The following is a 57,671-nucleotide window of genomic DNA, read 5'->3' as shown; positions in this document are numbered from 1 at the left end:
ACCTTCCACTGCAAACTTAGAGATTGCATAAGGGCCCCAAAATTCACGGCCTTTACGGCCTACGCTTGATGAGGTGAAAACGATAGAAGCATTGTCTGATTTACGCAGTACAGGGAATAGTGCTTTAGTGATCATAGCTTGCGCTGTCACATTCACTTTCATGATGTTTTCAAACGTAGAAGAGCAAAAGTGCTCAAGTGGTCCAAGCGATCCTAAAATACCCGCATTATTGAGTAAGCCATCTAATTTACCAAATTGGCTTTCAATTGTGGCTGCTAAATCACGGTAGTTTTGTTTTGTCGCGCCTTTTAAGTCCATTGGCACAATAGCAGGCTGAGGGTAACCAGCATTAACAATCTCATCGTAAACGCATTCGAGTTTATTTGTTGTTTTACCAAGTAAAATAACTGTTGCGCCATACTTTGCGTAGGTAATTGCTGCTACACGGCCAATACCATCGCCGGCACCTGTAATTAAAATTACTTTATTTTGAAGTGCATTTGGAGTTGCTTGATAAGTTTGCATATAAATACCAATATATAAAATTTTTTTGATTTTAACATAGCAAATCGTCAAGTAATCGAATTTATTGAAAATTTAGGTGGCGGAATTATAAACTTTACGTTAAGTTTAACTGGTCTAATGTCTCATTAATAAACTGATTACATTGTTTTAACTTTACTACACTGATTAAACACACTTACTTTGAACGAACACACTATAAAAATAAAGATATGTGCGGAGCTAAAAATATGAAAAAAATGCTACTCTCACTCTCGGTTACAGCTGCTTTGGCAGGTTGTGGCGGCGGAGAAACATTAGAAGATGTTAAAAACGACACTGCAACCGTAATTCCAAATGCCACGGTGACTTTTGACCCTGCTAATGGGGTTCTATCTGTTCCTAACGATTTATTAATGAGCGGCACACAAGATGGCACAATTAATATTCCTGGGGAATTAGATGACGATAATGTTTCAGTACCTCGTACTGCTTATGCAGACCCACAGCTAGCCCTAGGCGCGCTGGATGGCTGGTCATCACAGGTACCTTACAAAATTGATTTAACTTTTCCTACTGGCGTATCGCTTGATGAAACCTCTGCAGCATCGCCCGGTACAGTAAGAATTTTTGAAGTGGTGATGGGCGCAAGCTTAACCGATCCAGACTGTGCAACGGTTGCAGCTGGTACAGCGTGTAAACTGGTTGGCGAATTAACCTATGGCGTAGACTTTATTACTCAAGCCTCTGGCGACGCTGTGGCTATTGTACCCTTAAAGCCATTCACACCGGGTAGTTCATACATAAATGTATTAACCACAGGTTTGAAAGATTCTCAAGGGCGCTCTATTCAACCGTCTTCTACTTATGCTTTAGTCAGTGAAGAAGCCCCATTAATTACAGATGCACAGCTAGGTCTTCAAACCGCAGTAAATAGCTATGAAAATGTAGTGGTGAGCTCGGGTGACATCACTAAAGATGACATTATATTTTCTGCAGCAATGACCATTCAGTCAGCAGGCCCAGTGTTAGGTACAATTAAAAACCTACTTGCGGCTAGCTTACAAAATGACGCATTACCAACTCCAATGGTAAGTGTACCTGAACAAGCTATGGTTAATGTACAGCAAGTATTTGCCAGTGCGGGTGTGAGCGTATCTGATGCGTTTTCTGGTGTTCAATATTTAAAAGGTAGCGTAATGTTACCTATGTACTTAGGCACACCCACCGGTACTGAAATAAGCGATTTAAACGATACATATTGGCAAGGTATGTGTGACAACGCGGTGGCTATTTTAGGTTACAAAGCGGCAGCGGGCGAAGCATTCCCTGCAGACCCAATTAGCGAAAACGACGCACTTTGTGCGGCTTTGAGCAACGGGCAATTACGTGATTTAGGTTTAGACTCTACGCGCCATTTAACTAAGTACAACTCAATACCAAAAGTACAAAGTATGGCGAATGTGCCAGTGCAAATAACTAAACCAATTTTGCCGGTTATTAATTTTATTCGTGATTCACAGGGCCTTGACCCTATTGAAATGCCTGAAACAGGTTGGCCTGTTGTGATCATGCAACACGGTATAACAACAGATAAAGAAAGCATGTTGGCATTGACAGCGCAACTTTCAATTCAAGGTTTTGCTACCGCTGCGATTGACCATCCTCGCCATGGTGAGCGCGGTGTAGACGTGGATGCTGATGGCACAGATGACTTTAATGCCACAACGGGTTCAGTACTTAGTTACATGAACTTAAATTCATTATTAGTTGCTCGTGATAGCTTACGTCAATCATCTGCCGATTTATTAGGCTTACGCTTAGGTTTAAACTTTATTAATGATGAAACAATTAATGCGCAAGATGTAACCTATGTAGGACATTCTTTAGGCTCTATTGTTGCACCTGCATTTATAGCGCAAGCTAATAGCCCACTTGCAGACACAGTTGACCCGTTATTTAAGGTAAACACTGTAGCACTTGCAAGTGGCGGCGGCGGTATAGCAAGCTTTTTACTTGAGTCGGCTGCGTTTGGGCCATTTATTCAAGGCTCTGTGTTATCGCAAGCAGGTACAGCAGAATCTCAAGAGTTTAACGAATTTTTACAAGCGGATGCTATTTCAAACTGTGGTACATTATTACCTGATATGGAAGCGTTTTTAACGTGTGGCTACCAAGCGTATGTAACCTCACTTACTACGGCTGGGGAAACTACAAAACTTGCTAACATTCAAGCGGTAATGACTGAATTTACTTTTGCTGCGCAAACCGCACTTGATAGTGGTGACCCAACAAATTACGCAGCAGCGGTAAATGCATTAGGTACACCTGTGTACACTAATGTTGTTGTAGGCGATGGCGCAGATAACAAACCTGATCAGGTTATTCCGCCAGCGGCAACAAATAACCCAATTTCAGGAACGATTCCATTAGCAAACTTTATGGGGCTAGAAACAGTAAGCACTTCACAAGCACTCAGTGAAACGCCGGGTAGCTACTTGGTGAAATTTACAAAAGGTCACCATGGTTCAATTTTAACACCAGCGCAAGATGAAGCCCAAGCGGCAACTGCTGAAGGCAGTGCAGCCGCAAATGCTGAAATGCAGCTGCAAGTAGCGACTTATTTAGCCGCACGCGGGCGTATGTTATTAGTCAGTAACCCTGAGGTGGTGACCGATTAATCAGCAAATACCTTATTAACCTTTAAAAGCCACTGTTTAGTGGCTTTTTTTTGTTATAAAGCATGATAAATTAGCTTAAATTTATAAATGGAGAGACCAGTTGGAATTTTTATACGAATACGGTTTGTTTTTTGCAAAAACGGTTACCTTTGTTATTGCCATTGCAATTATTTTAACGCTTATTGTTGGCTCAGCAGTGAAGCCTAAAACTAAAAAAGGGGCAATAGAAATAGACGATTTATCTGAGCAGTTAGATGACTTAAAACACAGTTTTTTAGAAAATACGTTAACTAAAAAAGAGCTAAAAGCGCATCATAAAGCGCAAAAAGCCGAATCTAAAAAAGCGGCAAGTGATGAGCCGAAGCCACGCCTATATGTTATTGATTTTATAGGTAGTATGGACGCTCATGAAGTTGAAAGCCTACGCGAAGAAGTGACCGCAATTATTGCTATTGCTGACCCCAAAAAAGATAAAGTATTAGTTCGCTTAGAGAGCGGGGGCGGTGTGGTGCACGGCTATGGTTTAGCTGCATCGCAATTACAGCGCTTTAAAACAGCAGGTATTAACCTTACGGTCTCTATTGATAAAGTTGCAGCGAGTGGCGGTTACATGATGGCCTGTGTAGCCGATGAAATATTAGCCGCTCCTTTTGCGATTGTTGGCTCTATTGGTGTAATTGCACAGATACCTAACTTTAATAAAATTTTAAAGAAAAACGATGTAGAGTTTGAGCAAATTACAGCAGGCGAATTTAAACGCACGTTAACTTTGTTCGGCGAAAACACAGATAAAGCCCGTGAAAAATTTCGTGATGAGATAGAGCAAACGCACGGTCTATTTAAAGAGTTTGTAAGTAGCCAACGCCCATCACTCAATATTGATAACGTGGCAACAGGTGAGCATTGGTTTGCAACACAAGCAATTGAAAAAGGCTTAGTGGATGTAATTAAAACTAGTGATGATGCATTATTAGAGCAACAATCTGAGCGTCAAATATACAAAGTAAAATACAAAATCAAGAAAGGATTAAGTGATAAGTTAGCGATAGGGCTGAGTAGTTCTATAAATAGAGCAGGCGTTAATTTAATGTCTCGGTTTAAAGCAATGAATCCATAAACCGTTATTAAACGGTAATAAAAAACCCTTGCTATGCAAGGGTTTTTTTTAGCTAAAATACTACTCCGTAGATTTGTGATAATCTTCTAGGTCTTTAGCTGCGTTCGGGTCGTTAAATATTGTTTCATCTAGTTGACCTTCTGATTTAGCAACCACACACGTTACCATACAGTCACCCGTTATGTTAACGGCTGTACGCGTCATATCGAGGAGTCTGTCAACACCAATAATAATTGCTATCCCTTCTACTGGTAAACCCACTTGGTTAAGTACCATTGCAAGCATAATCAAACCTACACCAGGTACACCTGCGGTGCCCACCGAGGCAAGCGTTGCGGTTAAAATAACCATTAAATAGTCAGAAATCGTTAAATCAACAGCAAACACTTGTGCAATAAATACTGTTGCTACGCCTTGCATAATAGCTGTGCCATCCATGTTAATGGTTGCGCCAAGCGGGATTGTAAAAGATGCTACTGAGTTATTAGCACCGAGTTTTTTGGTTGCAGTTTCAAGTGTTATAGGCATCGTCGCGCTTGAACTTGAAGTACTAAAGCCAAATAAACACGCATGCTTCATTTTAGCTAAGAAAGTAAGTGGGTTGAGGCCGGTTAGTACTTTTAGAATGACGCTGTAATTAATGAATGCGTGAATTAATAACGCAGCCACTACCACAAGGAAGTACTTAGCTAAGCTGAGTATTAAGCCCATTTCGATAGTCGTGAAAAGTTTAGCCATTAAAAAGAATACGCCGTAAGGCGCAATGTTCATCAGTAACGTGACAAGTTTTAAAATAACCGTGTTTAAATCTTCAAATACGGCGGCTACACGTTTACCAGCTTTACCGCTTAGGGCCATTGAAACACCAAATAATAGCGCAAACACAATAACTTGTAGCATGTTGCCTTTTGCCATTGCTTCAAATGGGTTAGTCGGGAACATATCGATAATAACGCGCGCCAGTGTAGGGGCTTCTTTGGCATTAAAGCTTGCATCTGATGGCAGTGCAATACCTTGGCCAGGGTTAAATAACAACGCCAGCGAAATAGCGACAGTAATAGCCACCGCGGTTGTTACTAAATATAAGCCAATAGATTTACCACCTAAACGCCCTAATTTTTTAGGATCGCTCAGGCTACACGTACCGCACACGAGTGATACGAATACGAGCGGCACAACCAGCATTTTTAAACTGGCAATAAAAATTTGTCCGCCAACATGGAAAAGGCCATCTACAAAAAAAGCTTTAATTGGCAAAGAGAATAACCCAAGAGGAATTAGATAATCGTCTTCACCAGCTAATATAGCCTGAAATAAAAAGCCTACTGCAATACCCAGTGCCATACCTATCATGATACGGGTAGTTAAACTCATTGAACGTATTTTAGACATATTCCCTAATCTATTTTTTCAAATTTGCCATAGACTACCAGCAAGGAAATATTTACTACAGAAAAAAATAACCTTTGCAGAATTTTTTACACAAAAAAGTGATAAAAAACTGTGATATTAGACTAAGTTATAGGTTAATATTAGGTAAACGACTATTAGTAAATAATAACAACGCTAGGGAGAGGTCAATGCCTTTAACGCGACTACTCAGCATTACACTATTTAGCATTTTGCTTTGCGCTTGTGGTGGTGGTGGAACAATCGAAAAAGACGGCACCATCGGAGATGATGACGATTCTACAACAGAAACATCCACTTATACGGTAACTTTAAAGGGTTACACCCAATCTAGTGACACTGAGTCAAACACTGTCACAGCCACTGCTCCTTTAGAACTTAGAGCAACTTTAGAGGATGCAGATGGCGATGCAGTTTCAGGTGAGCGTATTACTTTTACCCTTGCAGACTCTATAGGTGAACTAAACCCTATCACAGGCACAGCCTTGACCCAGTCAAACGGTATAGCGTCAATAAAACTTACCGCTGGTGAAAATGCAGGAGCTGGTGAAGTCACCGCAACCTATACGCTAGATGGTGTAAGTTATACTGACACGTTTGCATTTGAATCGGATGGTGCTCAATCAACAGATCCACAATTGAGCGTCTCACTTGTTGATTCATCTGGAGATGTAACGCGAAGTGTTGATTATTTAAACCCTGCTACTGCACAAGTTGAGCTATTAATTGATAATGAACCAGCTGCTTACGAATTAATTGAGTTTGTGCTTACTGGTTTAGGTAGTATAAACCCTACTAATGGAACAGCTTTAACGAACGAACAGGGCATTGCAACAATTAGCTTACTTGCGGGGACTGAAGCGGGGGCTGGCTCAATTGTCGCAACTTACACCGATAATGAAAATACAGTTTTTAGCTCGGACGGTTACACGTTTACGACCGAAGGCGATGCACCCATTCAAGGTGAGTCACTAGACTTTTCTATCGGTTTGAGCCTTACCTCTTCAACGACTTTATCAGAAATTAGTACAATCAGCGCAGCTGACAGTGCGGTAGTTAAAGCAACTATATTAGACGGCGATGGCGTTGAAGTTGAAGGGGCGGTTGTAAACTTCTCATCAACATTAGGAAACTTAATTCCAAGTATTGGTACTGCACTCACAAATGGCAGCGGCGTTGCATCAATTAATTTAACGTCGGGAACTGTTGAAGGGGCAGGTGTTATAACAGCGCAGTACGAAGGCGTTGAACAAACTCTGGGTTTTTATACAAAAGGGGATGCTGTAAATCCAGACCAAAGTACTGCCGATATTAGCTTTTCTATTTTACAAAATTGTCCTGCAGACTTTAAATCACAAAGAGATGCAAGCCAATGTGACACTGTGACGAGTATTTCTGGTGATTCAACCGCGATTCTTTACGTACAAGTAACAAATGAAAATTCGACAACACCACTTTCACAAACTTTGGTAACAGCAAGCACAACAATTGGCTCAATTACACCTTCAACGGGCACAGCCATTACTGATGCAAACGGTATTGCACTTTTAGATATAGTGCCAGGACAAGATGTAGGTGCTGGTGAAATTACCGTATCTGTTCTTGATAGTGCTTTAACTAAAGCATTTCAAATTGCTGCTGTAGATGTTGAAATTGCCATTAGCAGTTCGCTTGCAGAGGACGAGCTATTAGCTGCAGGTGCAACAGCACTTATTTCAATTGAAATTTCAAAAGATGGTGAGCTATACACGACACCACTTACTGTTGAGTTTTCATCTGGTTGTGTTGGCTCTGGCCAAGCCCTTATAGACGAGACAGTAACCAGCATTGGCGGCTTTGCGCGCTCTACATACCGTCCGCTTACGTGTGTAGGTGGCGATATAATTACAGCGACTGTAATTACAGGCGGTGATACGGTTTCGGCCAGTACGACTATTAATGTATCGCCTGCTAATATTGGCTTTTTACAATTTGTAGAAGTTACTGAACCAGTTATCGCATTAAAAGGAACCGGTGGCGCTGACAGAACTGAAATTTCTGAAGTAACATTTAAACTTGTTGATTCAAATGGTAACGATTTAGCGTCTAGAACTGTGAACTTTGAGTTGTCTACAGCAGTAGGTGGTATAACATTAGGTACTGCTAGTGCAATTACTAATGCTAGCGGTGAAGTAACGACTTCTGTTCAATCTGGTTCAATTGCTACACCTGTACGCGTTATTGCATCTAGCGAAGAAGAGGTTGATGGCGATACGGTTATCGTAACAGCACCTTCAGACATACTTGTAGTAAGTACAGGTATTGCCGACCAAAATAGCTTTTCGCTTTCGCGTTCTATTTTTAACCCTCACGCATTAAATGTTGATGGTAATACAGTGTCGGTTAACGCGCGTCTTGCTGATCATTTTAACAACCCTGTACCAGATGGAACAGCTGTTACCTTTATAACAGAAGGGGGCGTTATAGAGCCAAGCTGTACAACCACGAATGGTGTGTGTAGCGTCACGTGGACCAGTAGCAACCCACGCCCGTTTACTGATTCGATGTATGAAAATACCATTGCTCAAAAGTGTGATGGCGGCTTACCTTGCCCATTAGGTATTTTAAATAATGACTTAACAGTTGATTTACCGCTAGGTGGACGTGCTACTGTGCATGCTTATGCTATTGGTGAAGAAACGTTCTCTGATTTAAATGGAAACGGCTACTTTGACAGTGAAGATTTCTTTGATGATTTATTCGATATTCCAGAAGCCTTTATCGATAATAATGAAGATGGCACTTATGGTGGCAAAGACTGTAACGATGGTACAGACCCATGTTCACGTGATAATTCAACGGGCGATGAGTTTGAAGAGTTTGTTGATTTTGATGGAAATGGGACCTGGACTACAGAAAATGGTTTGTATAACGGTTTGCTGTGTCGCGAAGAAGACGAACTTGCCGGTATTTGTAGCCGTCAAATGGTTAACGTTTTTCAAAACCAAGAAATCGTAATGTCAGGAGATACTGCATTCTTTAGACTAGTTACATACGCTGATGATTGTTCTGCTATTGCAGGGGCAACCGCTTCAGAGGTGCGTGTAAACAGTGACCCTGCAAGCCCACTTGTACGCCGTGTACAAAACGACCCTACTAGCGCGTTAATGTGTCAGGTTGATGCAATTGATTTAACCCAAACTGCATCTGGCACAGCGAGTTTAGGACTTACGGTATTTATAGCAGACATATACAATAACCCAATGCCAGCTGAAACTACTATTTCTATTGATACAGACAATGGTATTTTAACAGGCACCGATAACTATACTTACCCAAATACCACGAGTATTGTTCCTGTTGGTTTATCTTTTGGTATTACGCGAGAAGATTTAGATGGGGGTAACGAGCAGTTTAGCGGTATTTTAACTGTTACTGCCGAAGCGCCTTCTGGTTTAGAAAGTACACTTTCTGTAACCGTAACCGACGATTTATAAACGCGGTAATGTAAAAAATGCCAACCTTAAGGTTGGCTTTTTTATTTGTGTTCTATATATTCCACAGCAATTATTTGAAAAACACTGGTTTGTATAATTTAACTACAAAAATTGTTTGTTTATTCAGTAAATACTGAAAAGTTTGTATTAAAAGCTTGTAACAATAGGTGTTTGTAGATATACCTATAAATATTCGCGCCGTTTATGTCGGCAAAACACATTTAAATATTTGGTTAGAAATAGGCAACTATGGGCAAATCGCTAGTAATTGTAGAGTCACCTGCTAAGGCTAAAACAATTAATAAATACTTAGGTAAAGACTTCATCGTAAAGTCCAGTATTGGACATGTGCGTGATTTACCTACATCAGGTTCGAGTAAAGCTAAAGTACCGGCGACTAAAACGCCAGCTGAAGTTCGTAAAATGGAGCCTGAAGAAAAAGCAGCGTATAAACAGCAACGAGATTACAGAAACTTAGTTGCACGTATGGGGATTGATCCTGAAAAAGGGTGGGAGCCACATTACGAAATTTTGCCAGGTAAAGAAAAAGTAGTTCAAGAGTTAAAAAAGCTGGCCGAAAATGCAGACCAAGTCTATCTCGCAACGGATTTGGATAGAGAAGGGGAAGCAATTGCTTGGCACCTTCAAGAAATTATTGGTGGTGAGCCTGAAAAATACAAACGTGTTGTATTTAACGAAATTACAAAAAATGCGATTCAGCAAGCGTTTGAAACTCCTGGTGAGCTAAATACCGACATGGTATATGCCCAACAAACACGTCGTTTTTTAGACCGTGTAGTGGGTTTTATGGTATCGCCGTTATTATGGGCAAAAGTAGCACGTGGTCTTTCAGCAGGGCGTGTACAATCTGTTGCGGTTCGTTTATTAGTAGAGCGCGAGCGTGAAATTAAAGCGTTTATTCCAGAAGAATTTTGGGATATACACGCCGATGTTAAAAACAGCGAGTCACAATTACGCTTAGAAGTCACTAAACAAGCAGACAAGCCATTTAAGCCAGTTAATGAGGCTCAGGCTACAGCCGCAGTCAAAACGCTTGAGAGCGCAGAATATAAAGTAATAAATGTTGAAGAAAAACCAAGTAAAAGCCGCCCAAGCGCACCTTTTATCACTTCGACCATGCAACAAGCTGCTAGCACCCGTTTAGGGTATGGCGTTAAAAAGACCATGATGCTTGCACAGCGTTTATACGAAGGTGGTTACATCACGTATATGCGTACTGACTCAACTAATCTGTCTAAAGATGCGGTTGAAATGTGTCGTGATTATGTAACCCAAGAGTTTGGTGCCAAGTATTTACCAAAAGATCCAATCAGCTATAGCTCTAAAGGTAACGCGCAAGAAGCGCACGAAGCGATTCGTCCTTCAAGCGTGACTGTGCTTTCGGGCCATGTTGAAGGTGTCGATGCCGACGCTAAAAAGCTTTACGAGCTAATATGGCGTCAATTTGTAGCGTGCCAAATGGTACCTGCAGAATATGACCTTACAACGCTTACTGTGGCCGCTAGCGACTTCCAACTTAAAGCTAAAGGTCGAGTATTACGCTTTGATGGTTGGACTAAAGTACAACCAGCAGTGCGTAAAAAGAATGAAGAAGATCAGTCTCTTCCTGCTGTTAAAGAAGGCGAAGTACTGAGCTTAATTGAGCTTGATCCTAAACAGCACTTTACTAAACCGCCAGCACGCTTTAGTGAAGCAAGTTTAGTAAAAGAGCTAGAAAAACGTGGTATTGGTCGTCCATCTACGTACGCATCAATTATTTCGACAATTCAAGACCGTGGTTATGTAAGAGTAGAAAACCGTCGCTTTTTTGCCGAAAAAATGGGTGAAATAGTTACCGACCGTTTAGTAGAAAACTTCACTGATTTAATGAACTTTGACTTTACTGCAAAAATGGAAGGGCGTTTAGATGACATCGCCGAAGGCGAGCGTGTATGGACCCAGGTGCTTGATAAGTTTTATGCTGATTTTTCTACGCAATTAAATATAGCCAAAGATGAGCCAGATCAGGGCGGTATGCGCTTGAATCAAATGGTCGAAACCGACATTGATTGTCCTACATGTGCTAGAAAAATGGGTATTCGCACAGCATCTACAGGTGTATTTTTAGGGTGTACAGGTTATAACTTACCGCCTAAAGAGCGCTGTACAACCACAATGAACTTAGTTTCAGGAGATGAAGCGGTTGCTGCTGATGTTGAGGACATTGAAACAGAAACATTAATGCAAATGAAACGCTGCCCAATCTGTGAAACGGCTATGGACTCTTATCTAATAGACGAAACTCGTAAATTACATGTTTGTGGTAATAACCCCGCTTGTGAAGGGTATATTGTTGAACAAGGTACCTTTAAAATTAAAGGGTACGATGGGCCTATTATCGAATGTGATAAATGTGGCTCAGACATGGAGCTTAAATCGGGCCGTTTTGGTAAGTATTTTGGTTGTAACAACGAAGAGTGTAAAAATACGCGTAAGTTACTTAAAAACGGCGAAGCTGCGCCACCAAAAGAGGACCCTGTTCACATACCTGAACTTGAATGTGAAAAGTCAGAAGCTTATTTTGTTTTACGTGACGGGGCTGCGGGTATTTTCTTAGCGGCTAATACTTTTCCTAAATCACGCGAGACGCGCGCGCCTAAAGTGGCCGAGCTAAAGCGTTTTAGAGACCGTATTTCACCTAAGTTTTATTATTTAGCTGATGCACCAGAAAAAGATCCTGATGGTAATTTAGCGGTAGTACGTTATAGCCGTAAAAATAAAGCGCAATACGTGATGACTGAAGTCGACGGAAAAGCCACAGGCTGGACCGCACACTACGAAGCGGGTAAATGGGTAGAAGAAGCGAAGAAAAAAGCAGCACCTAAAAAGAAGGCTGCTACTAAAAAAGCGCCTGCAGAAAAGACAAAAGCTAAAAAAGAAGAAGAGTAACTAACCCGTTACTTGTTTTTTAGCCAGTAAAAAACCGGAACGCACAGCCTGTGTCGTTCCGGTTTTTTTATAAGTTCATATGCTTCGCAATGGCTTTGTTAGCCACATATATACTCATAATTTAAATTTTTACAGATGATACTTTTTTATAACCTTCAGACTGCAGTTCATCATTTACACATTGAAGTACGTAACCTAAAAGGTCTTCATTCGCTACATCGTCATCTTTAGCCCAGTTTACACACATATCTGTGTATTCTTTAATTGTTTGTGCAGAAGCAGCAGGTGCATCGTCTGCGATGGCAACTGTTGCAGAAACAGAAAAAAGTGGCGCAACTATTAACGCTAGCAATGCTTTATTCATTTGTTGATTCCTAAATAAATAGTTTGACGATTTAAATACATTTTAAAGTGGTATTTAAACAGTGCCCAATGCAGAACAATTCTGTTGGTATAGTGATTTTTAAACGAAATTAAAATAAAAGATAACGAAAAATTTTTATCGTCAAGATGAGTAGATTACGCTTAAATAATTGTATAAGTAATTGTGCTTAAATAAATTATAAGCTAAGGTCGCTTTTTTATAAAAAGATACGTTAATGTCAGAACATCAAGTAAAACCAACTAATACGCCTCGCAAAATACACAAAGTAGAGCAGGGCTTAGAGTCGCTTATATTTAAAGGTCGCTGGTTATTAGCCCCGTTTTTTGTAGGCTTACTATTTGCTGTTATATTGCTATTAATAAAGTTTTTTAAGCAACTTTATTTAATGGGTATTGCCACTTTTAGTGCAACAAACCAAGAGTTATTAGTGGGTATACTTACCCTCGTTGATACCGCTTTACTGGCTGGTTTATTACTTATTATTATTTTTAGTGGTTATGAGAACTTTGTTTCAAAGCTTAATATTGATGACCATGAAGATAGGCCATCGTGGATGGGAAAAGTTGGTTTTTCTGGCTTAAAAATGAAGTTAATTAGTGCAATTGTTGCCATATCTGCGGTTGAGCTTTTAAAGGTATTTATTAATTCAAATATTCACTCAAGTGATGAGCTATTTTGGAAGGTCATTATCCATGTTACCTTTGTGAGCTCTGGTGTATTATTTGCACTCACTGATTATTTAAATAGCAAAACACAATCACATTAAAAAAGTTAGTTTAATAATGCGCTAGCAGCTATTTAGTTTTATACCTACTAAAGCGTCCACAAGTGTTAGGCGCACAAAAAAGCCCGATAAATCGGGCTTTCAACTATCTGCTAGAGCTTTATTAATTTACAAAAGCGAAATAGCACGCAAAGCCGCTCATGTTTAACGTATTACCATCTAGTGTGGCATTACAATGAGATAATGAGTCATGCGCTTCAGTCACTGTTTTAGTCAGCTCAAATGCTTGATTGGTTTGTGCTAAATTAAACACACACAGCATAGTTTGCTCATTTAATGTTCTGTAAAAAGCGAGTACAGGCTCAGCAGTATCAACAAACTCAATGTCGCCCTCCAATAACACAGCGTGCTGTTTACGCCATGCCATAAACTCACGGTAGGCATTAAGTATAGAGTCTGCATCTTTATCTTGAACAGATACAGCACGTTGAGTGTGTGCGTTATCTACCGGTAACCAAGGTTTGGTATTACTAAAACCTGCATGTTCTGAGCCATTGCCATCCCATGGCATTGGCGTTCTGCAGCCATCACGGCCTTTAAAGTTTGGCCAAAACGTAATGCCGTAAGGGTCTTGTAGGTCTTCAAATGCAACAGAAGCTTCACCTAAGCCAAGCTCTTCACCTTGGTACATGCATACGCTACCACGCAACGACGCTAATAAAGCAGTCAACATTTTGCATTGTGCTGGGTTAATTTCACCATTTTGGCTCCAGCGGCTCGCTACTCGCTCTACATCGTGATTGCTAAACGCCCAACACGGCCAACCCTCAAGCATACGTTGCTCAAGTGTTTGTACGGTTTCTCTAATGTATTCGCTTGAGTAGTCATCAGTTAATAGCTCAAAACTGTAGCCCATGTGCAGCTTATCACCGCCTTGAGTATACTCTGCCATTGTTGCTAATGAATCTTCTGATGAGATTTCACCCAGTGACACAGTGCCTGGGTACTTATTAAGTAATGCACGTATGTCTTGCATAAACTCAATGTTTTCAGGCTGGGTGTTATTATAATAGTGGTACTGAAACGCATACGGGTTATCTTCACTAAAGCCACGGCCTTGGCGTTTATCTTTAGGCTTTGCTGGATTGTCACGTAATTGTGCATCGTGGTAGCAAAAGTTAATAGCGTCTAACCTAAAACCGTCCACACCTTTTTTAAGCCAAAACTCTACGTTTTCTAACACAGCTTTTCTTACATTAGGGTTATGAAAGTTTAAATCTGGCTGTTCGGTTAAAAAGTTATGTAAATAGTATTGACCACGACGAGGCTCCCATTGCCATGCACCGCCACCAAAAATAGAAAGCCAGTTATTAGGTGCTGTACCATCGTCTTTAGCATCCGCCCATACATACCAGTCTGCTTTATCATTGTTTTGGTTTTCGCGGCTGTCTAAAAACCACTGATGTTGGTCTGAAGTATGGCTTAACACTTGGTCAATAATAATTTTGATGTCGCGTTTGTGTGCTTGATCTATTAATTCGTCAAAGTCGTTTAAGTCACCAAAAATCGGGTCTATGTCGCGATAATCGCTAATATCATAGCCAAAATCTTTCATTGGGGATTTAAAAAAAGGAGAAATCCAAATAGCGTCAACGCCTAAGCTTTTAATGTAATCAATGCGATTAATTATCCCTTTAAGATCACCAATACCATCGTTATTGCTGTCTTGAAAGCTTCGCGGGTAAACCTGATAAATAACCGCACCTTTATACCACTGCTGTTGGGCCATGCTTTTCTCCGTCGTTCCACACAGTATTTATATTGTTATTAGTTCGATTGAAACAATCGCTAAACTTTCAAAAAGCATACGTGAAGGGGGCTACACTGTAAAAAGCCTGCATACGTATGCAGTTAATTTACTTAGTTAAAAGTACTTTTAAGAAGGTGTATTAAAGGTGCTGTGTTTTTATTACTAACTTTACCAATCATTCTTTTTAATTATAAATAAAACAGTGCGGGTCTATTTTGGTGCTTATTTTAAAAGGCTTGCACGGTATTGGTGAAGGCGGTGAATGGTCTTACCAATTTCACAAAACGGAAATTATGAAAATAACTTATGTAAATATTAAAAAATGCTTTATTTAACGCTATTCGCACCCTGTATTGTGAGTAATTTACAGTGCGAACAAATGTATTTTTATAAAATTCATTAACAATCATATTGCACCAAAATAATAACATTAGAATCAGTGGGTTAGAGGTTTTATTGTGAATTAAGTGTTAATTTTTAACGCGTTGCATAGTTTTGAATACGTATGCATAAAGTTGTTAATAAAATAATTCGAGCGTTAATATTGATGCTGACAACAAAATTAGCTCGCCTGTTTGACTATCACTCAAATAAAGAAGCGGGTATCACAATATGGGTAACGGGAAAACATCATGTCTATGTTCAAACCAAGTATATTAACGTTGGCAATGGCAACTGCCGGATTAGCAAGCTTTGTCTCTGTAGCAGCGCAAGAAGATACAGTTAAAAATGATGACGTTGAGGTTATCGAAGTAAAAGGATTCCGTGGCAGTGTTGTTGAATCTATCAACACCAAACGCTTTTCTACACAGGTTGTAGAATCTATTTCTGCAGAAGATATAGGTAAACTACCTGACTCATCAATTGCTGAGTCTATTGCACGCTTACCTGGTTTAACAGCGCAGCGCCTAGATGGTCGTGCAAGTAGAGTATCAATTCGTGGTTTTGGTGAAAACGAAAGTGGTACTACGTTTAACGGCCGCGAGCAAGTATCTATTGGCGATAACCGCGGCGTAGAGTTTGACCTTTACCCTTCAGAAATCATGAGTGGCGTTACAGTATATAAAACACCTAACGCAAGTATCGAAGCCGAAGGTATCGCCGGTGTTATTAACATGCAAACCGTGCGTCCTTTAAGTAAAGGCGAGCGTGTATTCCAAGTTAATGGCCAATACGAGCAAACCAGCTTTGATAAACTAAACCCAGACGGTAACGACGATGGTTACCGCGGTACTATTTCATACATTGATCAGTTTGCTGATGACACTATAGGTGTTGCATTTGCACTAAACACCATGAGCTCACCAAACCAAGAAAAACGTTGGAACTCGTGGGGTTACCCAGAGTTTACTGCTGATGATGGTAATACGTACTCAATTTTAGGTGGCGCAAAACCATTTGTGCGTTCATCAACACTTGAGCGTGATTCAGCCATGCTTGTACTAGAAGCGGCTCCAACAGACAAGCTAAACATGACGTTTGATGCATTGTATGTTGACTTTACAGATGAAAAAATCTTACGTGGTATTGAAGTTCCTTTTGCATGGGGCCAAGGTTCGATTGACCCTGCAAGTGTATCTGTAGATGCAGAAAGCGGCTTTATTACCAGTGCGGTAACTAATGGACAGCGCGTGGTTGTTCGCAACGACTACGAAGAGCGTGAAGCAGAGCTAACCGCGTTTGGTTTTAATACTAAATACGATATTGACGATTCATGGTCAGTAGAATTTGATGCAAGTTACTCGCAAGTTGATCGTAAAATATGGAGCCTTGAAAGTTACTCAGGTACAGGGCGCGGCGATTCTCGAGGTATTGCAGATAACCTAGGTTACACCTTTAATGGTGGTAATACTGGCGCTACGTTTACTCATGACTTAGATTACAGTGATTACAGCCTTATTCAATTAGGCGGTCCTTTATCGTGGGGTGCAAGCTCTGCTTTAAACGATAAATATGGTTTAACGGGTACTGAGTATGAAAACCAAGCGCAAGACGGTTTCATTAATGCACCAACGATTGAAGATGAACTATCTACGTTAAAGCTAGCGGCATCAAAAGTATTAGAAAACGAATACTTCAGTTCTATTGAGTTTGGTATGTCTTATAAAGAACGCGAAAAAACAAAAGATTCGCAAGGTTTCTTTATGACGTTATCTGACTTTTCGCTTGATAATCCTGGCATGCTAACTGTACCAGAGCAATATCGTATGGGGAGTGTTGACTTAGGCTTTATTGGCATGGGCGATATGATTGCCTACGATGTAAATGGTCTTGTTAATGACGGCTACTACGACTTACTGGATGAAAGCTTAACGAATACGAGTCATTTAACTAAATCGTGGACAGTTAAAGAAGAAATCACCTCTGCATTTGCACAGGCTAATATTAATGCCGAAGTACGCGGCTTAGCGTTAACGGGTAACATAGGTGTACGTTACGTTCATACCGACCAATCATCGCAAGGTAATGCATTTAGTACTGTAGATGGTATTGTTGTGGCATCACCTACTAATATAAGCCACGATTATTCTCACGTTTTACCGAGCTTGAACTTATCACTTGCAATTGATGAGCAACAAACAGTACGTTTTGGTGCAGCTAAAACAATCTCTCGTGCCCGTTTGGATGAAATGAATGCCTCTATCGACGCATCATACAATACAACACCTGATGAAAACGGTAACTTTTGGTCTGTATCGGGTGGTAATCCTAACTTAGAGCCAAAAGAGGCAACTGGTTACGATTTAACGTACGAAAACTACTTTAGTGATGAAGGTTACTTCTCTGCTGCGTTTTTCTATAAAGACTTAACGCAGTGGATTTTTGACGGCACTTACGAAATTGATATGTCTGGCGTTGCTGACCCATCAACAGGCGAAATTCCTGCAACATCTGAGGGCACAGGTAGCGGTAAAGTCAATGGCGGTGGGGGTGATTTATACGGTTACGAGCTATCACTTGCGCTTCCATTTAAAATATTCCACCCGTCACTTGAAGGTTTTGGTTTAATTGCAAGCCATACCGGTATTGAGTCTGATATTGAAGATCAAAACGGTAATGAGTATGAACTGCCGGGTCTGTCTGACAAAATTCAAAGCTTAACGGTTTACTATGAAATGAATGGTATTCAACTGCGTACCAGCATGCGTAAACGTAGTGCCTTTAAAGGTGATGTATACGGGTTAGGTTTTGATACTCAACAAGTGGACATTCTGGGTGAGACTATTTGGGATGTGCAAGCAGGTTATGACTTCTCTGAAGCTGGTGTTGAAAGCCTTGAAGGGTTATCAATTCAGTTCCAAGTTCAAAACTTAACAGAAGAGCCGTTTACATCGCTTTCTGGCGATAACGCGCTGCAAGTTCGTGACTACCAAGATTACGGGCGTACTTACTTGTTAGGCTTTAGCTACAAGCTATAATAAAGGTTGTGTGTAGGAGCCCTTGTAATTTGTTTTACAAGGGCTTTTTTATAGCTACTTTATCTAATATTAATCCGCAATATTACCTAATCATTTTGTGGGGCTAAACGTGGACACTACTATGAAACCAATAAAACACGTCGTAATCGCTGGTGGGGGTACGGCAGGGTGGATAACAGCTGCCTTGCTTAATAAAGTGTTAGGTAAAGTGATTAAAATAACGCTTATAGAATCAAGCACTATTGGCACGATAGGCGTGGGTGAAGCGACCATTCCGCCTATTATTCAACTTAACAACGCACTGGGTATAAACGAGCAAGATTTTATAAACACTACACATGCATCTATAAAATTAGGAATTGAGTTCGAAAATTGGAAAAACACCTCTCATAGCTACATGCATGCTTTTGGCTCATTTGGAAAAGACTTTCCCTTTTGCGATTTTTACAATTTTTGGATAAAAGGAAAAATTTCAGGCTCTGAAAACAGCCTATGGGATTTTTCATTAAATTACCAAGCAGCAAAAAAACATAAGTTTGCACCCTTAAATACCATTCCTAATACGCAATTACCCGGTTTGAGTTATGCCTATCACTTTGATGCCACTTTATATGCTGAGTTTTTAAAAAATCTCGCAGTGGCACGTGGTGTTGAGCATGTTGATGCCAAAATTGAGCAGGTTGAACAATGTCCGCTATCAGGGAATATAAAATCTTTAACCCTTGATAACTCACAGCAAATAAACGGTGACCTTTTTATAGATGCTACTGGCCAGCGCGCCTTACTCATAGAGCAAACACTAAACACAGGCTTTGTAGATTGGTCTCATTATTTACCGTGTGATAGCGCGGTGGCGGTGCAGTCAAAAGGTACAGACGAGCTAAAACCTTACACGCGTTCAATTGCACACAGCGCGGGCTGGCAGTGGCAAATACCTCTGCAAAGCAGAATCGGTAACGGCTTGGTGTACTGTAGCCGTTATTTATCTGACGATGCGGCAACGCAGTTATTATTAAATAATTTGCCAGCTGAACCGATTACAGCACCACGTGTTATAAAATTTAAAACAGGTCGGCGGTTAAAACAGTGGCACAAAAATGTGGTGTCGGTTGGTCTTGCCAGTGGTTTTTTAGAGCCGTTAGAGTCAACCAGTATTCATTTAATACAAAGCGCCGTGACCCGATTAATAAAGTTGTTTCCGCATAATGGGATTAGCGATGCGTTAGTTACTGAATTTAATAGGCAAAGCGTAATTGAAATAGAACACATTCGTGATTTTATAATTTTGCATTATAAGCTAACTGAGCGAGACGATTCTGCTTTTTGGCGACAATGCAAGCAAATGGACATACCTGACTCATTGGCCCACAAGCTCGAGTTATTTAAGGAAACTGGCAAAGTCGTGCGCGAGAACGACGAATTATTTGCCGAAGTTGCTTGGCAACAAGTATTTATAGGCCAAGGACTTATCCCTGAAGATTACAACAGTATTGTTGACTCACTCAGTAGTGAACAACTTAACGATTTATTTTCCACATTAAATACTTTGATCACTTCAACAGTAGAACAGCTACCTACTCATAAAGAATTTTTAGCAAAAATTAAAAAGGCCTGATGATGCAACTTTTAAATAAACTTTTACTTGTAAGTGCCTGTACTTTACCAACCATTAGCTACGCACTTGACGTTGAGCCCGCTAATTGGTGGGTTGGCATGAACAAAAATACCATAACCATCATGGTGCATGAGCAAAACATTGCAAACGAGCAAATTAAATTAGCTAAATACAACGGCGTTAAGTTAAATAAAATAACCCGTACAGATAATCCAAATTATGTATTTTTAAATATTACCATTACCGACGAAGCTAAAGCCGGAACGCTGGAATTTAATAGCAGTGAAACAAGCAATAACTTTGAGTTTCCACTTCTTGAACGAGATAAAAACAGCGCACAGCGTCAAGGGTTTACATCAGCTGATACGCTTTATTTGATTAACCCGGATCGCTTTGCTAATGGTGATAAACAAAACGATACCCTCCCTAGCATGTTAGAAGCAGCAAACCCGAGCATAAAAGGGGGGCGCCACGGTGGTGATATTCAGGGCGTTATAAACGCACTACCGTATTTAAACGATTTAGGTGTTACACAGCTTTGGTTAACCCCAGTGCTTGAAAACAACATGCCTAACTATTCTTATCATGGTTATGCAATTACAGACTTTTATAAAGTTGACCCGCGTATGGGCTCAAACCAGTTATACAAAACGTTATCAGTAAAAGCAAAAGAGCAGGGGATAGGCCTAGTCATGGATATGGTCCTTAACCATTTTGGCTCTGAGCATACTTGGGTTAAAGATAAACCCACTAAAGATTGGATTAACTTTAATGGTGAGTTTAATAAAGGCAAAAATGCCACCAGCCATGCACGTCAAACTATACAAGACCCACACGCCAGTGAATACGACAAGCGCCAGTTTAACGATGGCTGGTTTGTAGAAACCATGCCTGATTTAAATCAGCGCCAACCACTGTTAAGTGAATACTTAATTCAAAATGCGATTTGGTGGATAGAATACGCCGATTTAAGCGGCATACGTGTTGATACCTACTCATATTCAGATAAAGCATTTTTGAGTGATTGGACAAAAGCCATAATGCAAGAGTACCCAGACTTTAATATTGTTGGCGAAGAGTGGACGTCTAACCCTGCTATTGCCTCTTACTGGCAACGTGGTAAGCATAATCAAGATGGCTATACATCAAGCTTACCGAGCGTGATGGACTTTTCGCTGCAAGAGTCGGTAATTCAAGCGCTAAATGAAGATGAGGGCTGGAACACGGGCTGGGTTAAAGTATATGAATCGTTAGCGAATGACTTTTTATACCCTGATACCAATAACATTATGGTATTTGCCGATAACCACGATATGAGCCGTGTATATACCGAGCTTGGACAAGATGTTGCAAAAACTAAAATGGCCATGACGCTATTTTTAACTACGCGCGGTATTGCACAAATGTATTACGGTACGGAGGTTTTATTAGATAACACCCCGAGTAAAGACCATGGTGATATTAGAATAGACTTCCCGGGTGGGTTTAAAGGCCAAACGAGTAATGCATTTACAGGTAAAGGGCTTACCTCGCAGCAAAAAGAGATGCATAACACCATTAGCACCTTGCTTAACTTTAGAAAAAGCAGCACTGCGCTAGATAAAGGCAAATTAGTGCACTTTACGCCTCAACAAGGTGTGTATAGTTATGCGCGTATTAGCGACGAGCAAACTGTGTTGGTATTTATGAATAAAAACACTCAAACGCTACAAAAAAATATTGGGTATATGCAAGAGGTGATGCCTAACAGCACAACAGCATTTAATTTATTTACTCAAAAAACACAAAAGCTTGGCAAAACCATTGAATTACCAGCGATGAGCGCAACGGTACTCGTTATAAATACGCCACAATAGTGACCTGAATACGTATGCAGCAACTGTATGGTTGCTGCAGTAATCTTTAGTATAAAGTTAATAACAATACTGACAAAAGACACGCAATGAAAAAATCCGTTTATGTATCCGCAGTACTGTGCAGCTTACTTGTTGCAACTGGGTGTTCAGAAAATAACAAACCTGAACAACAGCAAACACCTGCACACACGCAAAATGAGCTTACCAAGCCGGTTGTATACCAAGTATTTACTCGGTTGTTTGGTAATACCGAAACAGCCAATGTGCCTTGGGGCACAAAAGAGCAAAACGGTGTAGGTAAATTTGTCGACTTTAACGACGCAGCGCTTAAAGGCATTAAAGAACTTGGTACCACGCATGTTTGGTATACTGGTGTGTTACACCACGCCCTAGTTGGCGATTATACCGACTACGGTATTTCACAAGATGACCCTGATGTAGTAAAAGGCCGCGCGGGTTCACCGTACGCGATTAAAGACTACTACGATGTTAATCCCGATTTAGCCGTTAACGTATCAAACCGCTTGGATGAATTTACTGCACTTATAGAGCGTACACATAGCCACGGTATGAAAGTCATTATTGATATAGTGCCTAACCATGTTGCCCGAAATTATCAATCACTTGGAAAGCCTAAAGGCGTAGAGGATTTTGGCGCGCAAGACGACACCAGCAAAACGTACGATAAAAATAACAACTTTTATTATGTGCCGGGTCAGTCATTTCAAGTACCTAGCTCTACAACCTACACCGTGCTAGGTGGAAAGGCTCACCCTCTTGCAGATGTTTTTTTTGATGAAACGCCTGCTAAATGGACAGGTAACGGTGCCCGTGCACCAAAACCCGATATTAACGACTGGTACGAAACAGTAAAAGTAAATTATGGTGTTAAGCCAGATGGTAGTTTCGATTTTGCTCAGCTGCCCAACGACTATAAAGACAAGGATTACCATGCCCATTATGCGTTTTGGCAAGATAAAGAGCTACCAGATAGCTGGTACAAATTTAGAGATATTGCGCTTTTTTGGCTAGACAAAGGGGTAGATGGCTTTAGGTTCGACATGGCCGAAATGGTACCGGTTGAATTTTGGAGCTTTTTAAATTCATCAATAAAAATGCAAAAAAGCGACGCCTTTTTATTGGCCGAAGTCTATAACCCGTTAATGTACCGAGCGTATATTCAACAAGGTAAAATGGATTACCTTTACGATAAGGTCGGCTTTTACGATACCTTAAAAGCAATAATGCAACTAAAACAACCCGCCAATAGTATTTTTGAGGCGCATCAAAGTGTGCTCGACATAGAGCAGCACATGCTGCATTTTTTAGAAAATCACGACGAACAACGTATCGCCAGCCCAGACTTTGCCGGTAATGCCCAGTGGGGTAAACCTGCTTTAGTTGTCTCTAGTTTGATCAGCCGTTCGCCAACCCTCTTATATTTTGGTCAGGACGTGGGAGAGGATGGCTCTGAAAACGCAGGATTTGGAACGCCGACACGTACCAGTATCTTTGATTACATTGGCGTACCAGCGCACCAAGCATGGATGAATAACGGAAAATTTGATGGGGCTAATTTAAGCGCCGATCAAGTCGCACTTCGTGATTACTACAAAGCGGTTATGTCACTTAATAAATTACCCGCTGTAGTGGGAGGAGAGATGTCACCTCTTAAGCTTGAAGGCAGTGAGCGCGTTGTTGGTTTTACCCGCTCTTTAGGTCAGCAAAGTGTGTATGTGCTGAGTAACTTTAGCGCGCAGCCACAAACAATTACAGTTAATGTATCAAAGGCACAATTAGCTGCAATGAGTGAAAATACGCTATTAAATGATTTACTTGAAAATTATACCACCGAGCTTAAAGCTCATGCGCAAGGCGCTACATTTAACCTCACACTTGATGCATTTAGCAGCGCAGTATTAATAAATAAGGCTAATAATGAATAATCAAAATAATAATACCGATAAGCCAAATTTAAGTTTTTGGCAGATATGGAACATGTGCTTTGGCTTTTTAGGCATACAGTTTGGTTTTGCCCTACAAAACGGCAATGTGAGCCGTATATTTCAAACATTAGGCGCACAAGTAGATGATATTCCCATTTTATGGGTTGCAGCACCGCTAACCGGGTTGATTGTACAGCCAATTATTGGTTACTGGAGCGATAAAACGTGGGGGCGCTTTGGTCGTCGCCGTCCATTCTTTTTTGTTGGGGCTGTGCTCACAACGCTTTCGTTGTTTATTATGCCGCACTCGCCAACACTTTGGATTGCCGCCGGTATGTTATGGATCATGGATGCGTCAATCAACGTAACCATGGAACCATTTAGAGCGCTTGTTGGTGATAATCTACCAGAAAAACAACGTGCGACAGGTTACGGTTTACAAAGCTTTTTTATTGGTATTGGTGCGGTGTTAGCCTCGGCGTTACCGTGGATGATGACCAACTGGTTTGACGTAAGTAATACCGCGGCACCAGGGCAAATTCCTGAATCAGTTAAATACTCATTTTATTGGGGCGGGGTGGTGTTACTTGTTGCCGTGCTTTGGACCGTGGCACGAACTAAAGAATACAGCCCGGAGCAATTAGCGGCTTTTGAAAAACAAAGCGCTCAACCTACAACAAGCAACGTGGTTGATATTAACTTTAATAAGGGGGCCATTATTTTTGTGGTGCTGGGTTTAGCAACCCTTGCATTAGTAATGGGGCTATCCCTTGAAAAAGAGCTTTACCTACTTGCTGGTGGCCTACTTGCGTTTGGTATTGTGCAGTGGATTGCAGCAGCGCTTAAAAGTGCCAATAAAACGCAAGGTGGTTTTTACCAAGTAGTACAAGATGTATTTACTATGCCAGAGGCCATGAAACAGCTTGCCTGGGTGCAGTTTTTTAGCTGGTTTACTTTATTTGCCATGTGGATTTATACCACGGCGGCAGTTACAAGCTTTCATTATGGTAGTAGCGATGCAACCTCTAAAGCATTTAACGATGGTGCAGACTGGGTAGGCATTTTATTTGCCGCGTACAATGGTTTTGCCGCTATTGCCGCTATGTGTATTCCGTTTTTAGTTAAAAAAATGGGGTTAAAAGGCGCGCATTGTTTTAATTTATTGCTGGGCGCATTAGGCCTTGCAAGCTTTATGTTTATTCAAGATCCTAAAATGTTACTTATTCCTATGATTGGTGTGGGCTTTGCGTGGGCGTCTATTTTATCGCTGCCTTACGCCATGTTAAGTAATGCTCTACCGAGTAACAAAATGGGCGTTTACATGGGTATTTTTAACTTTTTTATAGTTATACCTCAGTTACTTGCCGCCAGTATTTTAGGGCTTATTTTACGCCATGCATTTTCAAATCAACCTATTTACGCATTATTAATTGGTGCAGCCTCGTTTGTTGTTGCCGGCATTGCTGTAATGCGCGTTAAAAATTCAAATTAAGGACACACAATGAAAAAATACAACCTTATCACCGCCTCACTTTTAACGTTAGGTTTAACGGCTTGTGGCGCTCAAAACACAAGCACGACTGATGAAACTACCGCTGCACAAGTTACATCGGCACCTGGTGCCCCAGGCGCAGAGCCGTTTTGGGCTTATGCAGGTAAAACAGGTATTGGTACATCTTTTGAACAATACCAAAACGGACAATATACGGATGCAGCTGCAACGGGTGATGTATCTAAAGTATGGTTTTCAATTGCAAAAGGTATGATCACCGAAACCATGTTTGGGCTTATTCATCAAGCACAAATTAAAGACATGCAATTTGTTGTTACAGGTAAAGACTTTACCGTTAGTGAAGCCGACGAATTAGATGTCACCATAGATTACTTATATAAAGATGCACAAGGTCGCCCACTTTCGCTTGCTTATAAAGTAACAAGCACTGACAAACAAGGCCGCTTTAGCCTAGAAAAACACATATTTACCGACCCTGACGGGCAAACCCTGTTTATACGCAGCATATTTAATACTGAGCTTGAAGGGCTAAAAGCGTATGTGTCTGTTAATCCGTACATTAACAACAACGGCTTAGGTGACTTTGCTAAAACAACAGATCACGGCCTCGTTGCATGGGAAGACGATAACTATTTATCACTTCAATCAGCAACCCCTTTTAAAGCTAAAACAGTGGGCTTTACAGGGGAAAGCGATGGTATTAACGCACTTAAAACAACGCAATCTTTAAAAAACCAATACACAAATACTGGCGAAACTGCAGGTAACGTAAGTATGTTGGCAGAGCTTGGTGAAATAAGCGCAAATACCACCTTTGATTTGGCTCTAAGCTTTGGCAAAACGCAGCAGCAAAGTTTCAATGAAGGTAAAAAAAGCTTAGCGAAAGGGTATCAAACAGTACTTGAACACTATAACGGAAAAGGGGAAGCGCTGGGCTGGCAAGATTACCTACAAAGCCTAAAACCGCTTAATAGCATGGTTGAGCAAACCGCCGATAACGGCAAGCTTTTATACACCAGTGCCATGGTATTAAAAGCACAAGAAGATAAAACACACGCAGGGGCATTAATTGCTTCTCTATCTAATCCGTGGGGCGAAACGGTATCTGCTAAAGAGGGTTCTACAGGTTATAAAGCAGTGTGGGTGCGCGATTTTTATCAAGTAGCCATGGCATTTATGGCGCTTGGCGATACTGCCACAGCAAAAACAGCATTCGAATACCTTGAAAAAGTACAAGTAAACAGCAAAACACCGGGCAATAATGGCGATACAGGCTGGTTTTTACAAAAAACACATGTAGATGGTGAACTAGAATGGGTAGGCGTACAGCTTGACCAAACTGCTATGCCTATAATGCTTGCTTGGAAGTTACACAAAGCCAATGTACTTAGCGATGAAGAGCTAAAAAGTTGGTACGGCAAAATGTTAAAACCTGCGGCTGATTTTTTAGTGGATGGCGGGCTTGCTAAAATTTTGTGGAACGACACACAAATTACACCACCGGCAACACAGCAAGAGCGCTGGGAAGAGCAAGAAGGTTACTCCCCTTCAACAACTGCAGCAATAGTCGCTGGCCTTATTACCGCAAGCGATATCGCAACGCTTAGTGGCGATGATAAAAACGCAAAGCGCTACCTTGTTACGGCTAAAAAATACAGTAATGACATCGAATCGCACATGTTTACTACCGAAGGTAACTTAAAAGGCGAGAATAGCGATGGCGAATACTTTATTCGTATAGGCCAAGATACCGATGCAAATTCAGACACTAAAATTAACGCTAATAATGGCCGCGAAGGGTTTAATAAAAAGCAAATTTTAGATGGCGGATTTTTAGAGCTAGTACGCTACGGCGTTCGCGATGCTAACGACGAAAGCATTGTTAAAACACTGCCAGAGTACGATGACGAAACGCTTGAAGATAACTTACAAGTTAGATACAGCTTTAGCTTTGACGATGGCAGCGGCACATTTGCAGGCTACCGTCGATATGGTAACGACGGCTACGGTGAAGATGAAGTAACAAGCACTAATTACGCAGAAGGTGGTAGCAACACACCAGGTCAACGCGGTCGTGTTTGGCCATTTTTCACTGGTGAGCGCGGGCATTACGAAATCGCAGCAGCGAATGCAAACAACGCTCTGGATGATGCTAAACAAGCACAAATTAAAAACAGCTATGTAAAAGGCTTAGAACAATTTGCTAATAACGGCCTTATGTTACCCGAGCAAGTATGGGATGGCGTAGGGGTTAACAAAGCAGGTTATGAGCTTGGCGAGGGGACTAATTCAGCAACCCCATTGGCATGGACTCACGCCGAGTATATTAAATTAGTTCGTTCACTCAGCGACAAACAAGTTTGGGATCATTACCCTATTGTTGAGAAAGCTTTGAAATAAGGCTAGTTCAAAATCTAAAATTAAAGCCACGGTTAATAGTCGTGGCTTTTTTGTATTTAAGTGGGGTTAGTGTTTAATAAGCACATGAAGTTGAGTTGTAAACCCTTAACTAGACCCTCTGGCAATTAACACTGGCGGTAAAAGGGTGCTTTGCACTTCTTCCTCGCGAATTAGCTTTAGAAGGTTTTCTACCAGCATTTGTCCTGCAACGGTGGTGTCTTGCGCTATTGTAGTAAGCGGTGGGTTTATATAGCTTGCTATGGCTATGTTATCAAAGCCGACCACAGCCACTTCGTTAGGAACATTAATATTGGCTTCTTTTAAAGCGCGAATTGCACCAATGGCTATTAAATCACTGGCGGCAAATAAGGCGTTAAATTTAATGTTATTTGCTATGAGTGAGCGTGTAGCATGGTAACCCGACTCTTCAGTAGAAATAGCATTGGCCATTTTTCGCTCATTAATGGTTATACCACTAGTAAGTAGCTCATCTTTAAACCCCTGAAAGCGGGCAAAAAATTCTGGACTGTGATCAGAAGCATCACCGATAAAGGCACAATCAGTACGGTTATGGGCAATTAAATGGCCAGCAGCTAGTTTACCTCCGCCGTAGTTATCACAACATACGGTTAAATCCGGGCGGTTATCGACGGTGGCGCCCCAGCATACAAATTTTGTGTTTTGCTCTAGTAAGGTTTTAAATTTTGGTTGAAAGTCTATGTAATCACCATAGCCGAGTAAAATTATGCCATCGGCTCTGTGGCTGTCTTCGTAATCAGCTTGCCAATCGGCGCTGGCTGATTGAAACGAGACTAATAAGTCATAACCTTCTTTAGCACACGCCCGGGTAATACTGCCCAACATAGACAAAAAGAAAGGGTTTATTTGTGATTCATCTGATGTTGGGTCTTCAAACAATAATAGCGCAAGGGTACTACTTTGCTGAGTACGCAAGTTGCTGGCATTTTTATCCACTTTATAGTTAAGTTGCTTAGCTATGTCGTGAACGCGTTTGCGTGTTTCTGCATTAACAAGGGGACTATTACGTAAAGCGCGAGATACCGTTGATTGTGAAACGCCAGCATAATGGGCTATGTCAAATGAGGTGGCTTTACCTTTCATTGTTACAACTTAAATAAATGCTAAATAATTGTGTCATTTTCGACTATTAGTGAATTATTTCAAGCTTTTTACGATTTATTATTGATCTAGTCATGACACCGGTGTCATAATGTCAATGTTTTATCATTTTGTTGTCAAAACGTATTAGCTGCTATTTTATATAGCAGCCTTTTTTACTGTGATAGCTACTTTGAGGTGATAGCTCAAAGTGTATAAATAACAACGCATGGTCGTTGTAAAATAACAAGCATAAGCCGCTTACACAAAAGAGATAATACCATGAGCCAAAATTCTTCTGCCCATTTTAGCCCCATCCTTGTTGCCGATATTGGGGGCACCAATGCGCGCTTTGCATTAATTACCGATTTTAACGAGCAATCAAACCAATTTGTTATTGAACATATTAACATATTTCCTAGTGCAAATTTTGGTTCTTTAGAAAGCGCGCTTGAGCAGTATTTAACAACTATTCCTCACGTAACACCAACTCGCGCATGTTTGGCAGTCGCAGGACCTATAAAAGCAGGTCAAGTGCATCTAACAAATTTAGGTTGGCACTTTAGTGTTAACGAGTTTAAAGCGCATTTTAATCTAACCCAATTAGAAGTAATTAATGACTTTGCTGCATTTGCTTATGCAGCGCCTTATTTAGATGCAACTCAAAACATTACTATTAAGCCTGGTCAAGCCGATGCAAATGCAAATATTGGTGTTATGGGCCCTGGTACAGGTTTTGGCGCAGCGTGTTTGGTGCGTACGGCGCAATCTTGCGCTGTATTAAGCTCTGAGGGCGGGCACATGTCGCTTGCGCCTGTTAATGAGCTAGATGCTTTATTAATTAATGAATTGCGCAAAGAACACCCACATGTTTCAATCGAAACGGTTTTTTCAGGCCCTGGTATTGCCCATTTATACAAAGCAATGGCTGCCGTGAAGGGGGTGACAGCTAAAAACTTAGATGCAGCACAAATTAGCAGCCTTGCCAACAGTGGCGAATGTGAAGTGTGTGATGCAACGCTTAATCAGTTTTGTGATTGGATAGGCAGTGTGGCAGGCGACTTAGCTGTGGTATATGGCGCATTAGGTGGCCTATTTATAGGTGGTGGTATTTTACCACGTATGCAGAGCAGATTATTAGAGAGCCGTTTTGTAGAGCGTTTTTCGCAAAAGGGCGTTATGTCGCAATATGCAGGGCAAATACCGGTAACCTTAGTAACCCAAGATAACATACCGCTTATTGGCGCGGGTGCGTGTTTATATAACAGCAAATAGTTTTTTGCTTAATGGTTGTATTTGGATAATGAACAAATGAAAAAAGTAACCATAAATAGTGTAGCAAGCCATGCGGGCGTTTCTAAAAAAACGGTATCGCGGGTGTTAAATAATGAGCCTAATGTAAGTGCGGCTACGCGCGAAAAAGTGCTTAAAGTATTTAAAGAGCTTGATTATACACCAAACCCAATAGCACGCGGACTGGCGCAAAATCGTAGTTTTATTATTGGTTGTTTGTACGATAACCCAAGTAAAAGTTATATAACACGCGTACAAACTGGCGCACTTGCTGCTTGTAAAGAGAATAACTATAACTTACTAATACACCCTTGCGAACTACGTGGCGACGATTTAATTAACGATATAGAGCAATTACTACAAACCTCGCGTTTAGATGGTGTAGTACTTACTCCGCCATTTGGTGATTTTGAAAAACTCGCTAATTTTTTAAAAGCTAAAAACATACCGTATGCACGGGTTGCATCGGCACTGCTTGAAGATGATTCAATTTCGGTGCGTAGCAACGATGAGCAGGGCGCCTATGAAATAACCGAGCACTTAATTTCACTTGGTCATAAATCAATTGCCTTTATTAAAGGCCACCCTGATCATAGTGCTACGCAGCAACGTTTTAATGGCTACAGACGTGCTTTGGCAAGCCACGGTATAGAATTTGATGAGCGTTTAGTTGAAGAGGGTAACTTTAGTTATCACTCAGGTGTAGACAGCGCACGCAGTATTTTAGATTTGTCACCAAGGCCTACGGCAGTATTTGCATCGAATGATTACATGGCGGCGGCGGTACTAAAACTTGCCACACAGCGTCAATTAAGAGTGCCAGATGATATCTCTATAGCTGGGTTTGATAACGCTCCTATAGCACGCCATATTTGGCCTGGCTTAACCACTATTGCACAACCTGTAGAAGAGATGACTAAACAAGCTGTAACGCAGCTTATATCGCATATCGCGCAGCCACAAGAGCAGCCTTATCAGGTTACCCTAGAATCCCGGTTAATAACGCGCGAGTCTACTGCCGCAATTAAATAAAATTTCACTTTGCTTTTCACAGTAACCCGAATTTGAGTGACGCTTATTCGGGTTTTTTTTGGGCGGATTTTAGCAAATAAACTAAAATTAGCATGTTCATTAATTGGTCACGTTAAAATTTTACACTAATTTTGTTACTCAGGGTTGACACCGGTGTCAATGCTATGCGTTAATACAGTGACACCGGTGTCAGGGTTGTTGTGAGAGGCTCCCTGGTAGCGTACCTTTGAACGGGTAAATCAAAGATGCTCAGTGCAGTTATTTACGTGGAGTCTGTAATTGCTACTGAGCCTTTTTCCTCTAACTAATAGAGATGAGCTAAATTATGTTGCACCCTCGCATTGAAGAAGTCACCCAACGCGTTATTGAACGCAGTAAACAAACCCGTCAAGATTATTTAGATCGTATTTCGCATGCAAAAAAACAAACAAGAGTTCGTGCTGGACTAGGTTGCGGAAACATCGCTCACGTAATGGCTGCGTGTAGCAGCGACGACAAAGCGCGCTTAAAGGCTGATGAGCAGCCAAATCTTGCTATTATCAACTCATATAACGATATGCTTTCGGCCCATGTGCCATACAAAGACTTTCCTGATTTAATTAAAGATATTGCCACTAAGTACGATGCCACTGCCCAAGTTGCAGGCGGCGTACCAGCAATGTGTGATGGTGTTACGCAAGGGCGTGACGGTATGGAATTGTCACTTTTTTCTCGTGATGTAATTGCTATGTCTACGGCGGTTTCATTATCGCATGACGTATTTGATGGCGTATTTTGTTTAGGCGTATGTGACAAAATTGTCCCTGGTTTATTAATTGGTGCCTTATCGTTTGGTCATTTACCAGTGTTCTTTTTACCTGCTGGCCCAATGCAATCTGGTATCCCAAATAAAGAAAAGGCTCGTATTCGCCAAAAATTTGCACAAGGCTTAGTTAGCCGTGATGTATTACTTGAGGCTGAAAGCGCGTCATACCATAGCGCTGGTACATGCACGTTTTACGGTACTGCTAACTCAAACCAAATGTTAATGGAAATAATGGGCTTACACCTTCCAGGTAGCTCGTTTATTAACCCTTACACTGAGCTTCGCGATGGTTTAACAGGTAATGCTGTAGAAACTATGCTTAAACAGCTTACAGGCGATAAAGAAAGCCCATGTTTAGCAGATGTGATCAGCGAAAAAACCATCATTAATGGTTTAGTTGGCTTGTTATCTACAGGTGGCTCTACTAACCACGCTATCCACATTGTTGCTATCGCAAAGGCAGCAGGTGTACAAATAACGTGGAAAGACATGTCTGATTTATCAGAAGTTGTACCACTACTTACGCGTATTTACCCTAATGGCTCGGCTGATGTTAATCATTTTCAAGCTGCCGGCGGTATGGGTTTCTTAATGCGTGAACTAGCCGGTGCTGGTTATTTGCATACTGACGTTAAAACTATGCTTGGTGAAGGCTTAGCCCCTTACATGATGGAGCCGCGTTTAGATAAAGACGACAGCTTAATTATGAGCGATTCAACAGGTCCTTCAAAAGTTAAATGGGTAGATTGCCCAGAAAACTCACTTGATGAAGAAGTACTTCGTCCTGTTAACAATCCGTTTAGTAAGCAAGGTGGCCTGCAACTTCTAACAGGTAACTTAGGCAAAGCCGTAATAAAAGTGTCTGCTGTCGCAACAGAGCATCAAGTAGTAACAGCCCCTGCTAAAGTGTTTAGCTCACAAGGCGAATTGCAAGAAGCTTACACCCGAGGCGAGTTAAACCAAGACTTTATAGCCGTGCTTAAAGAGCAGGGACCTAAAGCGAAAGGTATGCCAGAGCTTCATAAATTAACGCCAGTAATGGCAACCCTCCAAGACGAAGGCTTTAAAGTAGCTATAGTAACTGATGGCCGCATGTCGGGTGCATCAGGTAAAGTGCCTGCTGCTATTCACTTAGCGCCAGAAGCCGTTGAAGGGGGCATTATTGCAAAAATTCTAGAAGGCGATTTAGTAACCTTAGATGCGCCAAACGGAATCTTAAAAGTACACGTTAGCGACGAAGAGCTTGCTAAGCGTGAACTACAACTTAGTCAACCAAGTTTAACATTTGGTACCGGCCGAGAATTATTTACTGGATTTAGAAATATTGTAAGCAGCGCCGATTTAGGTGCGAGTGCTTTTGGACTTGAATAATAATTGCCACACACTGGGTAATGAGGAACAAGTAATGAGTATTGAAAAAATCTTAGCGTCGGCACCTGTGGTGCCAGTGGTTGTAATCGAAAAATTAGAAGATGCAGCACCACTCGCTAGAGCGTTATACAACGGTGGCCTAAAAGCACTTGAAATTACGCTACGTACGCCTGTTGCAGTTGAAGCTGTGAAACTAATGAAAGCAGAAGTTCCAGAAGCTTACGTTGGTACAGGTACAGTGGTTGATAAAGCAAGCTTTGATGCCTCAGTAGAAGCAGGCGCTGATTTTATGGTAAGCCCAGGTGTAAGTGATGAATTATTAGCGTTAGCTAAAAATTCAGATACGCCATTTTTACCTGGCGCAGCAACTGCAAGCGAAGTAATGCAGTTAGCAAGCCATGGCTTTAAGTATTTAAAGTTCTTCCCAGCTGAAGCTGCTGGCGGAACAGCCATGCTTAAGTCGATTGGTGGCCCATTACCACATATTACTTTTTGCCCAACCGGTGGCATTAGCCTAGCAACAGCCCCTAATTACTTAGCGCTTAACAACGTAATTTGTGTTGGTGGTACGTGGATGCTAGACAAGCAACTAATTGAAAACAAAGACTGGCAAGCCATTGAAGCGCTTGCTCGACAAGCAAGTGAAGTTAAATAGGAGTCTAAAAATGATTAATGTAGCAATTAATGGCTATGGCCGTATCGGTCGCAACGTATTACGTGCACTTTACGAGTCAGCACAAAACAGTGAGATTAAAATTGTAGCAATTAACGATTTAGCACCGGCTAACGTAAATGCGCATTTAACACAATTTGACTCAGTTCATGGTCAATTTTCTCAAAAAGTAACACTTGAAGATAACACCATGTTAATTGGTGACGACGTAATTACTTTGACGCAAGAGCGTGACCCTGCAAACTTACCGTGGAAAGAGCTTAACGTTGATATCGTTTTAGAATGTACTGGTTTTTTCACTAAGCGTGAAGATGCCGCTAAACACATTACAGCAGGTGCTAAAAAAGTAATTGTATCTGCACCTGGTAAAGACCTAGACGCAACTGTAGTGCACGGTGTTAACAGCGATGTAATTAACGCGGATAGCAACATTATTTCTAATGCATCTTGTACTACTAACTGTTTAGCGCCAATTGCTAAAGCAATTAACGACACAGTTGGTATTGAGCAAGGTAGCATGACTACAATTCATGCTTACACAAACGATCAAAACTTATCTGACGTTTATCACCCAGATCTTTACCGTGCACGTAGTGCAACTCAGTCTATGATCCCAACTAAAACAGGTGCTGCAGCAGCTGTTGGCTTAGTACTTCCTGAGCTTGCGGGTAAATTAGACGGTATGTCGGTACGTGTACCTACTATCAATGTTTCTTTAGTTGATTTTACGTTTATCACTAAGCGCGACACAACAGCTGAAGAAATCAACGAAGTAATGAAAGCCGCAGCGACAGGTTCAATGAAAGAAATTTTAGAGTACAACGAGCTTCCGCTTGTTTCTATTGATTTTAATCACAACCCTGCGTCATCAATTTTTGATGCAACGCAAACTAAAGCTGATGGCAAATTAGTTAAAGTAATGGCTTGGTACGACAACGAGTGGGGTTTCTCAAACCGCATGTTAGACCAAGTTAAAGCATTAGGTCAGTACTTATAATTGACCGTGTAAAAGTTTAGCTTTATCCAACCAAGCCTGCATTATGCAGGCTTTTTTAGTTTTATTGATTTATAGCCGTTCGTTTAATAAAGCGCTTAGTGCTTTAAAACTAGGGCGCCAGGCAATAGCAGTATTTATAGCACGCGCTACTATATCGGACATTTTAACAAACAGTTCGGTTTTCTTATCTGCTTCGCTAATCGTACTTAGTAAGTCGTCAATTAAGCAACCAAAAGCACGTACTTCTATAAGCTCTATGCATTTTTGTTCTTGATGGGTAAGCATGGCTAAATTAGTAGCCGCACCAAAATCGCCAAATAAAACATCATATTGCTCATTTATCATGGTGTTGTGTGCGTAAATATCGCCATGACTTACGTGATTATCATGCAGGTGAGCAAGCGTATTAGCCATCTGTTTTGCTATTTTATAAACAGCTTCAATAGGGTAATTACAATCATCATTGAATGTATCGCGGGTGCAGGTTTGTAAGCTCGGCGGTAAACCTAAATTTGTATAACTGGTACCTATTAGCTCCATCACTAAGCCAAGCTGCGTGCTTTGCTCTATGTAACTTAATACGTTAATTAAATTTTTATGATTCCCCGCCTGTAAGCAGCAGTTTACTTCATCAAGTGGGTAGCCATCACTCGTTATTGCCCCTTTAAATAGTTTTACCGCCACATTGTTATTTTCTGCTTTTGCTAGGTGTATAACGCCCGATGCACCTTGGCCTATTACTTTTTTAAGCTGAAAATTTTCAAGCGGGGTATTTTTTAAAGTACTTTTTGTTAAGCACTGCGCTTTATTAAATTCGTTACCTGCAAATGCAAGCCAAGCAAGTTTTGGTAATTCTAGTAGCCAATTATCAATTTTTGCTAAGTTATTAGCAGAGAGCCTTACAAGCTCTAAATTAGTACATTTAGCCATACTTGTTGGTAAATGTGTTAACTCATTGCCAGCTAGCGCAAGCTTTTTAAGCTGTGTGTAATTGCCAAAGTCACCTGGTAACGCGCTCAATTTGTTATCGGTAAGTATTAACCATTCAATATTTTTAGGTAAGCTGTTAAGAGCAAACTCTGTTATTTGATTGCCTTTAAATGCAACCATAATTAAAGCAGGGCACTTAGCGAGTACTTCAGGTATATGTTTAAATTGGTTAAACGATAAAAACACCCGCTTTAAACGGTGCAAGCAGGCAAATTCCGCAGGTAAATCTGATAACATGTTATTTGATAAATCGAGTACTTCGAGGGTGTCTGCAAGGGTAAAAATTTCTGAGGGGAGCTCTGTTAATTCTTCAACGAGTTGTACGCGTGTAACGCCATTTAACTTACCCGCTTTAAGCTCTGCAAGGGTATTCATAAAATTTAATAAGCCTTTTAAAATAAAAAAGCCAACATCGCTGTTGGCTTAAAATAAATGCGTTCAGTAAAATTTAAAATTGCGCGTTATGGTAAACGTTCTGTACATCGTCACAATCTTCAAGCATGGCTAAAAAGCGCTCCATTACTTCTACGTCTTCACCTTCAATAGGGGCCTCAACTTGAGGTACAAACGAAATTAAGTCTACGTCAAAATCTGTAATACCCATTTCTTCAAGTGCTGTACGTGTGTTGTTGTATTCGGTATGGGGGGCAAAAACCGTCACTTTACCGTTTTCTACTTCTACATCGGTTACATCAACATCGGCCATCATAAGGGCTTCTAGTACAGCTTCATCGTCGTCGCCGTCAAAAACAAAAATAGCGAGGTGATCAAATAAATGTGATACCGAATTTTGTGCGCCTATTTTAGCGTTTGCTTTGGTAAAACAAATGCGCACATCAGCAAATGTACGTTTATTGTTGTCAGTTAAACAGTCAACAATAATCATACAGTTACCAGGGCCGTAACCCTCATAACGTGTGGCTGCGTAATCTTCACCGCCGCCGCCTTTGGCTTTTTCTATTGCGCGTTCAATAACGTGTGCAGGTACTTGGTCTTTTTTAGCGCGTTCAATTAAACGACGCAGTGCAAGGTTGCCGTCTGTATCTACGCCACCGTTTTTAGCACAAATGTATATTTCTTTACCGTACTTAGAATAAACTTTAGTTTTAGCACCCGCAGTTTTAGCCATTGAATCTTTTTTGTTTTGGTAAGCTCTTCCCATCTGCGTTTCGCCTTAATATATGTAAATTATTGAATAAAATTTCAAGGCCGTATTCTAAAGGTAAAGCGGCAGTATCGCCAGTAAATGGCTGTAATTAACCAAAGTTCAAGTTAATTAACCTTCCTGCTGTTGTAATTGCCACATTTGAGCGTATTGACCTTTTTTTGCTAAAAGTGCTGCATGTGTGCCTTGCTCAACTAGTTCACCGTTGTTAAATACCAGTATGTTATCGGCATCAACGATAGTAGAAAGCCTATGAGCAATCACCACGCTAGTATGGTTTTGAGTAACAGCACGCATTGCGTTCAATATAGCTTGCTCAGCATGCGAGTCGAGCGCTGAGGTTGCTTCATCAAATATTAAAATAGGGGAGCGTTTTAAAATAGCGCGTGCAATGGCAATACGTTGCTTTTCGCCGCCAGATACTTTTAAACCGCGCTCGCCAACCAGTGTTTTATCGCCTTCGGCTAATGTTGAAATAAAGTCTTTTAAATGGGCCATTTCTATTGCTTTATCTATTTCAGCATCGCTTGCTGTGGGTCTGCCATAGGCTATGTTTTCTCGTATGCTGGTATTAAATAGCACAGTGTCTTGTGGCACTATAGCAATAGCACTGCGCAGGCTATCGAGGGTAACGGAGTCTATTGCTTGGTTATCTATAGTAATAGTGCCTAAGCTCACATCATAAAAGCGATAAAGTAATCGTGCCAATGAGCTTTTACCTGCACCACTTGCACCTACAACGGCGACTTTACTGCCTGCTTTTATTTTAAAGCTAATGTTTTTTAAAATTGGACGATTGGCATTGTAACTAAAGCTTACATTATTAAACGCTATGTCGCCGCGAGTAATTATGAGGTTTTGGGCACGGGGTCGCTCAATGACTTGTGGCTTTTTATTGAGTAAGCCCAGCATATTTTCTAAATCGGTAAGCGCGCGTCTTATTTCTCGATATACAAACCCTAAAAAATTAAGCGGTAAAAATAATTGGATCATGTAGGCATTTATCATTACAAGTTCACCAATTGTAAGAGTACCTGTTACTACATCTTTGGCGCCTAACCACATTAGCGCTGTAATAGCGCTGGCAATAATCAACGCTTGGCCAGAATTAAGCGCAAGCAATGACATTCTATTTTTTAAACGAGCGGTTTCCCACTTTGCTAAAAAGGAGTCGTATGTTTTTGCCTCAAATTCTTCGTTATTAAAATATTTTACGGTTTCAAAATTAAGAAGGCTGTCTATAGCGCGGGTATTGCTTAAATTATCGGCGGCGTTTGCCTCGCGTATAAATCGGTTTCGCCACTGCGTTACTGTTACGGTAAAAGTTATATAAATAGCAACCGCTAATATAGTAATTAACGCAAACCACACAGAAAATAGCGACCCAAAAATAATAGCGACGGTGAGTATTTCAAAAAGGGTGGGTACAATATTAAACATTAAAAAGCGCATTAAAAAGCTTAGCCCACTAGTACCGCGCTCTATATCACGGCTTATTCCGCCTGTTTGTCTGTCTAGGTGAAAGGCAAGCTCTAACGAATGTAAATGCTTAAATACCTTTAAGCCAATGTCACGCATAGCGTGCTCTGTTACACGAGAGAACACTGCATCGCGTACTTCACCTAAAAAAACGCTGGCAAACCTAAGCCCACCATACATTAGCAGTAGTAGTGCTGGGATAACTAAAACAGGATTAATTGATTTATCTACCGAATCGATAATCTCTTTTAATGCCCAAGGCATTAAAAGTGTCGCGCCTTTAGCACCTATAAGCGCTAAAAGTGCAATAAATACTCGCCCTTTAAATTTAGTAATGTAAGGCCACAGTGTTTTAATGCTTTGCTTTAAGGTCATGGCATCGGCGCGTTTTTCTGTACTGTGCTTGGAGCGCATTAAGGGTCTCAGTTATATTAAATACTTAATTAATAAGCATTGTATTTTAAATACTTGCCCATATATACTACGCATCCCTTATTTAGTTTGAAATAACCATGTTTAACGTCCGTGTGTTTATAACTGCTTTTTTGCTGTTTTGTGCGCTTTTTAGTGTGCAAAGTAGTGCGCAGTGCGCCACACATAAATTAAACACGGCAACCAGCTCATTGAGTATGCTTGCTGACAGTGTTGATTTAGCTAAAACGCTGCCTATATCAAAATCGGTAAAGGGAAATGAGCACAAAAGAACACACCAAACAGGGTTTGACGCGCATCAACCAAGGTTAACGGCTAGTAATTCTTCGCTATTTTTACATGCCGCTCAAAGTGAACCAGAATACGATGTTGTTTTTGAGTTTTTTGCGCAGCGCCTTGTTAGACAAATATTCATACGCCCTCAAGCTGTAAATGCTATTCAGCCTTGGTATACGCTTGTGTACCATAGTAAAAAGTCTCGGTTAAGTGGCTGGAAAGATGCCAACCTACTCTATAGAGCCGTCACTACTTACCACGCTTAATTTTTCTTATTTAATTTTTATTAGGTTTTAACGTTTTACGTTTAAGCCTTGAGATTAGTTGTGCTTTAAAAAGCACATTGCCAGTAATTTACTGGCAATAAGGAAAATTATGTTAAGTGTAAAAAAAGATCAAAAGCCATTTATGGCTAAATTTAAATTGAGCTATATAGCCATGCTTATTGTGCTGATTTTATTAGCTATTAGCGCATTACCCAACTTATACCCTAATAAATCGTGGTTGCATGTAAGCAATACACCACATAGTGAAACGCAAGCTGTGCCAAGTACTAACGCATTAGTTACTTTGTTAAATAACCAAGGCTTTAACGTTGAACAAGGACTTGATAAGCAATCAACTATCAATATTTTATTAAACGAGCCAACTAAAAGCGCCCAAGCGCAAGCGGCTATAAAGGCGCAGTTCCCAAATACGCAAGTTAAAATTGTAGAACATGCAACAAGCCCACTTTGGCTGCAAGAATTTGGTTTATCACCAATAAAGCTTGGCCTTGATTTAAATGGCGGTGTGCTATTTGTACTCGACGTAGATTTAGACAAAGCCGTTGATGAGCAATTAGTGAGTGCATATCAACAAGCTAAATCAATCATCATAAAGCAAAAAGCGCACGGCCTTAAAGCGTTGAAAACGGATCATGGCTTTGAAATTAGCGCGCTGCCAAATGCGGTGCAAAAACTTAACCCCGTTATTGAAGAGCTACAGAGTCGCTTTGCTAATTTAGCGGTTACAACCGCCAATAACGGCAATGTTAAAAACGCAATATTTAGCTATTCAGAGCAAGGGCGCAGCAGCTTTGATAAAGAAGTAATGAGCCAAACACTCACCACACTTCGCTCACGCATAGAAGAATTAGGCATTACCGAAGCCGTCACTCAGCGCCAAGGTAAACAACGTATACGAATAGAGCTGCCTGGAGTGCAAGACCCAACAGAGGCTAAGCGCATCATAGGTGCAACTGCATCACTTGGGTTTTACCAGTTAAAAGAAGTGGGTGGTAAAACATTTAACATGCAGTCGGGTGGGACCATAAACCTCGACCCTGTACCTATTTTTACCGGCGATCACATTAATAATGCCAACATAGGGCGCGACGATTGGGGTAAACCACTTGTACAACTTAGCCTAGATGGGCAAGGTGGCGATGCTATGTCGGCGTTTTCAAAAGCCAATATTGGTAAGCCTATGGCGACTGTTTACTCTGAGTACTCTCAAAACGCGAAGGGCGAAACCGTTAAAAAAAGTGAAGTAATAAATGTAGCCAATATTGCCCAACATTTAAGTTCACGTTTTAGCATTACTAATATGAAAAGCCAGCAAGCCGCGGCCGATTTAGCCCTATTATTGCGTGCAGGTTCACTTACCGCGCCTGTAACAATAGTGCATGAGCAAACAATTGGGCCAAGCCTTGGCAGCGAAAACATTAGTAATGGTTTAGCCGCATTAATGCTGGGCATGGGTATTACACTTGCCTTTATGGCAATGTGGTATCGCCGCTTAGGGCTTATTGCAAACGTAGCGCTGTTATTAAATTTAACGTCGCTTGTGGGGCTAATGTCGTTATTACCAGGGGTTGTGTTAACCCTGCCGGGTATTGCTGGGCTTGTGCTTACTATTGGCATGGCGGTAGATACCAACGTTATTATATTTGAGCGAATTAAAGAAGAGCGCAGAAAAGGCCGCTCTGCATATCAAGCTATGCAAGAAGGTTACAAGCAAGCCGCTAACACTATATTTGATGCCAATATAACCACTATGATCACCGCACTTATTTTATACGGAATAGGTTACGGCCCAGTTAAAGGCTTTGCCATAACATTGGCACTTGGTTTAATAACCTCTGTATTTACAGGCGTGTACGTATCAAAAGTACTCAGCCAAACGTTGTATTTAAAATTAGCTAAAAAAGCAGGAGTAAATGCACATGCTTAACACTTTTTTAAAGGGCGAGGCGGGCACTCGTCTGCGTTTTTCAGGCATGCTTTTGAGCGCCATACTGGTATTGCTATCGGTATTTACGCTTAGTCAAAAAGGGCTTAATTTTGGACTCGACTTTACCGGTGGCTACCTAACAGAGTTTACCACCAGTGAAAGTGTTGAGTTAAAGCAGCTTGAGCAATTTATTACTAAAAATCACAATGGCGAGTTTGAGCTAACTGCGCAAGGTAATAACCACTTTCAACTTCGTGAAGCGCCCAGCGATTCAACTCTAAATAGTCATGATTGGCAAAGCGCCATAACTCAAAACGCAGATATAAACGCAGAGGTTTTATCGTCAGCGTATATAGGCTCACAAGTGGGTGATGAACTGTTTGAGCAAGGCTGTTTAGCACTGTTTTCAGCTATGGTTGCAGTAATGCTTTATTTAGCGGTGCGCTTTGAATGGCGTTTAGCTGTAGGCTCAGTGGTTGCGCTAGTGCATGATTTACTACTCGTACTGGGGCTATTTTCGCTATTACAACTTGAGTTTAATTTAACCGTACTGGCTAGTTTACTCGCCATTATAGGTTATTCACTTAATGACTCAATAATAGTAGGTGATAGAGTACGTGAGCTTTTGCGTGTTAAATCTAATAACGCACTTAGTCCTGCAAGTATTATAAATAGCGCGATAAAAAGCACCTTAACGCGCACGCTTATTACATCGGGCACCACGCTTGCTACAGTTGCAAGTGTTTGGCTCCTCGCTGGTGCGCCATTACAAGGCTTTGCTATTGCGCTATTTACCGGCATTGTAGTCGGTACGTTCTCATCTATTTGTATTGCTGCCACGTTACCCGAGCTTTTAGGGTTAAGCGCTGAAAACTACGAAGAAAAACTCGATGTAAAAACCCAAGCATTAATGGATATGCCATAAATGCGAGTTTAAATGATTAAGTAAATTTTTTGGCGTTTAAAATAATGGTTTTAAGCGCCTTATACCGTTAAAATTAACCATATAGTTTACAGCATTGGTTATTAGCGCTCCCTCATGAACAAAACCCACGTAATTGAACACCTTAAATTTGCACTTGAAGCACAATTAAACAGCGCTAAACAAGCTGCCAAAGCCGCGCACGACGCCGCAACTCACGAAGAAAGCGTAGCAGAAACGCAATACGACACCCTAGGGCTCGAAGCCGCTTATTTAGCACAAGGCCAAGCTGAGCGCGTAAACGATTGCTACAAAAGCATTAAACAATTTGAAGCCATTTTTAAAGAGCCCACTCATAATAAAGTGATTATAAGCTCACTCGTTTGCCTAGAGGATGAAAACACGGTACAAAAATGGTTTTATTTAGGCCCCGCCGCAGGCGGTTTAACGGTTGAAGTTAAAGAGCAAACTATTCAAGTGGTTACACCCGAAGCACCACTGGGCAAACAACTTTTAGGCAAACAACTTGATGATGAAGTAAGCCTAACCATGGCAGGCAAAAACCATGAATATGATGTGGTAGAAATTTTATAAAACATTGGTTTTATATGTAGGTCGGATAAGCGAAGCACCATCCGATAAAGCTAATGTGTCTCATAACATTATTAAAAGTCGTTTTGGTGTATTACAAATCATCAAAATGGTGTTCAATAAGGTGTCAGTCTTCAAGGAATAAAGTTTTGAACACGCAGAAATCATTTTGTCAGATTTGTGGCTCATTTAGAGAGTTGACTCTTCACCTACATGAGCTTGGTAAATTTTGTGAGCTACTTAGCAATGAGCAAGCAGTATTTAAGTCAGTTAAAAAAGAAATCGTTGAGTGTGGTGTTGCCAAAACGCAAAATATTGCCAAATGGCTTCGTTTAGCTAGTCAACTTGAATCAGTTGACATGAATACCTTTAGATATGAGGAAGCTCATTTTTATTGCGAACCTGTAGTTGACGAACTTACTTCAAATGCAAACCATGATTCTTCCCTAGCAACCCAGATTACTAGATTTCTATTTATTTCGAATGCACTTGAAGAGGCTTATCGGTTATCAAGTCAAGTTTATGAACAACAGTTTTCTAAATTAAAAAAAATTAGTAAAAAGATAGAAAGAAAACGAAGTTATTCAGCGCAATCAGCATGGCTGTTAGACGAGGTTTTTGTTTCAAGAGCATTACCAGAGTATTATTCCCACAAAGTAGATGAATTAACTGAAGTATCGAAAATATACAAAGATATATTCAAAGTTAATTTTGATATAGACCTTGAAAAAAACAAACATAAATCAGTTGGTTTTTCTTTGGTAAGGAACATAAGAAATCACATAGCACATGCGGTTTTCCCCATAGTAGATAATCCCGAATTTACCTGGGAGTTTGATGATCCAAGAACCAAAAGAATGATTTTGACTTTATTATCAAGAGCTACTCGATTAGCAGCGATGAACATTCAAATTATCATTGGCTTTGTCTGTGATGAATTTAACTCCGAAGATTATATTTACCTCTCAGAAGACCTCGACGTCGGTGATATGTTTTCGGAAACCTGTACTTTAAGTTACGCGAATAACCTTCACATTGAACAAAGTTTTGGCCTAAATGAAAGTTCACAATGGGCATGGCGTTCAAGTGTTCTAGAAGACTAACAAGGCATTCAGGCGAAACTAAAACAGTTGGCTCAGTTCCGCTTCGCTCTATATTATAACCAACAATTTTAGTCCGCTTTATCGGGTGTTAAGTATACAAGTAAGTATTTTGATTCATAGATTTTTATCAATATCCGCAATGCTCTTTTTATTATCAGCTTGCTCAACAGGTGAACTTTATTACACGAAGGCTTCTGGCGAACGCGTTTTAGGGTGTGATGTGGAGTTTGTTGGTTTACCAAGCGTTGATAAGTTTGCGGTTGAATATGCACTTAGCCTTTGCGCGAAAAGCTCTGTGAAAAAAGGGTATTCCATAGATAAAGAAAAGGAATACCTACTTACCCTAGACCTTCAAATTCCAGAGCCAAGATGTGGTCAATCTTGGAACCATAAGTCGGCAAAAGAGCAGTATAAAACTGGCAAATTGTCAAAGAAGGAATATGGCTATATTGTCGCTCACATAGACTTGGGTTTAGCAGTTGTTAACGAATGTTCACCAATAACTCAATAAAATTAACCATTTAGATCGTTGTGGCGAGACATGCAGGATGGCCTCGCCATTTATCCGACCTACCCAACTAGTTAGATTTTTTCACAAACTTCGCTGTTACCATCATTTCGCCAATACCATCCACTTTGCAATCTAACTCGTGATCTTTTTTATCAAGCACACGTCTAACCACCGCTTTGGTACCAATTTTAATCACTTGTGAGCTGCCTTTTATTTTTAAATCTTTGGCTACGGTTACTTTATCGCCATCGTTAAGTAGGGTGCCGTTGGCATCTTTAACTAAAATTGCGTCTTCATCGCTTGTACTATTTGGGTTCCATTCATAGGCGCATTCAGGGCATATAAGCAGTTGTTGGTCTTCGTAAACATATTCAGATTGGCACTGTGGGCAGGCAGGGTGTGACATTTTTAACGCTCGTAAAATATTTATTTTTGTATATTTTAATCTGCATTAAGATGAAAATATAGTTAATCAATATTTTTTATCTTTACGCTAAAAATATCTCGTTTGTGTGGTTTTTAAAAAGGGCATATAAAGCAGATGTCGCTTAAGCAATTTAAGCGCTAACACTTACAGTAGGTATTTGTTAAAGCACCCATCGTATTAAGTGATACGCGCAATGCCCACTTAGTACGCTGGGTGTTTCTATTTACGGTGCTGAGTATTTTATTAGGCATGCTTTTTATATTTCTGACTTAACTAGGAAAAGTCGTGTTTTAAACCTTAATAGTGGTTGATAACAATGAGCAAACACTTGCTCAATCATTCGACAATGTGATTAGCTTTAATAGTTACTTACGTGATTACCCAAAACATAATGAACCTAAAACCCGCATTATTAATTTATGCGACTCAAGCCAATACTTGAGTAAGGGTTACTATTGCTCTTTGCTTGCAGAGGCGCGTAAACACCAAGTTTTACACAGCGTTAAAACAATAAACGCGCTTCGAAGCGGCCAAGCTCCTATGTTAAATATTGGGCAAATTGATGGCGAAATTTACTTTGGTAATGCATTAAACGAATTACAAAGTAAAGCGGCTAAATCGGTATTTAAACAATACCCAGCGCCTATTTTATTTGTAGATGAATAAGGCTTGTTACAGCAAGGTTTGCTAAGTTCTTTAAACGAGGAGCAATACAACAATTTTGTAGCAACATTAAATACGTTTACCTAAACCCAATGGCGTATTGGTACTGTGCAGCGCCGTTTTAGATGGGGTATGGCAATACTGGTTGATCATAACGAAAAAGTACCACCGAGTGATAAAGACGCCATAGCCCGCTTTATAAAAGCCGCGGCTAAGCATGGTATTAATGCGCAAGCACTCAGTTTTGATGAAATAGACAATATTGCCCAGTTTGATGCGTTATTTATTCGCCAAACTACAGCGATTGACCATCCAACGTATCGCCTTGCAAGCAAAGCACAAAGCCTAGGTTTAGTGGTTATTGACGATGCTGAATCTATTTTACGTTGTTGTAATAAAGTGTATTTACACGATGCGTTTAATTATCAAAAAGTGCCCAGTTTAAAAACGGTTGTAGTGGCTGATCAATCAGCGCAAACGCTTGAGCAATTAGAAGAGGCGTTTACCTATCCGCTGGTTTTAAAAATGCCTGAAGGGTCGTTCTCTAAAGGGGTATTTAAAGTTGCAAACCGCAGTGAGCTTGAAGCTAAGTTAACCGAGCTGTTTGAATATAGCGCATTGGTACTTGCACAAGAATACATGTACACAGAATACGATTGGCGAGTAGGTGTATTAAATGGCCGCGCTATATATGCGTGTCGCTACTTAATGGCGCGCAACCATTGGCAAATTTATAATCACGATGCTAAACGGTTTGTCTCGGATGGTTTTGAGACGCTACCTACCTTTGAATTACCAAAAGTCGTATTAGAGGCAGCTTTAAAAGCGTGCAAAACAGTGGGTAAAGGGATATGGCGTAGATGTTAAAGAACATCAGTAAAACTAACCAGACACCCACTCTAAATTTTGCACTTTTCGAAGTTAGAGGCTAGCTTCTATGCAGTGTGAAAAGTAAGCAAGGTGCCTTATGGCTATTGCAATAAAGCGTCAAATAAGTTTGCTTGATACAAAATACTACCACTGTATTTCTTGTTGCGTGCGCCGTGCTTTTTAGTGTGGTGAAGACCATTTTACAGGCAAGTCTTATGAGCATCGTAGAGGCTGGGTTGAAGACAAACTGCTTGAGTTAGCAATGATATTTTGTATTGATGTGTGTGCTTACGCTGTGATGAGTAATCATACACACTTAGTGTTGTATGTTGATGATAAGAAAGTGAATAGGCTAAATGATAAAGCGATTGTTATTCGTTGGCATAAACTTTGTGAAGGCAACGTGCTTACGCAAAAGTACACACAGGGTGAAAGCTAAGTAAAGCAGAACTTATCATTTTTAATCAAACAGTAAACCAATACCGTGAACGTCTAGCAAGCATTAGCTGGTTTATGCGATTACTAAATGAAGACATTTTGCCTGAAAAGCAAATAAAGAAGATAACTCACAGGTAGGTTTTATTCGCTGCCATCCATAGCGCTCACCCTTCGGGCCGCCTATGGCGTTCAAAGTTGTTCCATACAATTTTGTAGGAGGGGCGATTTAGCTCACAAGCATTGCTTGATGAAGCCGCACTTGTCGCCTGTATGGCTTATGTAGATTTAAACCCCATTAGAGTAAAAATGGCTAATACCCGAGAAGAGCCAGACCATACCAGTGTACAAAAGCGTTTAACATGCGCAAAAAAGGATAGCAAACAACCAAAACAACTCCTTCGCTTTGCAGGTATGCCACGTCAGGTAATGCCAAAAGGACTCCCGTTTGAGCTTAAATCGTACCTTGAACTTTTTGAATTAACAGGGCGTTGCTTACGAGAAGACAAGCGAGGGTATATTGAAAGTACACACTCCCCCTTCCTCGAAAGACTTAATATCTCCCCCAGAAAACTGGTTAAAACTCATCACACAATTTACGCGTTTATTCCATGGTGCAGTGGGCAGATCCACTCCCAAGCAGGTTACTGTGAAGGTTTAAAGCGGAAACGATGATCAAATATAAGTAACTGCGAAAAACTACTCGCATAAAGCTTAAACTACTCAGTAAAATTAAAGCTACAGTTATGTAGATATTTCCATGCGCTTAATTCAGGTTTAACAGTGATAATGGTTTATTTAATGTGTGACGCGCGAGTAAAGATATAAAAAGAGATGAACTCTTAGGCCAAAAAAGTAAATTTAGTGGCGCGCCAGATTAGTGTAAAATTGGAGTGGCTGTTTATTTTAATGTTATTCCCGAAAATATCATTCAGAGCAATAAGCACAAAATAGCATTACACTATGTGGTTTTTAGTTTTTCAGCTTCTAGATCGAATTTACTGCGTGCCGCGAGCACCGCAGCTTGATTATCTTGAGCCCATTTAGACATGCTATCTAAAGGCTCAAATAATGATTTCCCCAGCGCTGTTATTTTATAGTCAACCCGCGGTGGTATTGTTGGAGTGACTCTACGAAGCACTAATCCATCTCGTTCTAATTTGCGTAACGTTTGCGTTAACATTCGCTGAGATATATCCGGTATCTTCTTGGCAATATGCGAAAATCGAAGCTCTTCATCACCCAGAATTATAATGACTAATAATGTCCATTTATCACTAATTTGAGCGAGTATTGTTCGAATAGGACATAAGTCTAATCCCAATGCTTTTTCAATTTCGTTTTGTTTTTTCATCTTTATTCCAGTTACTAAAAAGTGCCTACTTCCTTTTAAGAAGCCATATATTCATAATAATTAAAACATAAATAAAGCCCCACAAAAAGGATAAAAAAGATGAAATCATTAATAAAAAAGACCGCAGCCGTTGGATTGGCATTAAGTGTCACAGCTTGCGCTAACCAGCAAAACACCAATAAAGAAATTGCGTTGGGTCTATTAGAACTAGGCATTGTGAAATTTGATCGTGATTACATATTACAGTACACCGCGCCTGAATATCGCCAACATAACCCCGTAGTCGCAGATGGCAGAGCTGGACTACTCGATTTCATCGATTTACTCGAACGCCAACAAACCGAAATAACCATCACACCAATACGTATTATTGCAGAAAACGACCTTGTTATGATTCACCAACAAGCTCAGGTTAATGGCGCTAAAGTCGCGATAGATCTCTTTAAAGTTAAAAACAACAAAGTGGTAGAACATTGGGATGTCATTCAGAATGAAATTATTGACACAGTCAGCGGGCGTAGTATGACTGGCGGGTCAACTGAAATTAAAGACCTAGACAAAACAGCCGAAAACAAACAACGTGTCAGCCAATTAATTGATGCGCTTTTTATCAACGGAAAACAAGACGCGATTGATAAATACATTGCTAAAAATTATATTCAACATAGTCCATTTGTGCCTGAAGGCAGAGAAGGGTTAAAGCAATTTATAAACGATTTAACTAATAATAATATCTCTTTTGGCTATACCAAAATGCATAATATAGTTGCGGAAGGCAACTTTGTATTTACTCAATCAGAGGGGGTTTTTGATGATCAGCCCACTGCATTTAGCGACTTATGGCGATTAGAAGATGGCATGATTGTCGAACACTGGGATGCGGTACAAACAATACCAACCGAGTTCGCACATGATAATGGTATGTTTTAAAAATAAATTGATGAATAACTAAACAGTAAAACGCAGCATGACTTAATAATCCTGCTGCGCATGACATTCTCTAAAACTAAAAATTAAGTAATTCGACCTCAAAAGAAATAATGGGGTCAGGTCTTTCTTTTTGCCATAAGCTTTGCATCTTCCCCATCGGTTAATATAGCTACATTGACTCTATCAGTTATGAATACATCTCTTAATCGTCCTGCGGTCTCTGGGAATAATCAATAAAAGTGACATTCATCGTAATTTTTGCAGTTTAGTGAATTAAGTCCTAGGCTTTTATCAGTGTGAAAAGTAAGCAGGATGTCTTATGGCAATTGCAAGGAAGTGTCAAATAAGTTTGGTTGATACAAAGTACTACCACTGTATATCACGTTGAGTACGCCGTGCATTTTTATGTGGCGAAGACCATTTTACAGGCAAGTCTTACGAGCATCGTAGAGGCTGGGTTGAAGCAAACTGCTTGAGTTAGCCAAGGTATTTTGTGTTGACGTCTGTGCTTATGCTGTTATGAGCAATCATACATACTTAGTGTTGTATATTGATGATAAAAAAGCGAATAGGCTAAATAATAAAGCGGAACTTATCACTTTTAATCAAACAGTAAACCAATACTGTGAACGTCTAGCAAGCATTAGCTGGTTTATGCGATTACTAAATGAAGACATTGCCCGCAAACCAAATAAAGAAGATAACTGCACAGGTAGGTTTTTGGAGGGGCGATTTAGCTCACAAGCACTGCTGATGAAGCCGCACTTGTCGCCTGTATGGCTTTGTAGATTTAAACCCCATTAGAGCAAAAATGGCTAATACCCCAGAAGAGTCAGACCGTACCAGTGTACAAAAGCGTTAACATGCGCAAAGTATTTCTGACTTAACTAGGAAAAGTAGTATTTAAAACCTTAATAGTGGTTGATAACAACGAGCAAGCACTTGCTCAATCGTTCGAAAATGTAATTACGTTTAATAGTTACTTACGTGATTACCCAAAACATAATGAACCTAAAACCCGCATTATTAATTTATGCGACTCAAGCCAATACTTGAGTAAGGGTTACTATTGATCATGACATGTATGTTCACTACCCATTTTACAAGCCAGGAAGCGATAAACAACTCGCAATAGATTGCCAGTACGTACCTATAGCGCTCAGTGATTTTTGTAAAATGTCAGCATTTGGTGACCAACGGCTAAGAACCGAAAACCTGTGGGTATTCGTACCTCAGCTTTAATAACGCTGGGCACGTATTTGTTTTTAGCAACTGCATTTAACTTAAAAGGCGATGTGATTGATCATTCTCGTGTAGTGGGGTAAATAATTACAGGCATTGGCTTTTTAGGCGCTGGCGTTATGCTTGCAAAAGACGGGGCCGTAGTTGGGGTAACCTCAGCTGCAACCATTTGGGTGCTTGCCTCAATTGGCGTAATGATAGCCACTGACAATCTAGCTGCTGCTATTAAACTTTCGGTGCTGGTGGTTGGTATTTTATACGGCGTAGATGTACTTGAGGTAAAATTTAAAAGCTTAAGTAAAGGCGTACACACTAAAGTAAAAAATTATCAAAAACGTTACTACCGAAAAGACTGTAACGACACAGAAAACCACTGATTTAACGCCACTAATTTAGTGGCGTTATTATTTGCATTAGCCAAATAGTTTTCTTCGTACTACTTTTCTGTACTCGCTTGGCGTTTGGCTTAGCACTTTTTTAAATATGCGTGTTAAATGCCCTTGGTCGTTATAGCCAACCTCAAGCGCCACTTCCTGAATCGTTAAATTAGACGATGCTAACAACTCTTTAGCGCCTTCTACCCGTAATTGCTGCCAATATTCTATCGCACTTTGATTAGTGGCAAGTTTAAAGCGCCGTGTAAAGGTACGATAGCTTAAACTAAATTGGGCGGCTACTTCTTGTAAGCTTAACTCGCTGGCTAAATTAGTTTTAAGCCAAAACTGAATTTGCGCTATAAGTTCATCTGGATGTCGGTCAACTGCGCCTTCAAGATAGCGTTGATCTTCGTAGGGTTTACGTACTTCATGCGAGAAGTTACGCTCTACGTGTTGCGCAGCCGCCTTGCCATAATATTGGCTAATAATATGTACGATCACATCTGCAAGCGCATTTAAACTTGCCACCGTATACATACGCTCAGATTGGGTGATAAAAAAGTCGGGCTTTAAATCTACCAATGGGTAGTCGTGGCTAAATTGTTTTGCATAATGCCAGTGGGTTGTAGCAGGGTGGCCATCAAGTAAGCCCGCTTCTGCAACTAGGCAATTACCCGTACCTACACCAATTATATGACTGCCGGTTTCAAAGCTTTCTTGTAGCCATTCAACCACTTCTTTATTAGTACGTACGACAGGGCGGGGGTTTCGCCATATGCCGGGTACTATAATTAAATCGTTGTACGGGGCGTTGTGTGTAGTGCCGTCGGGTACTATGGCAAGCCCACTACGGTTTTGTATTGGCTCAATATTTTTAGCAATTAAGTTTATACTAAGCGGTCTAAAATCCGTGTGACTTAAATGGCCTTTTGCATAAGCCTCACCTGCTCTAAGCATTTCTATAGGCAGTGTTAAACTAGTAATAAGCAAATGCGGATACACTGCTATGGCAATATTTAACGCTGGGTTGACAGTTTTGTTTTGCATGTGAATGCTCCGACCAGTACTTTTTGGCCTTAAATGCTTAATATTTGGCTATTAAAGCATAAAGCGCTATGGTTAATCCAATTAAACTGTTGGCTTCTCCTATAACACGTTTTAAAGGTTAATTATGACAGCATTACCCGTAATAGTAGGCATGGGTGGTATTAACGCCGCTGGCCGTACTTCTTTTCATCAAGGTTACCGCCGTATCGTGTTAGACGCATTAGACGCACAAGCTCGTAGTGAAACATTTTTAGGCCTCGCCACATTAATGAACTTAGTACGCGTTGTTGATGGTCAATTACAAGATACAAACGGTAATAATGTTGAGCAAAGCGACATAGAAGCACGCTTTGGTGAGCAAATTATAGCTGGCACACTTATTCGTAAAATTGAAAAAGAGCATTTTGACGCAGACGCCACCCCTTGGCAGCAAAAAATGACGTTAAAGTCGTCTGACGAAAACGCAATAGTATTTGAAACTCGCGCGCGCGACTTACCAACCCCAGTGCCTGCAAGCTGGGAAGTACAAGCGCTTGAGGGCAAAAAAGTAAAAGTAACAATAGCCGCAGATTTAGACGTAAAGCTTGATTCTACACGTGATAACCCAATTAAATCGGCGGGGCAGTTTCCTACTGGGTTTGATCCATCAATTATGTATAACAGCCGTTACCAGCCGCGTGGTTTGCAAGCGACTATATTTGCAGCAAATGATGCCATTAAGTCAACGGGCCTTGACTGGCAACGTATAATGAATAGCGTAGAGCCAGATAAAATTGGTACCTATTCAGCCTCTGTTATTGGCCAAATGGACGATAAAGGATTAGGTGGTTTAGTTAAAGCGCGCCAGCAGGGCGATCGTGTTAGTACTAAGCAATTAGCACTTGGCTTAAATACGATGTCGACCGATTTTATAAACGCGTACGTTACAGGTAATGTAGGGACTACGTTTTCTACCTCGGGCGCATGTGCAACATTTTTATATAACTTACGCGCTGCAGTAAACGATATTCAAGCAGGACGTACCCGTGTTGCGGTGGTAGCAAGTGTTGAATGCGCTATTACGCCAGAAGTGGTCGAAGGTTTTGGCAATATGAGCGCCCTTGCCAATGTTGAAGGCCTGCGCCGTTTAGATAATTTAAGCAGTGAACAAGAGCCCGATTACCGTAAAAGCAGCCGTCCATTTGGTGAAAACTGCGGCTTTACATTAGGTGAAGGTGCACAAGTGGCTATTTTAATGGACGATGCGTTAGCACTTGAACTAGGTGCAGACATTATGGGCTCTGTACCTGATGTATTTGTAAATGCTGATGGCATAAAAAAATCAATCACTTCTCCTGGCCCTGGTAATTACATTACCATGGCTAAATCTGTAGCGCTTGCAAAAAGCATATTAGGTAAAGAGGCGCTGCAAAAGCGCAGCTTTATTTTAGCGCATGGATCAAGCACACCGCAAAATAGAGTCACAGAGTCACTTATTTACCATAAAGTAGCGCAAACGTTTGCCATTGATAGCTGGAAAGTAACGGCGCCTAAAGCCTATGTAGGGCATACAATTGCCCCTGCTAGTGGCGATCAGCTAGCGATTGCGCTGGGTGTATTTAGCCATAATATTATGCCGGGCATTACTACCATAGATAAAGTTGCTGACGATGTTTATGCAGATCATTTAGATATACGTAACAGCCACTACGACTGTGGCGATATGGACATAGCCTTTATAAACTCAAAAGGTTTTGGCGGAAATAACGCCACAGCCACTGTACTGAGCGCTAAAGTAACACTGCAAATGCTTGCTAAGCGCCACGGTGATGAGGTTATGAGTAGTTATGCAGATAAAAATACATCTGTTATTGCCGCGCAACATACTTATAAAACGCAAGCTGACCTTGGTAAGTACGAATTAGTCTATCGTTTTGGTGATGGCGCCATTGACGATAACGACATTGTAATCGGCGAAGCAGGGATAGAACTTCCTGGCTTTGATAAAGCTATTTCGTTTAATACAACCCACTCCTATCAAGATATGTCTTAAGCACACATACTTGAATCCAAAGGCGCTATGAAAGGCGCCTTTTTTTATGCTTGAGTTTTATAATACCTACTCGCCATACTCAATCATTTCGTGTGCCTAAACGACCCATTATCGGCGTTAAAATATTATTTAGAACAACTAAATAAGATTATTTTGCTGGTTAGCAACACGTTTTTCCAACCTCACAATAGAGAAATTAATTAAACGGATTGGTATAAAATTGATGAAAAAATGACATGCTTTTATGGATTTATTTGGATTTATGGAGTACCTTTGTTTTTATATTAGAAACATAATCTAGGATGGATAACTCGATGAAAAAACGTTTACTCACACTTTCTTTAGCTTCAACCTTCACTCTACCACCAGTATCAGCGGATGACTTTGTACCTGCACAGGTAATAAATAAAAATTACGATCAACTGACTAATACCTCACCACGCGCATCAAGGTTAGAAGGCATTAACTTAAGCAGCTACGTGGTTGATGAAAACGGGCAGGTAAGTGATATCGAAATTGTGGCCACGGCAGGACAAAAAAAATATCAAAGAGAAGCCATCGATTACGTTTCCAAACTCAATTATAAAAGCGCGCGCATAAATGGTAATGCTGTACCCACAGCTAAAACAATTAAGGTAAGCTCACAAAATGTGCACGCTAGTTTTTCTAACGATCAAGCATCTCCTGGCTTTTTCGACGATTATAAAAAAGCCAGCCAGCTTATTGATGATAAAAAATACGATGAGGCTAAAACATATATTACAGAACTTGAAAACGAGCATACTAAAAACACCGTTGAAATAGTTTTATTGGCGTGGCTAAAAAGCCAATATAGCTACTTTGTAAAAGACTGGGAAAAATTTGATAAGCATATTTATGAAGCTTTTTTGTTTAGAGATAACTTACCAGATCAAATAAAAAAGCGTGTAATTAAAAATGCACTGCAATGGTTTATATCAAAACAAGATTTTGTGCGCGCTTACGATGCGATTGATGCACTAGACAATATTGATTCAATAATCTTTTCAGAGCAAAATAAAGCACAGCTATTAGCGCAAGTGAACGATATATATAAAAATTCGGGTGAAATAAGTCAGCAAATTTCACTTGAATCTGAGCAGGCTGTTTTACCGCTCTTGTCTAAAAGTGAAGTGGAACTTAAATCAGACAAGCCGTTATCTAAAGTGCAGCTTAGATGTGAAAACAAAGTAGTTAATTATGATTTAAGCACTATTGATAAGATTGAAATTTCTAAAAATGATGTGCGATGCGGTTTATTAATTAAAAGCACTTTTGCTCAAACTGTGACTCTTAAACAAAGCGGTAAAAGCTTTTTATAGATTATTACTGAGTATGCTTACCAACTAAAACCCCGCAGTATTATGCGGGGTTTTTTGTTTTTTTAAATGTATTTAGCAATTAAGCTGTGTTTGTTATTGTGTTTCCAAGTAATGTAGCGCTTAGCAAGTAAAGTGGTAAGCCCAATAACAACAGCTATAAAAGTAAGTGTAGCTACGTAGCTCATTCCATATCCTGGCGGTAAACCAACAAGGGTTTCACCGTAGGTCATATCACTATATTTAAGCCCCAAAACAGGGATAAGCAACCACGCTAGTGCATGCAACAAATACAGATGTACAAGGTACGAAAACATACTGGTTTTGCCAAGTACCTGTAAAAACCCACGTGAAAAATCGGTTTTTAGACGGCTTAAAAATTTAAGTGCGATAAGCCCAAGGCCTACTGTTAGCAACATAAACTGTAACGACAGCGGATATTTGGTTGGGTTTAAAAACGACATAATGGTATCAAGAGTATTACTGTGAATAGTAAATGTTGATGTATCACCATATAAATTAAAACCGCGTAGTATTGTATATAAAGCTAAGTAACTAACGCCCAGTAAAGCTGCATGGTTTATTGCTTTTGCACTGTATTTTTTTGCTTTGTAATAAACGCCAGCGCAATAAGCCATTGCCATTAAGCCTATAATGGGAGCTACAGGGTAGGTTGTTCTGATTTTAAAACCGAAAGGCAGTTCGAGTACATTTTTTTGATGTGCTATAGACCACAGTGTATTTGCCAGCGTATTTGGCTCAAAACTTACCCCATCAGATAAATTGTGGCCGAACACTAATAGCAAACCTGCTATAAATGCAGCATATAAGCCAATTAAACGAAATAGCCCAAGCATAACAAAGCCCCAGCCAATTGCCCAAATAACCTGCGCGTATAGCATCGGGAAAGCGGGATTGAAACTCCACGACCATGAGACGATAGTAAATTCAAACAAAATAAGTACTAAACCACGAATAATTAAGCTTTGTGAAAATGCTTTAGTGGAAGTGTATTTATGCTCAGTTATGGCTGCCGAAAGGCCCGCTAAAAAAACAAATAAAGGAGCGCAAAAGTGCGAAACAAAACGGGTAAAAAAGGTGAGAGGATCAGTACCAGGAACCGTCATCGGATCGGTGACTGAATAATTTAGGCAGTAATACATGCCGTGGTCTATGACCATAAAAATAATGATAATACCTCGAAGTAAATCAATATGATGTAATCGAGGGGGTGAAGCTGGGGTCGACATAACTAAGTTCGAAAGGGAGATAAAATATGCCGATATTATATGTTATAAAATAACGTCACGCGAGAGTGAGCGCCTCAAATTTAGGAAATGACAATCTGTGGTTTAATTAGCACCGCTTAAGCGTAACTCCCCAAATATGTATTACTTGAACTTTTTAACGTATCTGAGTGTTATAAAATTAATGACAGCTAGTACTATGGCGATTTCATAACGGTTATATGCCACAGCTATACCAATTAAACCCATATTCCAAATACTTGCTGCTGTTGCAGTGCCCGACGTAGATTTATTATTTTTTAAAATTGCGCCGCCACCAATAAAACCTATGCCTGTTATTATTCCTTGTAACATTTTAGATTGCGCCTCAGCACCTTCTAGCACCGACATTGCAATAACAGCATAGCCACACGAGGCTACAGCAACTAGAGGAAATGTTCTTAAGCCTGCTCCGTCATTACTTCGCTCTCTGTCATAAGCCATAGGTAGGGCAAGCAAATAGGCTATACCAAGGTGAATTAAATTATCGATGATCTCATTCCACTGTAAATCAATTTCCATAATGGTCTCTAATGGTAAAAGGTGTATATTGATAGCAAACGACAGGCCAATGATTTTATTGTTGATATTCAGTGAATTAAATATTTTATAGGTGGGCGCTTATTATTTAATTGGTAATATTTACATGATTAATTAACGCTTTTACAAGTAAATCCTACCTATGCGTTTAATTAATTTTGCAAAGTGCGTATTATTTTATTATTAATGACTAGGGCCTGTTTATCTTTCGAGGTTAAATTTACAGCAGCTTGTTTGGTATTTAGCCAAGGCAGAGCCTGTGTAGTATGGTTATTCCCCATAAATAGGCGATAACGTCGTATAAATGCCAAACAGGTTCTGCCTAGGGGCCATTTACTCTTTGTTGCCTACATGGA

Annotated in this window: 38 protein-coding genes and 6 pseudogenes (1 of these 44 running past the window's edge); 31 read left to right on the top strand and 13 right to left on the bottom strand. The window is 40.4% G+C overall.

The features are described from left to right. Positions 1–525 carry the 5' portion of a YciK family oxidoreductase gene (locus CWC16_RS04860; protein WP_055015002.1) on the bottom strand. 222 nt of this gene lie to the left of the window's left edge, so 525 of the gene's 747 nt are visible here — the first part of the coding sequence; its start codon is at positions 523–525; the stop codon falls past the left edge of the window. Between the two features lie 227 nt (positions 526–752). Between CWC16_RS04860 and CWC16_RS04855 the strand changes: the two genes are divergently transcribed. Next, the gene (locus CWC16_RS04855; RefSeq protein WP_138540725.1) at positions 753–3,182 is read left to right on the top strand and encodes a VolA/Pla-1 family phospholipase; all 2,430 of its coding nucleotides are present in this window, start codon (positions 753–755) and stop codon (positions 3,180–3,182) included. Between the two features lie 100 nt (positions 3,183–3,282). Beyond that, positions 3,283–4,299 carry a protease SohB gene (sohB, locus tag CWC16_RS04850; protein WP_138540724.1) on the top strand — a complete coding sequence of 339 codons (1,017 nt, stop codon included), beginning with the start codon at positions 3,283–3,285 and terminating at the stop codon, positions 4,297–4,299. Between the two features lie 60 nt (positions 4,300–4,359). On the opposite strand, the gene CWC16_RS04845 is transcribed toward sohB, so the two are convergent. Further along, entirely contained in the window at positions 4,360–5,691 is a 1,332-nt protein-coding gene (locus tag CWC16_RS04845) for a dicarboxylate/amino acid:cation symporter (RefSeq protein ID WP_138540723.1), read from the bottom strand. A gap of 188 nt (positions 5,692–5,879) precedes the next feature. On the opposite strand from CWC16_RS04845, the gene CWC16_RS04840 reads away from it, so the two are divergent. After that, on the top strand, positions 5,880–9,185 hold the full coding sequence (locus CWC16_RS04840) for an Ig-like domain-containing protein (RefSeq protein WP_138540722.1): 3,306 nt from the start codon (positions 5,880–5,882) through the stop codon (positions 9,183–9,185). Between the two features lie 249 nt (positions 9,186–9,434). Continuing rightward, entirely contained in the window at positions 9,435–12,134 is a 2,700-nt protein-coding gene (gene topA, locus CWC16_RS04835; protein ID WP_138540721.1) for a type I DNA topoisomerase, read from the top strand. A gap of 121 nt (positions 12,135–12,255) precedes the next feature. Here the strand turns inward: topA and CWC16_RS04830 are convergent, their stop codons facing one another. Further along, positions 12,256–12,498, bottom strand: a complete 243-nt coding sequence (locus tag CWC16_RS04830) for a hypothetical protein (protein ID WP_138540720.1) — start codon at positions 12,496–12,498, stop codon at positions 12,256–12,258. 235 nt (positions 12,499–12,733) lie between these two features. Here CWC16_RS04830 and CWC16_RS04825 point away from each other — a divergent pair, with 235 nt between their 5' ends. Beyond that, positions 12,734–13,285: a TIGR00645 family protein gene (locus CWC16_RS04825; protein WP_138540719.1), complete on the top strand. Its 552-nt coding sequence runs from the start codon at positions 12,734–12,736 to the stop codon at positions 13,283–13,285. A gap of 121 nt (positions 13,286–13,406) precedes the next feature. On the opposite strand, the gene CWC16_RS04820 is transcribed toward CWC16_RS04825, so the two are convergent. After that, on the bottom strand, positions 13,407–15,032 hold the full coding sequence (locus tag CWC16_RS04820; protein WP_138540718.1) for an alpha-glucosidase: 1,626 nt from the start codon (positions 15,030–15,032) through the stop codon (positions 13,407–13,409). 653 nt (positions 15,033–15,685) lie between these two features. Here CWC16_RS04820 and CWC16_RS04815 point away from each other — a divergent pair. From CWC16_RS04815 to CWC16_RS04790, 6 genes are all read left to right on the top strand, one after another. Then, the gene (locus CWC16_RS04815; protein ID WP_138540717.1) at positions 15,686–18,472 is read left to right on the top strand and encodes a TonB-dependent receptor; all 2,787 of its coding nucleotides are present in this window, start codon (positions 15,686–15,688) and stop codon (positions 18,470–18,472) included. A gap of 121 nt (positions 18,473–18,593) precedes the next feature. Further along, on the top strand, positions 18,594–20,087 hold the full coding sequence (locus CWC16_RS04810; protein ID WP_138540716.1) for a tryptophan halogenase family protein: 1,494 nt from the start codon (positions 18,594–18,596) through the stop codon (positions 20,085–20,087). Continuing rightward, complete coding sequence (locus CWC16_RS04805) at positions 20,087–21,943, top strand: glycoside hydrolase family 13 protein (RefSeq protein WP_138540715.1); 1,857 nt, start codon at positions 20,087–20,089, stop codon at positions 21,941–21,943. The genes CWC16_RS04810 and CWC16_RS04805 overlap by 1 nt, the downstream gene beginning before the upstream one ends. Before the next feature lie 86 nt (positions 21,944–22,029). Next, a complete protein-coding gene (locus CWC16_RS04800) occupies positions 22,030–23,889 on the top strand; it encodes an alpha-amylase family glycosyl hydrolase (RefSeq protein ID WP_138540714.1) in 1,860 nt (619 codons plus the stop codon). Next, complete coding sequence (locus tag CWC16_RS04795; RefSeq protein ID WP_138540713.1) at positions 23,882–25,381, top strand: MFS transporter; 1,500 nt, start codon at positions 23,882–23,884, stop codon at positions 25,379–25,381. The genes CWC16_RS04800 and CWC16_RS04795 overlap by 8 nt, the downstream gene beginning before the upstream one ends. Positions 25,382–25,390: 9 nt before the next feature. After that, positions 25,391–27,802 (top strand): glycoside hydrolase family 15 protein, encoded by a 2,412-nt coding sequence (locus CWC16_RS04790; protein WP_138540712.1) that lies wholly within the window; start codon positions 25,391–25,393, stop codon positions 27,800–27,802. 105 nt (positions 27,803–27,907) lie between these two features. Here the strand turns inward: CWC16_RS04790 and CWC16_RS04785 are convergent, their stop codons facing one another. Further along, positions 27,908–28,924, bottom strand: coding sequence for a LacI family DNA-binding transcriptional regulator (locus CWC16_RS04785; RefSeq protein WP_055014988.1), 1,017 nt, complete (start codon positions 28,922–28,924; stop codon positions 27,908–27,910). Positions 28,925–29,203: 279 nt separating this feature from the next. Between CWC16_RS04785 and glk the strand changes: the two genes are divergently transcribed. The 5 genes from glk to gap all read left to right on the top strand — a co-directional run bounded on the left by glk (position 29,204) and on the right by gap (position 35,092). After that, on the top strand, positions 29,204–30,196 hold the full coding sequence (gene glk, locus CWC16_RS04780) for a glucokinase (RefSeq protein ID WP_055017808.1): 993 nt from the start codon (positions 29,204–29,206) through the stop codon (positions 30,194–30,196). A gap of 36 nt (positions 30,197–30,232) precedes the next feature. Next, positions 30,233–31,246 carry a LacI family DNA-binding transcriptional regulator gene (locus tag CWC16_RS04775; protein WP_055017807.1) on the top strand — a complete coding sequence of 338 codons (1,014 nt, stop codon included), beginning with the start codon at positions 30,233–30,235 and terminating at the stop codon, positions 31,244–31,246. A gap of 325 nt (positions 31,247–31,571) precedes the next feature. After that, the gene (gene edd / locus CWC16_RS04770) at positions 31,572–33,422 is read left to right on the top strand and encodes a phosphogluconate dehydratase (protein WP_138540711.1); all 1,851 of its coding nucleotides are present in this window, start codon (positions 31,572–31,574) and stop codon (positions 33,420–33,422) included. A gap of 34 nt (positions 33,423–33,456) precedes the next feature. Continuing rightward, a complete protein-coding gene (gene eda / locus CWC16_RS04765) occupies positions 33,457–34,077 on the top strand; it encodes a bifunctional 4-hydroxy-2-oxoglutarate aldolase/2-dehydro-3-deoxy-phosphogluconate aldolase (protein ID WP_055014984.1) in 621 nt (206 codons plus the stop codon). 10 nt (positions 34,078–34,087) lie between these two features. After that, positions 34,088–35,092, top strand: a complete 1,005-nt coding sequence (gene gap, locus CWC16_RS04760; RefSeq protein ID WP_055014983.1) for a type I glyceraldehyde-3-phosphate dehydrogenase — start codon at positions 34,088–34,090, stop codon at positions 35,090–35,092. Between the two features lie 69 nt (positions 35,093–35,161). On the opposite strand, the gene CWC16_RS04755 is transcribed toward gap, so the two are convergent. From CWC16_RS04755 to CWC16_RS04745, 3 genes are all read right to left on the bottom strand, one after another. After that, positions 35,162–36,457, bottom strand: coding sequence for a leucine-rich repeat domain-containing protein (locus CWC16_RS04755; RefSeq protein ID WP_138540710.1), 1,296 nt, complete (start codon positions 36,455–36,457; stop codon positions 35,162–35,164). A 73-nt stretch (positions 36,458–36,530) separates the two neighbouring features. After that, positions 36,531–37,244: a YebC/PmpR family DNA-binding transcriptional regulator gene (locus CWC16_RS04750; protein ID WP_055017806.1), complete on the bottom strand. Its 714-nt coding sequence runs from the start codon at positions 37,242–37,244 to the stop codon at positions 36,531–36,533. Positions 37,245–37,358: 114 nt separating this feature from the next. Further along, positions 37,359–39,140, bottom strand: coding sequence for an ABCB family ABC transporter ATP-binding protein/permease (locus CWC16_RS04745; protein WP_138540709.1), 1,782 nt, complete (start codon positions 39,138–39,140; stop codon positions 37,359–37,361). Between the two features lie 98 nt (positions 39,141–39,238). Between CWC16_RS04745 and CWC16_RS04740 the strand changes: the two genes are divergently transcribed. From CWC16_RS04740 to CWC16_RS04715, 6 genes are all read left to right on the top strand, one after another. Continuing rightward, entirely contained in the window at positions 39,239–39,700 is a 462-nt protein-coding gene (locus CWC16_RS04740) for a hypothetical protein (protein WP_138540708.1), read from the top strand. A 109-nt stretch (positions 39,701–39,809) separates the two neighbouring features. Further along, the gene (secD, locus tag CWC16_RS04735) at positions 39,810–41,648 is read left to right on the top strand and encodes a protein translocase subunit SecD (protein ID WP_138540707.1); all 1,839 of its coding nucleotides are present in this window, start codon (positions 39,810–39,812) and stop codon (positions 41,646–41,648) included. Further along, positions 41,641–42,573 (top strand): protein translocase subunit SecF, encoded by a 933-nt coding sequence (gene secF, locus CWC16_RS04730; RefSeq protein WP_138540706.1) that lies wholly within the window; start codon positions 41,641–41,643, stop codon positions 42,571–42,573. The genes secD and secF overlap by 8 nt, the downstream gene beginning before the upstream one ends. Positions 42,574–42,687: 114 nt before the next feature. Continuing rightward, the gene (locus CWC16_RS04725; protein WP_138540705.1) at positions 42,688–43,164 is read left to right on the top strand and encodes a GreA/GreB family elongation factor; all 477 of its coding nucleotides are present in this window, start codon (positions 42,688–42,690) and stop codon (positions 43,162–43,164) included. A gap of 146 nt (positions 43,165–43,310) precedes the next feature. Continuing rightward, on the top strand, positions 43,311–44,264 hold the full coding sequence (locus CWC16_RS04720; protein WP_138540704.1) for a hypothetical protein: 954 nt from the start codon (positions 43,311–43,313) through the stop codon (positions 44,262–44,264). A 109-nt stretch (positions 44,265–44,373) separates the two neighbouring features. Further along, positions 44,374–44,775: a hypothetical protein gene (locus CWC16_RS04715; RefSeq protein ID WP_502705070.1), complete on the top strand. Its 402-nt coding sequence runs from the start codon at positions 44,374–44,376 to the stop codon at positions 44,773–44,775. Between the two features lie 67 nt (positions 44,776–44,842). Here CWC16_RS04715 and CWC16_RS04710 read toward each other — a convergent pair whose 3' ends face one another. After that, complete coding sequence (locus CWC16_RS04710) at positions 44,843–45,181, bottom strand: zinc ribbon domain-containing protein YjdM (protein ID WP_138540703.1); 339 nt, start codon at positions 45,179–45,181, stop codon at positions 44,843–44,845. 321 nt (positions 45,182–45,502) lie between these two features. On the opposite strand from CWC16_RS04710, the pseudogene CWC16_RS04705 reads away from it, so the two are divergent. Both CWC16_RS04705 and CWC16_RS04700 read left to right on the top strand, forming a co-directional pair. Further along, a pseudogene (locus CWC16_RS04705) lies at positions 45,503–46,742 on the top strand (RimK family ATP-grasp domain-containing protein); the annotation flags it as partial. Positions 46,743–46,832: 90 nt separating this feature from the next. Continuing rightward, positions 46,833–47,845 (top strand): annotated as a pseudogene (locus CWC16_RS04700) (transposase). Between the two features lie 286 nt (positions 47,846–48,131). Here the strand turns inward: CWC16_RS04700 and CWC16_RS04695 are convergent. Continuing rightward, complete coding sequence (locus tag CWC16_RS04695; RefSeq protein WP_138540702.1) at positions 48,132–48,524, bottom strand: winged helix-turn-helix transcriptional regulator; 393 nt, start codon at positions 48,522–48,524, stop codon at positions 48,132–48,134. Between the two features lie 99 nt (positions 48,525–48,623). Here CWC16_RS04695 and CWC16_RS04690 point away from each other — a divergent pair, with 99 nt between their 5' ends. The 5 genes and pseudogenes from CWC16_RS04690 to CWC16_RS04670 form a co-directional block, all read left to right on the top strand. Next, positions 48,624–49,454, top strand: coding sequence for a nuclear transport factor 2 family protein (locus CWC16_RS04690; protein WP_138540701.1), 831 nt, complete (start codon positions 48,624–48,626; stop codon positions 49,452–49,454). A gap of 319 nt (positions 49,455–49,773) precedes the next feature. Further along, positions 49,774–50,313 (top strand): annotated as a pseudogene (locus tag CWC16_RS04685) (transposase); the annotation flags it as partial. 55 nt (positions 50,314–50,368) lie between these two features. Next, positions 50,369–50,524 (top strand): annotated as a pseudogene (locus CWC16_RS04680) (RimK-like ATPgrasp N-terminal domain-containing protein); the annotation flags it as partial. A gap of 1 nt (position 50,525) precedes the next feature. Then, positions 50,526–50,696: pseudogene (locus CWC16_RS20395) on the top strand (peptidase C39 family protein); the annotation flags it as partial. Further along, positions 50,666–51,073, top strand: a pseudogene (locus CWC16_RS04670) (MgtC/SapB family protein); the annotation flags it as partial. The pseudogenes CWC16_RS20395 and CWC16_RS04670, both read left to right, overlap by 31 nt. A 36-nt stretch (positions 51,074–51,109) precedes the next feature. On the opposite strand, the gene CWC16_RS04665 reads toward CWC16_RS04670, so the two are convergent. Then, positions 51,110–52,120: a GlxA family transcriptional regulator gene (locus tag CWC16_RS04665; protein WP_138540699.1), complete on the bottom strand. Its 1,011-nt coding sequence runs from the start codon at positions 52,118–52,120 to the stop codon at positions 51,110–51,112. Positions 52,121–52,244: 124 nt separating this feature from the next. Here CWC16_RS04665 and CWC16_RS04660 point away from each other — a divergent pair, with 124 nt between their 5' ends. Continuing rightward, positions 52,245–54,152 carry a beta-ketoacyl synthase gene (locus CWC16_RS04660; protein WP_138540698.1) on the top strand — a complete coding sequence of 636 codons (1,908 nt, stop codon included), beginning with the start codon at positions 52,245–52,247 and terminating at the stop codon, positions 54,150–54,152. A 314-nt stretch (positions 54,153–54,466) separates the two neighbouring features. After that, complete coding sequence (locus CWC16_RS04655; RefSeq protein WP_138540697.1) at positions 54,467–55,492, top strand: energy transducer TonB; 1,026 nt, start codon at positions 54,467–54,469, stop codon at positions 55,490–55,492. 62 nt (positions 55,493–55,554) lie between these two features. On the opposite strand, the gene CWC16_RS04650 is transcribed toward CWC16_RS04655, so the two are convergent. Both CWC16_RS04650 and CWC16_RS04645 read right to left on the bottom strand, forming a co-directional pair. Continuing rightward, positions 55,555–56,739 carry an acetyltransferase domain-containing protein gene (locus tag CWC16_RS04650; RefSeq protein WP_138540696.1) on the bottom strand — a complete coding sequence of 395 codons (1,185 nt, stop codon included), beginning with the start codon at positions 56,737–56,739 and terminating at the stop codon, positions 55,555–55,557. Between the two features lie 141 nt (positions 56,740–56,880). Beyond that, positions 56,881–57,297: an MgtC/SapB family protein gene (locus CWC16_RS04645; protein WP_055016441.1), complete on the bottom strand. Its 417-nt coding sequence runs from the start codon at positions 57,295–57,297 to the stop codon at positions 56,881–56,883. Between the last annotated feature and the right edge of the window lie 374 nt (positions 57,298–57,671).

The sequence above is a fragment of the Pseudoalteromonas sp. S3776 genome (assembly GCF_005886915.1).
Taxonomy (GTDB): domain Bacteria; phylum Pseudomonadota; class Gammaproteobacteria; order Enterobacterales; family Alteromonadaceae; genus Pseudoalteromonas.
The sequence above is the reverse complement of the archived record's forward strand: the minus strand, read 5'-3'. Positions and strand labels throughout refer to the sequence as shown.

What these genes read in the sequence shown, in the direction of transcription:
- CWC16_RS04855 (WP_138540725.1), top strand. Translation starts at nt 753, where the DNA reads ATGAAAAAAATGCTACTCTCACTCTCGGTTACAGCTGCTTTGGCAGGT.
- CWC16_RS04845 (WP_138540723.1), bottom strand. Translation starts at nt 5,691, where the DNA reads ATGTCTAAAATACGTTCAATGAGTTTAACTACCCGTATCATGATAGGT.
- CWC16_RS04840 (WP_138540722.1), top strand. Translation starts at nt 5,880, where the DNA reads ATGCCTTTAACGCGACTACTCAGCATTACACTATTTAGCATTTTGCTT.
- topA (WP_138540721.1), top strand. Translation starts at nt 9,435, where the DNA reads ATGGGCAAATCGCTAGTAATTGTAGAGTCACCTGCTAAGGCTAAAACA.
- CWC16_RS04830 (WP_138540720.1), bottom strand. Translation starts at nt 12,498, where the DNA reads ATGAATAAAGCATTGCTAGCGTTAATAGTTGCGCCACTTTTTTCTGTT.
- CWC16_RS04825 (WP_138540719.1), top strand. Translation starts at nt 12,734, where the DNA reads ATGTCAGAACATCAAGTAAAACCAACTAATACGCCTCGCAAAATACAC.
- CWC16_RS04820 (WP_138540718.1), bottom strand. Translation starts at nt 15,032, where the DNA reads ATGGCCCAACAGCAGTGGTATAAAGGTGCGGTTATTTATCAGGTTTAC.
- CWC16_RS04815 (WP_138540717.1), top strand. Translation starts at nt 15,686, where the DNA reads ATGTCTATGTTCAAACCAAGTATATTAACGTTGGCAATGGCAACTGCC.
- CWC16_RS04810 (WP_138540716.1), top strand. Translation starts at nt 18,594, where the DNA reads ATGAAACCAATAAAACACGTCGTAATCGCTGGTGGGGGTACGGCAGGG.
- CWC16_RS04805 (WP_138540715.1), top strand. Translation starts at nt 20,087, where the DNA reads ATGATGCAACTTTTAAATAAACTTTTACTTGTAAGTGCCTGTACTTTA.
- CWC16_RS04800 (WP_138540714.1), top strand. Translation starts at nt 22,030, where the DNA reads ATGAAAAAATCCGTTTATGTATCCGCAGTACTGTGCAGCTTACTTGTT.
- CWC16_RS04795 (WP_138540713.1), top strand. Translation starts at nt 23,882, where the DNA reads ATGAATAATCAAAATAATAATACCGATAAGCCAAATTTAAGTTTTTGG.
- CWC16_RS04790 (WP_138540712.1), top strand. Translation starts at nt 25,391, where the DNA reads ATGAAAAAATACAACCTTATCACCGCCTCACTTTTAACGTTAGGTTTA.
- CWC16_RS04785 (WP_055014988.1), bottom strand. Translation starts at nt 28,924, where the DNA reads ATGAAAGGTAAAGCCACCTCATTTGACATAGCCCATTATGCTGGCGTT.
- glk (WP_055017808.1), top strand. Translation starts at nt 29,204, where the DNA reads ATGAGCCAAAATTCTTCTGCCCATTTTAGCCCCATCCTTGTTGCCGAT.
- CWC16_RS04775 (WP_055017807.1), top strand. Translation starts at nt 30,233, where the DNA reads ATGAAAAAAGTAACCATAAATAGTGTAGCAAGCCATGCGGGCGTTTCT.
- edd (WP_138540711.1), top strand. Translation starts at nt 31,572, where the DNA reads ATGTTGCACCCTCGCATTGAAGAAGTCACCCAACGCGTTATTGAACGC.
- eda (WP_055014984.1), top strand. Translation starts at nt 33,457, where the DNA reads ATGAGTATTGAAAAAATCTTAGCGTCGGCACCTGTGGTGCCAGTGGTT.
- gap (WP_055014983.1), top strand. Translation starts at nt 34,088, where the DNA reads ATGATTAATGTAGCAATTAATGGCTATGGCCGTATCGGTCGCAACGTA.
- CWC16_RS04755 (WP_138540710.1), bottom strand. Translation starts at nt 36,457, where the DNA reads ATGAATACCCTTGCAGAGCTTAAAGCGGGTAAGTTAAATGGCGTTACA.
- CWC16_RS04750 (WP_055017806.1), bottom strand. Translation starts at nt 37,244, where the DNA reads ATGGGAAGAGCTTACCAAAACAAAAAAGATTCAATGGCTAAAACTGCG.
- CWC16_RS04745 (WP_138540709.1), bottom strand. Translation starts at nt 39,140, where the DNA reads ATGCGCTCCAAGCACAGTACAGAAAAACGCGCCGATGCCATGACCTTA.
- CWC16_RS04740 (WP_138540708.1), top strand. Translation starts at nt 39,239, where the DNA reads ATGTTTAACGTCCGTGTGTTTATAACTGCTTTTTTGCTGTTTTGTGCG.
- secD (WP_138540707.1), top strand. Translation starts at nt 39,810, where the DNA reads ATGTTAAGTGTAAAAAAAGATCAAAAGCCATTTATGGCTAAATTTAAA.
- secF (WP_138540706.1), top strand. Translation starts at nt 41,641, where the DNA reads ATGCTTAACACTTTTTTAAAGGGCGAGGCGGGCACTCGTCTGCGTTTT.
- CWC16_RS04725 (WP_138540705.1), top strand. Translation starts at nt 42,688, where the DNA reads ATGAACAAAACCCACGTAATTGAACACCTTAAATTTGCACTTGAAGCA.
- CWC16_RS04710 (WP_138540703.1), bottom strand. Translation starts at nt 45,181, where the DNA reads ATGTCACACCCTGCCTGCCCACAGTGCCAATCTGAATATGTTTACGAA.
- CWC16_RS04695 (WP_138540702.1), bottom strand. Translation starts at nt 48,524, where the DNA reads ATGAAAAAACAAAACGAAATTGAAAAAGCATTGGGATTAGACTTATGT.
- CWC16_RS04690 (WP_138540701.1), top strand. Translation starts at nt 48,624, where the DNA reads ATGAAATCATTAATAAAAAAGACCGCAGCCGTTGGATTGGCATTAAGT.
- CWC16_RS04665 (WP_138540699.1), bottom strand. Translation starts at nt 52,120, where the DNA reads ATGCAAAACAAAACTGTCAACCCAGCGTTAAATATTGCCATAGCAGTG.
- CWC16_RS04660 (WP_138540698.1), top strand. Translation starts at nt 52,245, where the DNA reads ATGACAGCATTACCCGTAATAGTAGGCATGGGTGGTATTAACGCCGCT.
- CWC16_RS04655 (WP_138540697.1), top strand. Translation starts at nt 54,467, where the DNA reads ATGAAAAAACGTTTACTCACACTTTCTTTAGCTTCAACCTTCACTCTA.
- CWC16_RS04650 (WP_138540696.1), bottom strand. Translation starts at nt 56,739, where the DNA reads ATGTCGACCCCAGCTTCACCCCCTCGATTACATCATATTGATTTACTT.
- CWC16_RS04645 (WP_055016441.1), bottom strand. Translation starts at nt 57,297, where the DNA reads ATGGAAATTGATTTACAGTGGAATGAGATCATCGATAATTTAATTCAC.